The sequence below is a fragment of the Kitasatospora sp. NPDC057904 genome (assembly GCF_042887925.1).
GTDB lineage: Bacteria > Actinomycetota > Actinomycetes > Streptomycetales > Streptomycetaceae > Kitasatospora.
Window position 1 is genome coordinate 166,532 of the sequence record NZ_JBHVOL010000001.1, and the last position, 55,815, is coordinate 222,346.

At 72.1% G+C, this 55,815-nt stretch carries 51 protein-coding genes, 4 pseudogenes and 1 riboswitch (1 of these 56 running past the window's edge); of the genes and pseudogenes, 31 read left to right on the top strand and 24 right to left on the bottom strand.

All coding sequences use genetic code 11. From position 1 onward, the window contains the following. A protein-coding gene (locus tag ACFVSN_RS00815; RefSeq protein WP_387597715.1) for a DNRLRE domain-containing protein crosses the window boundary here: on the top strand, positions 1-6,380 show its 3' portion. The gene continues 1,597 nt to the left of window position 1, outside the view; 6,380 of the gene's 7,977 nt are visible here — the last part of the coding sequence; its start codon lies off the left edge, out of view; its stop codon occupies positions 6,378-6,380. A gap of 106 nt (positions 6,381-6,486) precedes the next feature. Then, positions 6,487-6,972 carry a hypothetical protein gene (locus ACFVSN_RS00820; RefSeq protein WP_387597712.1) on the top strand — a complete coding sequence of 162 codons (486 nt, stop codon included), beginning with the start codon at positions 6,487-6,489 and terminating at the stop codon, positions 6,970-6,972. 17 nt (positions 6,973-6,989) lie between these two features. Here the strand turns inward: ACFVSN_RS00820 and ACFVSN_RS00825 are convergent, their stop codons facing one another. Then, positions 6,990-8,393: a short-chain fatty acyl-CoA regulator family protein gene (locus ACFVSN_RS00825; protein WP_387597710.1), complete on the bottom strand. Its 1,404-nt coding sequence runs from the start codon at positions 8,391-8,393 to the stop codon at positions 6,990-6,992. Positions 8,394-8,739: 346 nt separating this feature from the next. Between ACFVSN_RS00825 and aceA the strand changes: the two genes are divergently transcribed. The 3 genes from aceA to ACFVSN_RS00840 all read left to right on the top strand — a co-directional run bounded on the left by aceA (position 8,740) and on the right by ACFVSN_RS00840 (position 12,734). Continuing rightward, positions 8,740-10,032 (top strand): isocitrate lyase, encoded by a 1,293-nt coding sequence (gene aceA / locus ACFVSN_RS00830; protein WP_387597707.1) that lies wholly within the window; start codon positions 8,740-8,742, stop codon positions 10,030-10,032. Positions 10,033-10,141: 109 nt separating this feature from the next. Beyond that, entirely contained in the window at positions 10,142-11,752 is a 1,611-nt protein-coding gene (gene aceB / locus ACFVSN_RS00835; protein WP_387597704.1) for a malate synthase A, read from the top strand. A 124-nt stretch (positions 11,753-11,876) separates the two neighbouring features. After that, positions 11,877-12,734, top strand: coding sequence for a 3-hydroxybutyryl-CoA dehydrogenase (locus ACFVSN_RS00840; RefSeq protein WP_387597757.1), 858 nt, complete (start codon positions 11,877-11,879; stop codon positions 12,732-12,734). 89 nt (positions 12,735-12,823) lie between these two features. Here ACFVSN_RS00840 and metE read toward each other — a convergent pair whose 3' ends face one another. The 3 genes from metE to ACFVSN_RS00855 all read right to left on the bottom strand — a co-directional run bounded on the left by metE (position 12,824) and on the right by ACFVSN_RS00855 (position 18,561). Next, the gene (gene metE, locus ACFVSN_RS00845; protein ID WP_387597701.1) at positions 12,824-15,139 is read right to left on the bottom strand and encodes a 5-methyltetrahydropteroyltriglutamate--homocysteine S-methyltransferase; all 2,316 of its coding nucleotides are present in this window, start codon (positions 15,137-15,139) and stop codon (positions 12,824-12,826) included. A gap of 151 nt (positions 15,140-15,290) precedes the next feature. After that, a riboswitch (cobalamin riboswitch) is annotated at positions 15,291-15,528 on the bottom strand. Positions 15,529-15,703: 175 nt separating this feature from the next. Next, entirely contained in the window at positions 15,704-17,704 is a 2,001-nt protein-coding gene (locus tag ACFVSN_RS00850) for a putative Ig domain-containing protein (RefSeq protein ID WP_387597698.1), read from the bottom strand. A 443-nt stretch (positions 17,705-18,147) separates the two neighbouring features. Next, positions 18,148-18,561, bottom strand: a complete 414-nt coding sequence (locus tag ACFVSN_RS00855) for a carboxymuconolactone decarboxylase family protein (RefSeq protein WP_380490876.1) — start codon at positions 18,559-18,561, stop codon at positions 18,148-18,150. 185 nt (positions 18,562-18,746) lie between these two features. Here ACFVSN_RS00855 and ACFVSN_RS00860 point away from each other — a divergent pair, with 185 nt between their 5' ends. The 3 genes from ACFVSN_RS00860 to ACFVSN_RS00870 all read left to right on the top strand — a co-directional run bounded on the left by ACFVSN_RS00860 (position 18,747) and on the right by ACFVSN_RS00870 (position 21,335). Further along, positions 18,747-19,727, top strand: a complete 981-nt coding sequence (locus tag ACFVSN_RS00860; protein ID WP_387597695.1) for a pirin family protein — start codon at positions 18,747-18,749, stop codon at positions 19,725-19,727. Between the two features lie 462 nt (positions 19,728-20,189). Continuing rightward, the gene (locus tag ACFVSN_RS00865) at positions 20,190-20,828 is read left to right on the top strand and encodes a hypothetical protein (RefSeq protein ID WP_387597692.1); all 639 of its coding nucleotides are present in this window, start codon (positions 20,190-20,192) and stop codon (positions 20,826-20,828) included. 99 nt (positions 20,829-20,927) lie between these two features. Beyond that, entirely contained in the window at positions 20,928-21,335 is a 408-nt protein-coding gene (locus ACFVSN_RS00870) for an ATP-binding protein (protein ID WP_387597689.1), read from the top strand. Positions 21,336-21,549: 214 nt separating this feature from the next. On the opposite strand, the pseudogene ACFVSN_RS00875 reads toward ACFVSN_RS00870, so the two are convergent. Continuing rightward, positions 21,550-21,720 (bottom strand): annotated as a pseudogene (locus ACFVSN_RS00875) (plasmid stabilization protein); the annotation flags it as partial. Here ACFVSN_RS00875 and ACFVSN_RS00880 point away from each other — a divergent pair. The 7 genes and pseudogenes from ACFVSN_RS00880 (at position 21,698) to ACFVSN_RS00910 (ending at position 30,454) form a co-directional block, all read left to right on the top strand. Next, positions 21,698-22,147, top strand: a complete 450-nt coding sequence (locus ACFVSN_RS00880) for a sigma-70 family RNA polymerase sigma factor (RefSeq protein WP_387597686.1) — start codon at positions 21,698-21,700, stop codon at positions 22,145-22,147. The pseudogene ACFVSN_RS00875 and the gene ACFVSN_RS00880 sit on opposite strands and share 23 nt — an antisense overlap. A gap of 85 nt (positions 22,148-22,232) precedes the next feature. Next, positions 22,233-22,427, top strand: a pseudogene (locus ACFVSN_RS00885) (thiamine pyrophosphate-requiring protein); the annotation flags it as partial. An 87-nt stretch (positions 22,428-22,514) separates the two neighbouring features. Next, positions 22,515-22,862, top strand: a complete 348-nt coding sequence (locus ACFVSN_RS00890) for an STAS domain-containing protein (protein ID WP_387597683.1) — start codon at positions 22,515-22,517, stop codon at positions 22,860-22,862. 220 nt (positions 22,863-23,082) lie between these two features. Beyond that, the gene (locus tag ACFVSN_RS00895) at positions 23,083-27,177 is read left to right on the top strand and encodes a HAMP domain-containing protein (RefSeq protein ID WP_387597681.1); all 4,095 of its coding nucleotides are present in this window, start codon (positions 23,083-23,085) and stop codon (positions 27,175-27,177) included. After that, complete coding sequence (locus tag ACFVSN_RS00900; protein ID WP_387597678.1) at positions 27,174-29,426, top strand: SpoIIE family protein phosphatase; 2,253 nt, start codon at positions 27,174-27,176, stop codon at positions 29,424-29,426. Before ACFVSN_RS00895 ends, ACFVSN_RS00900 begins: the two co-directional genes overlap by 4 nt. A gap of 98 nt (positions 29,427-29,524) precedes the next feature. Further along, on the top strand, positions 29,525-29,953 hold the full coding sequence (locus ACFVSN_RS00905) for a hypothetical protein (RefSeq protein ID WP_387597675.1): 429 nt from the start codon (positions 29,525-29,527) through the stop codon (positions 29,951-29,953). Positions 29,954-30,028: 75 nt separating this feature from the next. Further along, positions 30,029-30,454 carry an ATP-binding protein gene (locus ACFVSN_RS00910; protein WP_387597672.1) on the top strand — a complete coding sequence of 142 codons (426 nt, stop codon included), beginning with the start codon at positions 30,029-30,031 and terminating at the stop codon, positions 30,452-30,454. Positions 30,455-30,789: 335 nt separating this feature from the next. Here the strand turns inward: ACFVSN_RS00910 and ACFVSN_RS00915 are convergent, their stop codons facing one another. Together ACFVSN_RS00915 and ACFVSN_RS00920 are read right to left on the bottom strand one after the other, a co-directional pair. Continuing rightward, positions 30,790-31,380 (bottom strand): trehalase-like domain-containing protein, encoded by a 591-nt coding sequence (locus ACFVSN_RS00915; protein ID WP_387597669.1) that lies wholly within the window; start codon positions 31,378-31,380, stop codon positions 30,790-30,792. Positions 31,381-31,395: 15 nt separating this feature from the next. Further along, positions 31,396-32,349, bottom strand: a complete 954-nt coding sequence (locus tag ACFVSN_RS00920; RefSeq protein ID WP_387597667.1) for a TIGR03557 family F420-dependent LLM class oxidoreductase — start codon at positions 32,347-32,349, stop codon at positions 31,396-31,398. A gap of 418 nt (positions 32,350-32,767) precedes the next feature. On the opposite strand from ACFVSN_RS00920, the gene ACFVSN_RS00925 reads away from it, so the two are divergent. The 3 genes and pseudogenes from ACFVSN_RS00925 to ACFVSN_RS00935 form a co-directional block, all read left to right on the top strand. After that, on the top strand, positions 32,768-33,076 hold the full coding sequence (locus tag ACFVSN_RS00925) for a hypothetical protein (protein WP_387597664.1): 309 nt from the start codon (positions 32,768-32,770) through the stop codon (positions 33,074-33,076). Between the two features lie 107 nt (positions 33,077-33,183). After that, a complete protein-coding gene (locus tag ACFVSN_RS00930; protein ID WP_387597661.1) occupies positions 33,184-33,426 on the top strand; it encodes a DUF6296 family protein in 243 nt (80 codons plus the stop codon). Between the two features lie 18 nt (positions 33,427-33,444). Further along, positions 33,445-33,828 (top strand): annotated as a pseudogene (locus ACFVSN_RS00935) (SRPBCC family protein); the annotation flags it as partial. Positions 33,829-33,900: 72 nt separating this feature from the next. On the opposite strand, the gene ACFVSN_RS00940 reads toward ACFVSN_RS00935, so the two are convergent. Genes ACFVSN_RS00940 through ACFVSN_RS00950 form a run of 3 tightly spaced genes read right to left on the bottom strand, consistent with a single transcriptional unit; the run spans position 33,901 to position 35,544 of the window. Further along, a complete protein-coding gene (locus ACFVSN_RS00940) occupies positions 33,901-34,602 on the bottom strand; it encodes a catalase-related domain-containing protein (protein WP_387597659.1) in 702 nt (233 codons plus the stop codon). Next, positions 34,599-35,180, bottom strand: coding sequence for a catalase (locus tag ACFVSN_RS00945; protein ID WP_387953713.1), 582 nt, complete (start codon positions 35,178-35,180; stop codon positions 34,599-34,601). Before ACFVSN_RS00945 ends, ACFVSN_RS00940 begins: the two co-directional genes overlap by 4 nt. 1 nt (position 35,181) lies before the next feature. After that, positions 35,182-35,544, bottom strand: coding sequence for a catalase (locus tag ACFVSN_RS00950; protein ID WP_387953569.1), 363 nt, complete (start codon positions 35,542-35,544; stop codon positions 35,182-35,184). 259 nt (positions 35,545-35,803) lie between these two features. On the opposite strand from ACFVSN_RS00950, the gene ACFVSN_RS00955 reads away from it, so the two are divergent. The 3 genes from ACFVSN_RS00955 to ACFVSN_RS00965 all read left to right on the top strand — a co-directional run bounded on the left by ACFVSN_RS00955 (position 35,804) and on the right by ACFVSN_RS00965 (position 37,319). Continuing rightward, complete coding sequence (locus ACFVSN_RS00955; protein ID WP_387597656.1) at positions 35,804-36,313, top strand: hemerythrin domain-containing protein; 510 nt, start codon at positions 35,804-35,806, stop codon at positions 36,311-36,313. Between the two features lie 28 nt (positions 36,314-36,341). Further along, positions 36,342-36,902 (top strand): hemerythrin domain-containing protein, encoded by a 561-nt coding sequence (locus tag ACFVSN_RS00960; protein ID WP_387597653.1) that lies wholly within the window; start codon positions 36,342-36,344, stop codon positions 36,900-36,902. Positions 36,903-37,160: 258 nt separating this feature from the next. Further along, positions 37,161-37,319 (top strand): MarR family transcriptional regulator, encoded by a 159-nt coding sequence (locus tag ACFVSN_RS00965; protein WP_387597650.1) that lies wholly within the window; start codon positions 37,161-37,163, stop codon positions 37,317-37,319. A gap of 97 nt (positions 37,320-37,416) precedes the next feature. Here the strand turns inward: ACFVSN_RS00965 and ACFVSN_RS00970 are convergent, their stop codons facing one another. Further along, on the bottom strand, positions 37,417-37,605 hold the full coding sequence (locus ACFVSN_RS00970) for an STAS domain-containing protein (RefSeq protein WP_387597648.1): 189 nt from the start codon (positions 37,603-37,605) through the stop codon (positions 37,417-37,419). Beyond that, on the bottom strand, positions 37,565-37,759 hold the full coding sequence (locus ACFVSN_RS00975) for an STAS domain-containing protein (protein WP_387597645.1): 195 nt from the start codon (positions 37,757-37,759) through the stop codon (positions 37,565-37,567). Before ACFVSN_RS00975 ends, ACFVSN_RS00970 begins: the two co-directional genes overlap by 41 nt. Before the next feature lie 108 nt (positions 37,760-37,867). Between ACFVSN_RS00975 and ACFVSN_RS00980 the strand changes: the two genes are divergently transcribed. Further along, on the top strand, positions 37,868-38,215 hold the full coding sequence (locus ACFVSN_RS00980) for a hypothetical protein (protein ID WP_387597642.1): 348 nt from the start codon (positions 37,868-37,870) through the stop codon (positions 38,213-38,215). Between the two features lie 234 nt (positions 38,216-38,449). Here the strand turns inward: ACFVSN_RS00980 and ACFVSN_RS00985 are convergent, their stop codons facing one another. The 4 genes from ACFVSN_RS00985 to ACFVSN_RS01000 all read right to left on the bottom strand — a co-directional run bounded on the left by ACFVSN_RS00985 (position 38,450) and on the right by ACFVSN_RS01000 (position 40,022). Next, complete coding sequence (locus tag ACFVSN_RS00985) at positions 38,450-38,983, bottom strand: DUF1360 domain-containing protein (RefSeq protein WP_387597640.1); 534 nt, start codon at positions 38,981-38,983, stop codon at positions 38,450-38,452. 29 nt (positions 38,984-39,012) lie between these two features. After that, positions 39,013-39,180, bottom strand: a complete 168-nt coding sequence (locus ACFVSN_RS00990) for a hydrophobic protein (protein ID WP_387597637.1) — start codon at positions 39,178-39,180, stop codon at positions 39,013-39,015. A gap of 162 nt (positions 39,181-39,342) precedes the next feature. Beyond that, positions 39,343-39,612: a hypothetical protein gene (locus ACFVSN_RS00995; protein WP_387597634.1), complete on the bottom strand. Its 270-nt coding sequence runs from the start codon at positions 39,610-39,612 to the stop codon at positions 39,343-39,345. A 224-nt stretch (positions 39,613-39,836) separates the two neighbouring features. Continuing rightward, entirely contained in the window at positions 39,837-40,022 is a 186-nt protein-coding gene (locus tag ACFVSN_RS01000) for a hypothetical protein (RefSeq protein ID WP_387597631.1), read from the bottom strand. Positions 40,023-40,485: 463 nt separating this feature from the next. Between ACFVSN_RS01000 and ACFVSN_RS01005 the strand changes: the two genes are divergently transcribed. Then, positions 40,486-41,526 (top strand): PHP domain-containing protein, encoded by a 1,041-nt coding sequence (locus ACFVSN_RS01005; protein WP_387597628.1) that lies wholly within the window; start codon positions 40,486-40,488, stop codon positions 41,524-41,526. A gap of 440 nt (positions 41,527-41,966) precedes the next feature. Continuing rightward, positions 41,967-43,586 (top strand): cytochrome bc complex cytochrome b subunit, encoded by a 1,620-nt coding sequence (locus tag ACFVSN_RS01010; protein WP_387597751.1) that lies wholly within the window; start codon positions 41,967-41,969, stop codon positions 43,584-43,586. Here the strand turns inward: ACFVSN_RS01010 and ACFVSN_RS01015 are convergent. Both ACFVSN_RS01015 and ctaD read right to left on the bottom strand, forming a co-directional pair. Beyond that, positions 43,558-43,947: a cytochrome c oxidase subunit 4 gene (locus ACFVSN_RS01015; protein WP_387597625.1), complete on the bottom strand. Its 390-nt coding sequence runs from the start codon at positions 43,945-43,947 to the stop codon at positions 43,558-43,560. The genes ACFVSN_RS01010 and ACFVSN_RS01015 overlap by 29 nt on opposite strands. Beyond that, positions 43,944-45,635, bottom strand: coding sequence for a cytochrome c oxidase subunit I (ctaD, locus tag ACFVSN_RS01020; protein WP_387953571.1), 1,692 nt, complete (start codon positions 45,633-45,635; stop codon positions 43,944-43,946). Before ctaD ends, ACFVSN_RS01015 begins: the two co-directional genes overlap by 4 nt. Positions 45,636-46,014: 379 nt before the next feature. Between ctaD and ACFVSN_RS01025 the strand changes: the two genes are divergently transcribed. After that, positions 46,015-46,659, top strand: a complete 645-nt coding sequence (locus ACFVSN_RS01025; protein WP_387597619.1) for an HAD-IIIA family hydrolase — start codon at positions 46,015-46,017, stop codon at positions 46,657-46,659. 355 nt (positions 46,660-47,014) lie between these two features. Here ACFVSN_RS01025 and ACFVSN_RS01030 read toward each other — a convergent pair whose 3' ends face one another. From ACFVSN_RS01030 to ACFVSN_RS01040, 3 genes are read right to left on the bottom strand one after another with little or no spacing between them, the layout of a single operon-like run. After that, on the bottom strand, positions 47,015-47,767 hold the full coding sequence (locus tag ACFVSN_RS01030) for a metallophosphoesterase (protein ID WP_387953573.1): 753 nt from the start codon (positions 47,765-47,767) through the stop codon (positions 47,015-47,017). After that, entirely contained in the window at positions 47,764-48,015 is a 252-nt protein-coding gene (locus ACFVSN_RS01035) for a hypothetical protein (protein ID WP_387600812.1), read from the bottom strand. The genes ACFVSN_RS01030 and ACFVSN_RS01035 overlap by 4 nt, the downstream gene beginning before the upstream one ends. Continuing rightward, on the bottom strand, positions 48,012-48,680 hold the full coding sequence (locus tag ACFVSN_RS01040; RefSeq protein ID WP_387600809.1) for a hypothetical protein: 669 nt from the start codon (positions 48,678-48,680) through the stop codon (positions 48,012-48,014). The genes ACFVSN_RS01035 and ACFVSN_RS01040 overlap by 4 nt, the downstream gene beginning before the upstream one ends. A 1,080-nt stretch (positions 48,681-49,760) precedes the next feature. Between ACFVSN_RS01040 and ACFVSN_RS01045 the strand changes: the two genes are divergently transcribed. Continuing rightward, positions 49,761-50,108 (top strand): PRC-barrel domain containing protein, encoded by a 348-nt coding sequence (locus ACFVSN_RS01045; protein ID WP_387600807.1) that lies wholly within the window; start codon positions 49,761-49,763, stop codon positions 50,106-50,108. A gap of 193 nt (positions 50,109-50,301) precedes the next feature. On the opposite strand, the gene ACFVSN_RS01050 is transcribed toward ACFVSN_RS01045, so the two are convergent. Beyond that, positions 50,302-50,721: an SsgA family sporulation/cell division regulator gene (locus tag ACFVSN_RS01050; RefSeq protein WP_387600804.1), complete on the bottom strand. Its 420-nt coding sequence runs from the start codon at positions 50,719-50,721 to the stop codon at positions 50,302-50,304. Positions 50,722-51,153: 432 nt separating this feature from the next. Between ACFVSN_RS01050 and ACFVSN_RS01055 the strand changes: the two genes are divergently transcribed. The 5 genes from ACFVSN_RS01055 (at position 51,154) to ACFVSN_RS01075 (ending at position 54,121) form a co-directional block, all read left to right on the top strand. Next, positions 51,154-51,360, top strand: coding sequence for a hypothetical protein (locus tag ACFVSN_RS01055; protein ID WP_387600801.1), 207 nt, complete (start codon positions 51,154-51,156; stop codon positions 51,358-51,360). Between the two features lie 245 nt (positions 51,361-51,605). Further along, positions 51,606-52,574: an LLM class F420-dependent oxidoreductase gene (locus ACFVSN_RS01060; RefSeq protein ID WP_387600798.1), complete on the top strand. Its 969-nt coding sequence runs from the start codon at positions 51,606-51,608 to the stop codon at positions 52,572-52,574. Between the two features lie 191 nt (positions 52,575-52,765). Beyond that, positions 52,766-53,110: a hypothetical protein gene (locus ACFVSN_RS01065; RefSeq protein WP_387600795.1), complete on the top strand. Its 345-nt coding sequence runs from the start codon at positions 52,766-52,768 to the stop codon at positions 53,108-53,110. Positions 53,111-53,269: 159 nt separating this feature from the next. Continuing rightward, complete coding sequence (locus tag ACFVSN_RS01070; protein ID WP_387600792.1) at positions 53,270-53,566, top strand: hypothetical protein; 297 nt, start codon at positions 53,270-53,272, stop codon at positions 53,564-53,566. A 15-nt stretch (positions 53,567-53,581) separates the two neighbouring features. Next, entirely contained in the window at positions 53,582-54,121 is a 540-nt protein-coding gene (locus ACFVSN_RS01075; RefSeq protein WP_387600789.1) for a DUF6328 family protein, read from the top strand. A gap of 325 nt (positions 54,122-54,446) precedes the next feature. Here ACFVSN_RS01075 and ACFVSN_RS01080 read toward each other — a convergent pair. Together ACFVSN_RS01080 and ACFVSN_RS01085 are read right to left on the bottom strand one after the other, a co-directional pair. Beyond that, a pseudogene (locus ACFVSN_RS01080) lies at positions 54,447-55,091 on the bottom strand (SDR family oxidoreductase); the annotation flags it as partial. A gap of 156 nt (positions 55,092-55,247) precedes the next feature. Continuing rightward, positions 55,248-55,805, bottom strand: a complete 558-nt coding sequence (locus ACFVSN_RS01085; RefSeq protein ID WP_387600786.1) for a hemerythrin domain-containing protein — start codon at positions 55,803-55,805, stop codon at positions 55,248-55,250. Positions 55,806-55,815: the final 10 nt, after the last annotated feature.

The window sequence follows — 55,815 nt, forward strand, 5'->3', positions numbered from 1 at the left end:
TCCCGACGGCCCCGCCGGCGGTGGACGTGTTCCCCGCGCACCAGGGGAACCCGCGCTACACCTCCTCGGCCACGCCCACCTTCCAGGTGCTGGCCAGTGACCCCGACGGCGGCGGCCGGGTCGGCGCCGACTTCGACCTGTACCGTGCGGGCGTGTTCGTCAAGCGCGTCTACAAGGAGGTCCCGAACGGCAGTTACGCCCAGGTGAAGCCGGCCGACTTCGGGATCGCGAAGCTCGACGAGGGCGTCACCTACTCGATGGGCGCCCGCCTCTGGGACGGCACCGACAACTCGCCGTGGGCGCCGCAGGACGTGGTCGTCGTCGCCGACACCACCAAGCCCGGCGCGCCCTTCGTCACCTCGCCCGACTACCCCTCGGACGAGGCCTGGCACGGCGCCGCGGGCCAGGCCGGGCGCTTCACGCTGACCCCGCCGGCCGGCACCGGTGACGTGATCGGCTACGTCTACACCCTGGACGGCAAGTCGCCGACGACGGTGGACGCGACCGGGGCGACCACCGCCTCGATCACCCCGCCCACCGACGGCACGCACGTCCTGAAGGTGCAGACGAAGGACCGCGCCGACAACCTCTCGGACCCGGCCGTCCACACCTTCAGGGTCGGCAAGGCGGGCGTCGTCTCGCCCGTGGACGGCACTCAGGCCGCGAAGCGCGTCAAGCTCGCGGTCGACGCCCAGACCCAGTTCACCCGGGTGACCTGGCAGTACCGCCGCGGCCCCGGCGCCGCCGAGTTCGACGTCCCGGCGGCCCACCTCGCCAAGGCCGACAACACGCCCGTGACCGGCACCCGGCCGCGGCTGGCCGAGCTCGGTGGCCACGCCAACTGGTCGGTGCTGGAGTCGCTCGGCCGGGTCGGCGGCGTCGTGCAGGTGCGCGCGCTGCTCTACACCGACAAGGACACCGACGCCGCGTACCCGACCGCCTGGTCGACCTTCACCGCCGACCCCAACGCCGACGGCGCGGCCGGCACCGAGGTCGGTCCGGGCTCGGTCAACCTGCTCACCGGCGACTACTCGGTCGACGTCACGGACACCGACGAGTTCGGCATGGCCACCAAGCGCTCCTCCTCCTCGCGCGGCACCGACCGCGGCTGGCAGGAGCAGGGCGAGCGGCTGACGGCCAACCAGCAGCAGGTGTCCACCGACACCACCGGCTTCCTGGCCACCCCGGGCACCGCCCTGCGGGCCACCGACCGGGGCCAGGGCTCCTCGACCGACTCGCTCAAGGTGCTGCCGGACGCCAACAAGTCCGGTGACACGTACGCGCTGCTCGGCGGCTCGGGCGGCCTGCAGCTGGGCATGAAGCCCGGCCGCACCTACCGGGTCAAGGCCTGGGTCTACGTGCCGTCCACGACCGGCCTGACCGCCGGGTACGACGACCGCGGCATGCGGATCGTCGTCGTCCACGGCAAGACCGGGGCGCTCACCACCACCGTCTCCCGCAAGGCGCCGTACACCGACGCCTGGGCGGAGCTCACCACCGACGTCACACTCGCCGCGGACGCCACCGAGGCGCAGGTCCGGCTCTACAACGGGCACTCGGACAACGCCGACCGGCCCGTGTACTTCGACAACATGTCGGTGCGCGAGCTCGTCGCGCCGTTCGGCCCGCAGTGGGCCGGCGGGGCGCAGGGCGAGGCGGCCGAGTACGTCTCGCTCGCCTTCCCGGGCGCGGACGCCGCGGTGCTCAAGGCCACCGACGACACGTCGGTCACCTTCGCGCGGGCGCAGGACGGCACGCTCTACCCCGAGCCGGGTGCCGAGCACCTCGGCCTGAAGGCGACCGGCGCCACCTACACGCTGACCGAACTGGACGGCTCCACCACGGTGTTCGCCCGCCAGGGCGAGTCCGACGTGTACGCCGTGCAGTCCTCCACCGGCCCGGACGCCGCGTCCACGACCCGGTACGTCTACGACTCCACCGACCGGCGCGCGGTGGTCAAGCGGGTGATCGCGCCCGTGGAGCCGGGCGTGGACGACGCCAACGGCTGCGCCGTCGACCCGCTGCCGCGCGGCTGCGAGGTCACCGACTACGACTACGCGACCGCCACCACGGCCGTCGCCGGCACCCCCGGCGACTTCACCGACCGGGTGCGGGCCGTCAAGGTCTGGTCGTGGAACCCGGTGACCGCCAAGCAGGAGGCCGTCGAGGTCGCACACTACGCGTACGACGAGCGCGGCCGCCTCGCCCGGGTGTGGGACCCGCGCCTGGCCCAGCCGCTGAAGACGGCGTACGGCTACGACGACGCCGGCCGGGTCACCCGGATATCCCCGGCCGGGGACCTGCCGTGGGACTTCGACTACGGCAAGGCCGCGGCCGACCAGGACCCGGGCCGGCTGCTGAAGGTCCGCCGGGCCTCGCTGGCACCGGGCAGCAAGGACCGGGTGGACGGCGAGATCGCCACCACGGTGGTCTACGACGTGCCGCTGACCCGCGGCGCGGGCGGCCCGTACGCGATGTCGGGTCCGGACGTCGCGGCCTGGGCCCAGACCGACGCGCCGACCGACGCCACCGCGGTGTTCGGCCCCGAGGACGACCCGGGCACCGGCACCGCTTCGGCCGCCAGGCCGGGCCCCGACGGCTACCGGGCCGCCACCGTGCACTACCTCGACGCCTCCGGCAGCGAGGTCAACACCGCGACCCCGTCCGTCACCCCCGGCGGTGACATCGACACCAAGGAGTACGACCGCTACGGCCACGCGGTCCGCGCCCTGGACGCGACCGACCGGTCCATCGCCATCGGCACGCACCCCGACACCGAGCGGTTCGTCGCGGAACTCGGCCTGCCGGCCGACTCCGCCTCCCGCGCCCGGCTGCTGGACCACCGGACGGTCTACTCCCCGGACGGCCTCGACGTCGTCGAGACGCTCGGCCCGGTCTACCGCGCCTCGCTCGCCGAGCAGGTCGAGGGCCAGAGCGCGCCGGTGTCCGTCGCGGCCGAGGGCGAGAGCCTCGTCCAGCTCGGCGCGACCGACCCGCTGCGGGTGCAGACCCTCGCGCAGTGCTGCGCCGGGGCCGGCTGGTCCGGCGGCGCGCACGTGTTCTTCGGCGCGAACGAGGTCGGTGACAACGCGTCCTTCCGGGTCTCCGTGCCGGAGGAGGGCGAGTACCAGCTGACCGCGCTGCTGACCAGGGCCGCGGACTACGGCGTGGTCCAACTGTCGATCGACGGCCAGAACGTCGGCGGCACCTTCGACGGGTACAACCCGACCGTCACCACCAGCTCCTACACGGCGGGTTCGACGGTCCGGCTCGCCCGCGGTGACCACGAGCTGCGGCTCACCGTCACCGGGAAGAACCCGGCCGCGGTCACGCCGTACTACCAGGCGGGCCTGGACCGGGTCACCCTGACCAAGACCACGCTCAACCCGACCCTGCCGGCCGGCACCCCGGTGCTCGCCCGGGACCACAACACCAACACCTACGACGAGGGCAGGCCGGACGGCAGGACGTACCACCTGGTCACCAGCTCCACCGACGGCGCCCGCATCGACGGCTACGCCGCCGACGTCGAACTGCGCGTCACGAAGCACGGCTACGACGCGCCGATCGGCGGTGTCCCCGGGTGGCAGCTGCGGGTGGCCACCTCGGTCACCACCGACGCGCTCGGTGCCAAGCCGACCGCCTACCTGAAGTACGACGCGGCCGGCCGCGCGCTGGAGTCCCGCAAGCCCGACGGCACCGGCGCCGACGCGAGCACCGTGAAGTCGGTGTTCTACACGGCCGGTGCCAACCCGGACGACGCCCTGTGCGGCAACCGGCCCGAGTGGGCGGGCAGCCCCTGCGCCACCCTGCCCGGCGGTCCGGTCACGGGCGCGGACGGCTCCCGGATGCCGACCACCCTGCCGGTCAAGCGGATCACCCGGTACTCGCCGTTCGGCGAGCCGGAGGAGACGACGGAGACCAACGCCGGCAAGACCCGCAAGACCGTCACCACCTACGACGGGGCGGACCGGGTCACCTCCACCGAGATCACCTCGGACGAGGGCCAGGCACTGTCCAAGGTCACCACCGAGTACGACCCGGCGACGGGCGACGCGGTCAGGACCACCACCGACGGCAAGTCGCTGACCCGCGTCATGGACGCGCTCGGCCGGCTGATCTCGTACACGGACGCCGACGGCGGCACCACCACCACGGAGTTCGACCGGTTCGGCAAGCCGGTCAAGGTCACCGACCCGACCGGGTCCACCACGTACGCCTACGACCGCGCGAAGGAGCCGCGCGGGCTCGTCACCTCGGTCAGCGACAGCGTGGCGGGCGAGTTCACCGCCGCGTACGGTCCGGACGGCCAGCTGGTCGAGCAGACCTACCCCGGCGGCATCGTCCGCCGCGACACCTTCAACGCGGTGGGCGAAGCCACCGGCCGCACCTACACCCGCACCTCCGACAACACGGTCGTCTGGGCGCAGACCAGCGACGTCTCCACCCAGGGCCAGGTGGCCCGCAACACCAGCTCCACCGCCACCCGCACCTACCAGTACGACCGGCTCGGCCGGCTGGTGAAGGCCCAGCAGTCCAGCACCACCAGCGGCTGCGTCACCCGGCAGTACGCCTTCGACGCCCACTCCAACCGGCTCTCGAAGACCACCACGCCGGCCGCGGCGGACGGCTCCTGCGCCACCACCGGCGCGGTCGCCGAGAACCACGCCTACGACAGCGCCGACCGGCTCACCGACGCCGGCTACGCCTACGACGCCTTCGGGCGCACCGTGAAGACCGCCACCGGCGCGACCGACACCTACTGGGCCAACGACAAGGTCGCCGCCCAGGAGAAGGGGGACACCCGGCAGCAGTGGGCGCAGGACGCCGCACACCGGCCGACCGCCTACACCACCGCCAGGAAGCAGGCCGGCGGCAGCTGGTCCAACCTCACGTCGAAGCTGAACCACTACGGCGACGACTCCGACGAGGTCCGCTGGACCGTAGAGGACACCACCCAGGGCACCGTCACCCGCAACGTCTCGGGCCCGGACACCGACCTCGTCGCGACCACCGGCAGGACCGGTGACGTCCAGCTCCAGCTGACCGACCTCTTCGGCTCGGTGGTCGTCACCACCGACACCGCCCTCACCAGGCCGGTCGTGCTGGACTTCGACGAGTTCGGCGTCCCGCAGGACGGCCAGGCCGCCGTGCGGTTCGGCTGGCTGGGCGGCAAGGAGCGCTCCGCCGAGGCGCAGGACGGCGTCATCCTGATGGGCGCCCGCCTCTACAGCCCGGCCCTGGGACGCTTCCTGCAGGTCGACCCGGTGCCGGGCGGCAACGCCGGCCCGTACGACTACTGCACCGGCGACCCGGTCAACTGCACCGACCTCGACGGCAACTGGGGCATGCCCAAGTGGCTGAAGAAGACGGTCCACGTGGTGGCCAGGGTCTCCGAGGTCGCCTCGTACATCCCCGGCCCGATCGGTGCGGCGGCCGCGGCCGTCTCGTCGATCTCCTACGCCGCGACGGGCAACTGGCGCAAGGCGGCGGAGATGGGCGTCACCGCGCTGTCCGGACTGGTCGGTGCCAACACCGCGGTGAAGGGCGCCTTCACGGCCGTCCGCGCGAGCCGGGCGGCCGGGCGGGCCGGGCGGTTCGCCTCCCGGGCGCGCTCGGTGTTCCGCAGCTCCGGCTGCAACTCCTTCGCCCCGGACACCCCGGTGCTGATGGGCGACGGCTCGCAGCTGCCGATCGGTCAGGTCCAGGTCGGCGACTACGTGATGTCCACGGACCCGGGGACCGGCGGGTCCCGGCCCGAGCCGGTGCTCAACGTCATCGTCGGCTACGGCACCAAGCACCTGGTCGACATCCAGGCCGGCCCGGACGGCGGCCAGCCGCTGCGGGCGACCGCCGAGCACCCGCTCTGGGTCACCGGCAAGGGCTGGACGGACGCGGCCGCAGTCGAGGCCGGCGACGCCCTGATCGCCCCGGACGGCACGGTCAGCGACGTGACCCGGGTCAACGACCTCGGCTTCGTCGTCGACCAGCTGGTCTTCAACCTCACCATCGGTGACCAGCACACCTTCTCCGTCCAGGTGGGTGACAGCTGGGCGCTCTCCCACAACAAGTCCGCCGCGTGCCAGATCTCGATGCAGAAGCAGGCCCGGCACGTGCGGGGGACTCCGGAGTACCACCGGGAGGTGAAGAAGCGCGGCGGCCTCTCGACCTTCCACGGTTGGAAGTCCGCCCGCCGGTTCGTCGAGCACGCGTGGCGGCATGGGAAGGTGATCGAGAAGAAAAAGGGCAAGGAGGTTCGTGAGCTCGAGTTCGGTTTCGGCGTCGGCACCAACGCCAAGGGGCGGACGCAGACGAAGGTCCGCGTCCACCGGGACGCGAAGGGCAAGATCCACGGACACCCGTCAGGCCGGGGGTACTGACCCCTTCTGACACCTTGATCGACCGGGCCCGGCGCCTCGCGGAAACTTCCCGAGGCGCCGGGCCCGCACCGCACCACACCATCGCGCTGACGAGAGGAGACCCGTGATGACCGCGGCCTTCGAAGAGTTCGCCCGCCGCGCCTACGGCAGCCTCGACCACCCGACCTACCACCGGATCGGCAAGCTGCTCGAACAGGACCCGTACCGCCCGTTCCGGGCGTCCCTCCCGTCGTCCTGGCAGGTCGAGGACATCACCGACGACAACTGCGACGTCGGCTCGGTCTGGCGGATCGGCTGGGCCGGCGGCGGAGCCGTCCTGCGCCTGTCCGTCATCGGGCCGTACGCCACGGCCTTCGCCCTGCACCCCGACGGGTACGAGACCGACCGGTGCCTCTTCCCCGCCCCCGGTGCCCCGGCCCCCCGGGCGTCCGCCGCGGAGCCCGGCACCGAGGTGCACCGGCTCGCCGCACTCACCCGCGCAGCCGGCTTCGCCCTGCTCTCCGCACCGGAGCTGGCCCGTACCGTCCCGCTCCGGCTCCCCGACGCGGACGGCCCCGTCACCCTCTACGAGGCGCTGTTCTGCTTCGCCTGACGGGCGGCCGTCCTGCTTCAGCGTTCCGCGTCGGCCCGCACCGCGTACGGGACGAACGTGCTCGTGTGCTCGTCGACGGCCAGCGGCCGGCCGATGGCCGGGGCGGAGCGCTGGGGGCAGGCGGGGCGCTCGCAGACCTTGCAGCCGAGGCCGATGGGGGTCGCGGCGGCCTCGTCGGCCAGGTCCAGGCCGGTGGAGTAGACGAGGCGGGCCGCGTGCCGGAGCTCGCAGCCGAGGCCGATCGCGAAGGTCTTGCCCGGCCGGCCCCAGCCGCCGGGTGAGCGCGTGACGGCGCGGGCGGTCCAGAGGTAGCGGCGGCCGTCGGGCATCGCGGCGACCTGGACGTGGACGCGGCCTGGGGAGGCGAAGGCGTCGTAGACGTTCCACAGCGGGCAGGTGCCGCCGGTGCGGGAGAAGTGGAAGGCCGTGGCGGACTGCCGCTTGGAGACGTTCCCGGCGCGGTCGACCCGCACGAACGAGAACGGCACCCCGCGCAGGCCGGAGCGCTGCAGGGTGCTGAGGCGGTGGCAGACCGTCTCGTAGCCGACGCCGAAGTGGTCGGCGAGGTGCTCGATGTCGTAGCGGGCGGACTCGGCCTCGGCGTGGAAGGCGGCGTAGGGCAGGACGAGGGCGGCGGCGAAGTAGTTGGCCAGGCCGATCCGGGTGAGCGAGTGGGCCGCCGAGCCCCCGGGGCAGTCCTGGGCGGCGAGTTCGGTGAGCAGCGCGTCGTGCTCCAGGTACGCGAGCTGGGTGGCGAGGCGGAAGGCCTGCTGACCGGGGCGCAGCCGGTCGGAGAGCCGCAGGATCCGTCGGCCCGGGTCGTACCGGTGCAGCTGGTCCCCGCCGGCGGCGATCCGGACGCCGTGTACGGAGGTCAGCCGGTCGGCCAGCACCGCCCTCACCTCGCCGCGCCTGAGTCGGATGACGCTCGCCAACTCCTCGGCCGCGGTGTCGAGTTCATGGATGTAGTTCTGACGGCGGTAGAAGAACTCGCGGACCTCCTCGTGCGGGGTGCGGGCGTCCGCACCCGGTCCCCGGTCGCCCGCGAGCACGGCGAGCTGCTCGGCCATCGTGCTGCGCCCGCGGCCCAGGTCCGTCAACAGCCGGGCCACGGCGGGCAGTCGGGCGGCGAGCTCGTCGAGGTCACCCGGGGTGATGCGGCCGGCCGCGAGGTCGTCGCCGAGGGCGTCGCGCAGCTCGGCGGTGAGCCGGGCGCTGTCCGGCGGGGCGAAGTACCCGGCCTCGACGCCGAACGCCTCGGTGAGGCGCAGCAGGACGGGGACGGTCAACGGGCGGGCGTCGTGCTCCAGTTGGTTGAGGTAGCTGGGCGAGAGGTCGACGAGCCGCGCCATGCCGGCCTGACTCAGTCCGCGTTCCTCCCTGAGCCGGCGGAGTCTCGCACCCGCGAAGGTCTTTCCCATCGTCCTGGCTTCCCCTCGGTGTCGACGATCGGCGTGGCTCGGGCAGCCTAGCCGCGATGAGGCGCGGAGGGCCTTCGCAACCTTCGCGGATCTGCCGGCGACGCTTCGCAGAAATTGGCCCGGCTCCATCGGTGACGGCGGCGGCACCGGGTGCCAGAGTCGGTGCTGCGGCCGGGAGGCGTACAGGACGGCACCGAAAGGGGCAGGTCAACTGCTCTGCTCTGCCGTCCGGGCGACCACGTCCCGCGGTGTTCCATCGCTGCCCGGCGCCGCCCGGCCGCCCTCTCACCCGTGCGGAGAGAGGTACCTCACATCCTTCGCAAGACACCCCCGGGAGCGGATCACCATGACCCAGTCGGTTCGGCAGCAGCAGGAGCAGCAGGCGGCGGAGCTGGCCGCGCGGTGGGCGTCCGACCCCCGCTGGGCCGGCGTCGAGCGCACGTACACCGCGGCCGACGTCGTCCGCCTCTCGGGCACGGTGCGCGAGGAGCACACCCTGGCCCGGCGCGGCGCGGAGCGCCTGTGGCGCCAACTGCACGAGCGGGACTACGTCCACGCGCTCGGCGCGCTCACCGGCGGCCAGGCCGTCCAGATGGTGAAGGCCGGGCTGCAGGCGATCTACCTGTCCGGCTGGCAGGTCGCCGCGGACGCCAACCAGGCCGGCCAGACGTACCCGGACCAGAGCCTCTACCCCGCCAACTCCGTGCCCCAGGTGGTGCGTCGGATCAACAACGCCCTGCTGCGCGCCGACGAGATCGACGCCGCCGAGGGCACCGACGGGCCGGACTGGCTGGTGCCGATCGTCGCCGACGCCGAGGCCGGCTTCGGCGGCCCGCTGAACGCCTTCGAGCTCACCAAGGGCATGATCGCGGCCGGCGCGGCGGGCATCCACTACGAGGACCAGCTCGCCTCGGAGAAGAAGTGCGGGCACCTCGGCGGCAAGGTCCTCGTGCCCACCGCCCAGCACATCCGCACCCTCAACTCCGCCCGCCTGGCGGCCGATCTGGCCGACGTGCCGACCCTGATCATCGCCCGCACCGACGCGCTCGCCGCCAACCTCCTCACCACCGACGTCGACGAGCGCGACGCCCGCTTCTGCACCGGCGAGCGCACCGCCGAGGGCTTCTACCGGGTCGAGCCCGGCATGGCGCCGGTGATCTCCCGCGCCCTGGCCTTCGCCCCGTACGCGGACCTCATCTGGGTGGAGACCGGCACCCCGGACCTCGCCCAGGCGCGCGAGTTCGCCGAGGCGCTCAAGGCCGAGTACCCGGACAAGATGCTCGCGTACAACTGCTCGCCGTCCTTCAACTGGAAGGCCGCGCTGGACGACGACCGGATCGCCAAGTTCCAGCGGGAGCTGGGCGCGATGGGCTACCGCTTCCAGTTCATCACGCTGGCCGGCTTCCACGCGCTCAACCACTCGATGTTCCATCTCGCCCGCGGCTACGCCGAGCACGGCATGACGGCGTACGTCGACCTCCAGGAGGCCGAGTTCGCCGCGGTGCCGGACGGCTACACCGCCGTCAAGCACCAGCGCGAGGTCGGCACCGGGTACTTCGACCTGGTGTCCACCGCGCTCAACCCGCACGCCGAGACCCTCGCCCTGACCGGCTCCACGGAGGCCGAGCAGTTCCACTGATCCACCCCGGCGGCCTCTTCGGGGAGAGGACGCCCTTCACCCCGCAGCCCGGGGCCTCGTTGAGGGACGAGGCCCCGGGCCCCACCCACCCCGCCTCCTGGAGGACCGGATGAGCCAGCCCACCCGTACCGAGGTCCTCGGCGAGCACGAGGACCGCTTCGACGAGATGCTCACGCCCGAGGCACTCGCCTTCCTCGCGCGCCTGCACGACGAGTTCGCCGTCCGACGCGCCGGCCTGCTCGCCGAGCGCCACCGCCGCGCCGCCGCGCTCGCGGCCGGCGGCACGCTCGACTTCCTCCCGCAGACGCGCGCCGTCCGCGAGGACACCACCTGGCGCGTGGCCGGCGCCGGACCCGGCCTCGCCGACCGCCGGGTGGAGATCACCGGCCCGCCCGAGCGCCGGATGACGGTCAACGCGCTCAATTCCGGTGCGAAGGTGTGGCTCGCCGACTTCGAGGACGCCACCGCGCCCACCTGGCACAACCTCGTCTCCGGCCAGCTCAACCTGATCGACGCGATCGAGCGCCGGATCGACGACACGACGCCCGGGGGCAAGCGCTACCGGATCGGCGACGACCCGGCCACCATCGTCGTCCGCCCCCGCGGCTGGCACCTCGACGAGGCCCACCTGCTGATCGACGGCCGCCCGGCCATCGGCGCGCTGGTCGACTTCGGCCTCTACCTCTTCCACTGCGGCCGCCGCCAGATCGAGCGCGGCAGCGGCCCGTACTTCTACCTGCCCAAGCTGGAGAACCACCTCGAAGCCCGCCTCTGGAACGACGTCTTCACCTTCGCCCAGCGCGAGTTGGGCATCCCGTACGGCACCGTCCGCGCGACCGTCCTGATCGAGACCATCACCGCCGCCTTCGAGATGGACGAGATCCTCCACGAACTGCGCGACCACGCGGCCGGGTTGAACGCCGGCCGCTGGGACTACCTGTTCAGCCTCATCAAGAACTTCGCCCACCACGGCCCGCGGTACGTCCTGCCCGACCGCGCGACCCTCACCATGACGCAGCCCTTCATGCGCGCCTACACCGACCTCCTCGTCCGCACCTGCCACCGCCGCGGCGCCCACGCCATCGGCGGCATGGCCGCCGCCGTCCCGCAGCGCGACCCGGCCGCCAACGAGGCCGCCCTCACCAAGGTCCGCGCGGACAAGGAACGCGAGGCCGGCGACGGCTTCGACGGCTCCTGGGTCGCCCACCCCGGCCTCGTCGCCACCTGCCGCACCGCCTTCGACGCCGTCCTCGGCGACCGCCCCCACCAGCTCGACCGCACCCGCGAGGACGTCGACGTCACCGCCGCCGACCTGCTCGCCGTCCACCGCCTCTCCCCCGGCCTGCCGACCGACCACGGGCTGCGGTCCAACGTCGCCGTCGCCCTGCGCTACCTCACGGCGTGGCTCGGCGGCGCCGGGGCCGTCGCCGTGTTCGGCCTGATGGAGGACGTCGCCACCGCCGAGATCGCCCGCTGCCAGATCTGGCAGTGGCAGCACCACTGCACCCGGCTCACCGGCGGCTCCCTCGCCACCCCGGACCTGGTGCGCCGCCTGATCGACCGCGAGCGGGCCGCGCTCCTCGGCGAGGGCGTCGAACCCGAACTGCTCGACCACGCGGTGCGGATCCTCGAAGAGACCGCCCTCGGCGACGAACTCCCCGCCTTCCTCACCACCGAGGCGTACGCCCGCCACCTCGTCCGCGTCCGCGCCGCGGCCTGACCCGCCCACCCGTACGGAGGCAGCCTTGAACGAGATCCGCCGTCACGAGACCAGTCATGACGAAGCCAGCCGTGGCGAAGCCGGCCGTCACAAGACCGGCCGTGACAAGACCAACCGTGACGCGATCCGCCGCGTCGCCGTCGTCGGCGCCGGCCAGATGGGCTCCGGCATCGCCGAGGTCTTCGCCCGCGCCGGCCTGGACACCATCGTCTGCGAGAGGGACCCGGCCGCACTCCGGGCCGCCCGCGGCCGCATCGACCGCTCCCTGCACCGCGCCGTCGACCGCGGCCGGATCAGCCCGACCGACCGCGAGGACACCTGGGCCCACCTGCTGTTCGCCGACAACCTCGAAGCGCTCGCCGACCGCCAGCTCGTCGTCGAGGCCGTCATCGAGGACGAACGCGTCAAAACGGACGTGCTCACCGCGCTCGACAAGGTCCTCGCCGACGACGACGCGGTCCTCGCCCCCAACACCTCGTCCATCCCGGTCACCCGCCTCGGCAACACCACCGGCCGCGCCTCGCACGTCCTCGGGCTGCACTTCTTCAACCCGGCCCCGGTGATGCCCCTCGTCGAGCTCGTCTCCTCCCTGCACACCTCCCCACCCGTCCTGGCCCGCGCCGAGGCCTTCGCGCGCGACGTCCTCGGCAAACACGTCGTCCACTCCCGCGACCGCGCCGGCTTCGTCGTCAACGCCCTGCTCGTGCCCTACCTGCTGTCCGCGATCCGGATGGCCGAAGCCGGCCACGCCACCCCCGAGGACATCGACGCCGGCATGGTCCACGGCTGCGCCCACCCGATGGGTCCGCTCCGACTCGCCGACCTCATCGGCCTCGACACCGTCGAGGCGATCGCTCGGTCGATGTACGACGAGTACAAGGAGCCGCTCTTCGCACCCCCGCCCCTGCTCTCCCGCATGGTCGAGGCGGGCCTGCTCGGCCGCAAGACCGGGCAGGGGTTCCACCCGCACCGCGGGGTGTGACCGAGCCGGCCCCGCCGGTGTCCAGGCCTCTGTCGCGGAGGGCCGGACACCGGCGGGGCCTTGTGCTGTCCCCGGGGAAGGGGGTCGGATCAGCCCGCCAGTTCCTCGCGCAGGTGGCGGGCGGCGGCGACGAGGCTGTCGAGGGAGGCGCGGGTCTCCGCCCAGCCGCGGGTCTTCAGGCCGCAGTCGGGGTTGACCCACAGGCGCTCGGCCGGGATCGCCGCGAGGCCCGCGCGCAGCAGCGCCACGGCCTCCTCGGTGCTCGGCACGCGCGGGGAGTGGATGTCCCACACCCCCGGACCGACCTCGCGCGGGTAGCCCGCCCCGGCCAGTTCCCCGGCCACCTCCATGTGCGAGCGCGTCGCCTCCAGGGAGATGACGTCCGCGTCGAGCTCGTCGATCGCCGTCATGATCGCACCGAACTCGGCGTAGCACATGTGCGTGTGGATCTGGGTGTCGGCGCGGACGCCGGAGGTGGCGACGCGGAAGGCCTCCGTCGCCCAGTCCAGGTAGGCCAGGCGGCCGGCGGCCCGCAGCGGGAGGGTCTCGCGCAGGGCCGGCTCGTCGACCTGGACGACGGCCGCGCCGGCGGCCTCCAGGTCGGTGACCTCGTCGCGCAGGGCGAGGGCGACCTGGCGGGCGGTCTCGGCGAGCGGCTGGTCGTCGCGCACGAAGGACCAGGCGAGCATGGTGACCGGGCCCGTCAGCATGCCCTTGACCGGGCGGTCCGTCAGGCCTTGCGCGTAGCGGAACCAGTCGACGGTCATCGGGTACGGGCGGGAGATGTCCCCGGCCAGGACCGGCGGGCGGACGTAGCGCGTGCCGTAGGACTGCACCCAGCCGTGCCGGGTGGCGAGGTAGCCAGTGAGCTGCTCGGCGAAGTACTGGACCATGTCGTTGCGCTCGGGCTCGCCGTGGACGAGGACGTCGAGGCCCGCCTTCTCCTGGTAGGCGATGACCTCGCGGACCTCCGCCTCCATGCGCTCCCGGTAGGCGGCGGCGTCGATCCGTCCCGCGTTCAGGTCGGCGCGCGCGAGGCGCAGTTCGGTGGTCTGCGGGAAGGAGCCGATGGTGGTGGTCGGCAGCAGGGGGAGGCCGAGGCGGGCGCGCTGGGCCTCGGCGCGCTGCGGGTAGGCCTGGGCGCGGCGGGTGTCGTCGAGGGTGACGGCGGCGGAGCGGGCGCGGACGGCCGGGTCCCGGGTGATCGGCGAGCCGGCCCGGGAGGCGAGGTCGGCGCGGTTGGCGGCGAGGTCGGCGGTGATCGCCCCGGTGCCCTCGCGCAGGCCGCGGGCCAGCAGCGCCGCCTCCGCGGCCTTCTGCTTGGCGAAGGCGAGCCAGCGCAGGATCTGCGGGTCGACGTCGCGTTCGGCGGAGGCGTCGATCGGCACGTGCAGGAGGGAGCAGGACGGCGCGACGTCGACCCGGTCGGCGAGCCCGAGCAGGGTGGCCAGGGTGGCGAGCGACTGCTCCAGGTCGTTGATCCAGATGTTGCGCCCGTCGACCACGCCGGCCACCAGCCGCTTGCCCGGCAGCCCGCCGGCGGCGGCGAGGTCGTCCAGGTTGGCGGCGGCAGGTCCTGTGAAGTCCAGCGCCAGACCCTCGACCGGGGCCTTGGCGAGGACCGGGAGCGCCTCGCCCAGGCGGTCGAAGTAGCTCGCGACCAGCAGCTTCGGACGGTCGGTCAGCGTGCCCAGCTCGCGGTAGGCGCGGGCGGCGGCGTTGAGCTCGGCGGGGGTGCGGTCCTGGACGAGCGCGGGCTCGTCCAGCTGCACCCACTCGGCGCCGGCGGCCTGCAGAGCGGCGAGCAGCTCCGCGTACACGGGCAGCAGCCGGTCGAGCAGGGTGATCGGCCGGAAGTCGTCGTCGACGCCGGGGGCGGGCTTGGCCAGCAGCAGGTAGGTGACCGGCCCGACCAGCACCGGGCGGGCGGCGTGACCGAGCGCGAGGGCCTCCCGCAGTTCGCCGACCGCCTTGGCCGGATCGGCGGCGAAGGCCGTGCCCGGCCCCAACTCGGGTACCAGGTAGTGGTAGTTGGTGTCGAACCACTTGGTCATCTCCAGCGGCGCGACGTCCTGGGTGCCGCGCGCCATGGCGAAGTACCCGTCCAGCGGGTCGGCATCGACGGCGTCCCGGTGGCGGGACGGGATGGCGCCGACCGCGACGGTGGTGTCCAGCACGTGGTCGTAGAGCGAGAAGTCCCCGGTCGGGATCTCCTCGATGCCGGAGTCGGCGAGCTGCTGCCAGTTCCCCCGGCGCAGGTCGGCGGCGGTGGCGAGCAGCGTCTCGGCGGTGACGGCGCCCTTCCAGTACCCCTCGATCGCCTTCTTGAGCTCCCGGCCCCGGCCCTGGCGGGGGTAGCCGTACGCGGTGGCGAGGGTCGCCGCGGCTGCGGACTTCATGGTCAAGGGACTCTCCTTCGCGAGTCTGTCTCTCAAGTACCCGGCGACGGGACGAGGACGCGAAGGGATGACGCACCGGGCGAACCGCTGCACGGGCAGCTCCGCCTGGTGTGGTCGCCGACCCGCCCTCGAGGTCACCGGATGGCCGCGCGCGAACGGTCGCACGCGGGCAGCGGGCAGGTCTTCGGACTCGTGGGCACGGCCGGCCCTTGAAGGGCGGTCACCTACTGGCCGTCGCTTCCCAGACCCGGCCCGGGCCCAGTGCGTATGACGGCGGTCGTTCCCACTCACCGCTGCGGGGCAGTCCCGGACTGGCCAGTTGAAAGGCGTCACCGGGTTCCCTCTTGCGACGCCCCGCCTGGCGGACGGGGCGAACCAGCTGCACGGCCAGCCTACGGCCTATCCGCGGTCGCTTCGTCGGGGATTCGGCCATTCGTCCGGATGCTGAGACGACGTCAGGAGACGACGTCGGGATTCGGCGCCACCGCGGACGTGCCGGTGGGGCCGCAGTCGGCTGCGGCCCCACCTGTCGTACCTGTCGTACCTGTCGTACCTGTGGTGCTCGGTCGGTCAGGAGGCGTTGAGGGCCGTGTCGTCGATCACGAAGCTGGTCTGGAGCGAGGCGTCCTCGGTGCCGGTGAACTTGATGGTGACGCTCTGCCCGGCGAAGGAGGAGAGGTCGTAGGTGTGCAGGGTGTAGCCGTTGGCCGCGTTGACGTTGGAGAAGGTGGCCAGGGTGGTGGAGTTGGCCTGGACGGTGAGCTTGTCGTAGGCCGTGGTGCCGGTCTCGGCGGTGTCGATGTGCAGCCAGAAGCCGAGCGACGCCTTGCAGCCGGCCGGGATCGTGACGGTCTGGCTCAGGGTGTCGGTGTGGCTGCTGCCGTAGCCGTCGAGCCACGCCTTCCAGGAGCCGGAGCGGGCGGCCTCGCTCGCGGAGTTGTCGATCACGCCGGCGGTCGCGGTCCAGGGCGAGGCGCTACCCGTCTCGAAGCCCGGGTTGCCGAGCAGTTGGCCCGCACCGGTGCAGCCGCCGCCCTGGGCTGACACGGCCCAGGTGAAGCTCGTCGAACCGGAGGCGTTGGTGGCGTCCTTCGCCGTCACCGTCACGTTGTACGTGCCCGCCGTCGACGCCGTGCCGCTGATCAGGCCGCTGGAGGCGTCGATGGACAGCCCGGTCGGCAGGCCGCTCGCGCTGTACGTCAGGCTCTGGCCGGAGGCGGAGTCCGTCGCGCGGATCTGCAGGGAGGCGGCGCTGCCCGTGGTGGTGCTCTGGTTGCCCGGGTTGGTGACCGTCACGGTGTTGCCCGTGCTGGTGCCGGCCCGGAAGGCGGTCGGGCCGTTCGGCGTGCCGAGGCCGGTCGGGCCGTCGTAGCCGGAGCCCGCGGTGCACAGGTAGGACGGGGAGCAGGTGCCGTTGGCGCCGCTGGTCACGTCGTTGAGCGCACTCGTGTGCTGGTACGGGTACTGGGACGGGTAGTCGCTCGCGCCCGGGGTGCCGGCGTCGGCGTAGACGGCGGCGATGATCGGCGACGAGGCGCTGGTGCCGCCGTAGACGGCCCAGCCGCTGCCGCCGTAGGTCTGGTAGACGGCGACGCCGGTGGCCGGGTCGGCGACCGCGGACACGTCGGCGACGGTCCGGTTGGAGCAGCCGCTGTCGCTCTGCCAGCTCGGCTTGGGGTCGTAGGCCGAGCAGCCGGAGCCGGCGCCGTTGCCGCCCGAGCTGGAGCCCCAGACGGTCTCGTGCCAGCCGCGCGCGCTGGAGTCGCGGGTCAGCGAGGTGCCGCCGACGGCGGTGACGTACTGGGAGGCCGCCGGGTACTCGGTGCCGTAGCCGGAGTCGCCCGAGGACACGGTGATGGCGACGCCGGGGTGGTTGAAGTACTGGCTGTCCGAGGAGGTGTCGGTGGAGTCCTCGGGGCCGCCGTAGCTGTTGGACACGAACTTCGCGCCCTGGGCGACGGCCTGGTTGACGGCGGCGCCGAGGTCGGCCATGTTCGCCGAGCTCGCCTCGACCAGCAGGATGTGGGCGTTCGGGGCGGCGGCGGAGACCATGTCGACGTCGAGGGAGATCTCGCCCGCCCAACCGGTGTCGCCGGCCGGGTAGTTGGTGCCGCCGTTCTGGTCGATCTTCTTGAAGCAGCCGTTGGCGGTGGTGCACGCAGGCAGCCCGTACTGCGCGCGGTAGGTCGCCAGGTCGGACTCGGCGTTGGGGTCGTCGTTGGCGTCGACGATGGCGACGGTCTGCCCGGCGCCGCCGTTGGTCGACAGGCCGTAGGCGCTCTGCAGGTCGGTCGGCCCGAGGCCGGACGGGTTCACGTCGGGCGAGACCGCGCTGAGGGAGAACGCGTGCGGCTGCACCACGTCGGTGCGCACCAGGGCGTCGCAGGACTTCTGGTGACGCTGGGCCGGCTGGGCGCAGGAGTGCCTGACGTTCGCGCCGGAGGTGGCGGCCGTGGCGCCGGCCGGCGCCGCGACGGCGAGGCCGGCGGCCACCACGGCACCGACGGCGAGCGTCGCGGTGGTGGCGCGGAGTCCGCCGTGCCGCAGGGCGGTGTGGATGAGCTTGTGCAACGGAGCCCTCCCGGATGGGGGTCGGCCCCGGGCGTGCGGACACGCCGATGTGAGGCGGCGGGGTCGCGTGCAGGCCCGGGATGAGGGGGAAACGCGCACGTGCAAACGGCTGCCCGGGAGTTCGGTACGGCCGTGGGGCGTCGGCCCGACGGGGTGACGGAGGCCGTTCCGAGCTGAGGATGTCCAGGACATGCCAGGGGATGAGTTGCGGGAGCCGTCATGGCTCCGGCGCCTGAAAGGTAGCGAAGCCCGGACCTGTGGACAAGGTCGGCGTCCATGCCATGACCGAGGCTTTGACCGCCATGACCTGGTCTTGACCAGGCGTCATGCCGCCACTGGCGGTCGCCCGCCAACGCGCCGGACCGGCCTGGGGTTTGCCACGCACACGGATCGCCCGAGGTCCGCGCGGGTTGCGGGAGCCGCGCCGGGCCCCCGCCGCACCGTCAGCGCACCGCCACCGGGCGCACCGGGTGCTTGCTCAGGATCGACACCCGGTTGAAGGCGTTGATGGCGATGGCCACCCAGATCACCGCGGAGATCTGCTCGTCCGTCAGCGCCTCGCGCGCTGCGGTGTAGGCCTCCTCCTGGAGCGCCGCGTCCGCCGGGGTGGTGGTCGCCTCGGCGAGGGCGAGTGCGGCGCGCTCCTGCGGGCTGAACAGCTGGGTGTCGCGCCAGGCCGGGAGGGTGCCCAGGCGCTGTGTGGTCTCGCCGACCTGCAGGGCCGCCGCGGTGTGCACGTTGAGGCAGTAGGCGCAGCCGTTGATCTGGGACACGCGCAGGTTGACCAGTTCCACCAGCCGCCGGTCCAGCCCGGCCCTCGCGGCGGCCTCGCCCGCCGCGTCGGCCGTGGCGCGCATGGCGCGGAAGGCCGCCGGGCTCTCCTTGTCGACGAACACCCGGCGGCGTGCGGGGGCGGCGGTCACGGTCGTAGTCACATCGCTCACGGGAACTCCCTGGACGTTTTCGCTGTCGGGCGGCACTGCGCCATGGCATGATAGTCGAAGATAGTTGAAAGTAGAACTTCTTAGGAAGCGAGCACACCGTGACCACCACCGGCACCAATCCTGCCGAGCCGCACGCCGGAACCGGGGAGACCCGCCCCCGGGTGGAGATCCTGCCCGCCCGGGACGTGCCGCTGGGCGGGCCGCGGGCGATGACGGTGCGCCGGACCCTGCCCCAGCGCGCCCGCACGCTCATCGGTGCCTGGTGCTTCGTCGACCACTACGGCCCCGACGACGTCTCCGACACCGGCGGGATGGACGTCGCCCCGCACCCCCACACCGGCCTCCAGACGGTCAGCTGGCTGTTCAGCGGCGAGATCGAGCACCGGGACAGCCTCGGCGTCCACGCCTACGTGCGCCCCGGCGAGCTCAACCTGATGACGGGCGGGCACGGCATCAGCCACTCCGAGGTCTCGACCGCCGCGACCACCGTCCTGCACGGCGTCCAGCTGTGGGTGGCGCTTCCGGAGCAACACCGCCACACCGCACGGGACTTCCACCACCACGCACCGCGGCCCGTCACCCTGGACGGCGGCGAGGTCCGCGTGTTCCTCGGCACCCTCGCCGGCGACGCCTCCCCCGTCCCCACCTTCACCCCGCTGCTCGGCGCCGAGCTCACGATCCACCCGCACGCGACCCTCACCCTCGCCGTCGACCCCGCCTTCGAGCACGCCCTGCTCGTCGACCGCGGCGACATCACGCTCGCGGACACGCCGGTGCGCCCGGCCGAACTCGGCTACCTGGCCCCCGGAGCCACCACCATCACCCTCGCCAACACCGGCGACGAGCCGGCCCGGACGGTCCTGATCGGCGGCACGCCGTTCGAGGAGGAGATCGTCATGTGGTGGAACTTCATCGGACGGTCTCACGAAGACATTACCCGAGCGCGCGAGGAGTGGATGAGCTCCGCGAACCCCGACCGCTTCGGCGCCGTCGAGGGCTACCCGGGCGACCGCCTGCCCGCCCCAGAGCTCCCGGGAATCCCCCTCAAGCCCCGGGGAAACGTGCGCCGACCTGCGTAGTTACCGGTCGGGGGTGTGGCGGCCAGGTCCGCCGCACCCCCGAGCTGGAGTCCCCCTACGTCCACCTTGAAGCGCTCCTGTCGACACTCGGCTCGGCACTCGACGCGTGACACCGTTCGACCATCCGCGACAGCGCCTGACAGGACCAATGCTGACTCAATGCTGGCTTTGCTGACGGTCTATCAGGAATGACCGGGGCACTCACGGAGCCCGGGGAAGTCATCGCCGGGTGCCACCGCGAGAATCGGCGGAGGCCCTGCCGCGGCCCCCTCGCCGGTTGCCGAAGGACGGCCACCACGGGAGCGGCGCGGGCCGGAGAAGACAGCAACCATGCCGTCCGTTGCCCTCACCGACGATCTTGCTTCAAGCCAGTTATCAGACCCGGCCCCTGCGGGACATTCCCAGCCCCCTCTGTCGGCAAGAGCCCGCCCACCCACCCCGACCCGGCGCTAGGGTGACCTCATGGCGGACGCCCCGACGACAGCAGCACCCTCGGTCGAGGCGCTGGACGGCCTCGTCGAGCGTGCCTGCGAACCGCCGACCGGCAGGTCGCGGGCGAAGCAACTGCGCTGGGTCGCCGGTGAACTGCGCACCGCCCTGGAGCGGGGAGCGATCGTGCCCACGACCGTCGGCTCACTCGCCCTGCTCCTCTCGCCGAACACCCTCGCCGCCTACCTCACAGCCGCCGAGCGGGGCCTGCTGCGGCGCAAGCCCGGCGCACGACCGGGCCAAGCCTCACCCGCGTCCATGCGCGTCCGGGAGGACTGCCTCCGCATCCTCGGCGCCCTGGCCGGCATCACCGTCACGCTCCCGGACCGCAACCCGCCACCGGTCGAGCTCCGCCCCGTGGTCGCCGCCCGCCCGCGCAGCATCCTGCTCGGGCACCTGGAACACTCAGCCCGCCCTGGCCGGTCCGATGCCCGTAGTCGGATCCTCGCGATCATCGGCACGGTGCTGGACACCGGGTGCCGCGCCGGCGAACTCTGCGCCCTGCGCACTGACGCCGACAGCGCGCTGACGGTCCACTCCGATCTCGAATCGGCGCTCAAGGCGCCCGACCAGCCGGGCCCGGCACCCTGCGCGCAGGCCGACCCGGCGTAGGGGTCCGCGATGAGTGAGGGCCCTGCGATGAGACAGCCCGGAGGAGGCGCTTCGCGGGAACCGGCCGGGGCACAAGTCTCCGGGCGGACCAGGCGGCTCGTGCTGACCGGCAGCGAGGGCGCCGTACACCGTGGCCGCGAATTCAGCCGAGAGGCCCTGTTCTCCTGGCACTGGCTCCCCGCAGCCGACGAGGAGCAGCGCGCCGTTGCCGAGGACGTCCTGCTCATGGTGTCCGAACTGATCACCAACGCCTGCCTGCACGCCCCCGGCGGGCCACGCGAGCTGCGCCTGGACTGGGACGGCGCCCGGCTGCGTGTGGAGGTCACCGACACCAGCCCGGTTCCGCCCCGGCTGCGCCCGCGCGTCGATCCGGGTCGGCCGGGCGGACACGGCCTGCGGGTCGTGAACCAGCTGGCCAGGTCCTGGGGCTGCCTGCCCGAGGGGCCCGGCAAGGTGGTGTGGCTGGAGGTGCCGTCCCCGCTCGACCGTCCCGCCCGCCGGGCCTGACTACTGGCCGGGGTGCGGTTCCGGAAGCGGTGCCGGATCGGGGTCCGGGTAGGGCTCGGGCTTCGGGAAGGGGGGAATCGGCGGGGGCACGGGATCGTGGTCCTCGCCCGGTCGCGGCGCAGGATTGGGATGGGGAATCGGCTCGGTGTCCGGGTCCGGGGGTGTCGGGATCGTCATGGTGGCACCTTCGTCGAAGTCGGAAGCGGCGGCAGGGTCAACGGCCGAGCGCGTGCGCCAGCTCGCGCTTGTTCATCTTCGAACGGCCCTTGATGTTGCGGTGCTTGGCCTCGTTGTACAGCTGGTCGTACGTGGGGCCCTGGGCTCCTTCGTGCGAGCGCTGTCCGCCGCGCCGGCCGGAGGAGATGTCGTGGGTCGAGCTGCGGCTCCTAGGCCGCCTCCCCCGGCCCGAGGAGATCGCCGACGACCTTCACCTCACCGTCGAGCAAGCGACCGAGGGCTTGGTCGCCGGCCGCGTCTACCGACCCAACTCCCTGGACGCCCTGCGCGACAAGGACACCGACGAGACCGGCAGCGCACTGCTCGACCGCCTCGGCACCTGCGACCCCGGCATCGAACTCGCCGACTTCCGCACCGCCGTCCGCCCGCTGCTCGCCCACCTGCCCGAGCGCGAGCAGACCATCCTCAAACTCCGTTTCTGGGACGGCTGCACGCAATCCCAGATCGCCGACCGGATCGGCGTCTCCCAGATGCACGTCTCCCGCCTGCTCACCGCCGTCCTCACCCGCCTGCGCGAGCAGTTGGACGACCGGGACGCCCCCGGCTGGACCGACGAACCGGAGGAACCGGCCTGACTTTCCCCTCCCCCGGGCGTTTCCCCGCCCCCCGCAGCGGATAGCCGCGCTGCGCGGGGGGTCGTCAGCGTGGAGGAGGAGCACGGTGTCCCCGAAGGTTTCCGACTACATCCTGGAACGGCTGCGCGACGGGGACGTCGAGTACGTCTTCGGCTACCCGGGCGACGGCATCAACGGGCTGCTCGCGGCCTGGGGCCGGGCCGCGATCCACCTGCTCAACGGGCTGTACGACGCCAAGCTCGACCACGTGCCGGTGGTCGCGATCGTCGGGCAGACGGACCCTCGTTCCCGCCCGGGCCGCCGAGTACCGCACCGCGTGAACCCGCCCACCGGACACGACGACCCTCGACGATAGGAGTCCGGAATCATGACCCGCCGACCACCGAACGAGCAGGGGTTCACCGTTGATGTCCAGCCGTGGGCCGAAGGAACCGTCCTGGTGCCGTACGGGGAGCTCGACCTCGACACCGTCGCCGACCTGGAGGCGGCCCTCACCCCGGCCCTGGCCCGGCCCGGCACCGTCATCGTGGTCGACTGCGCCAGCCTGGAGTTCTGCGACTCCACCGGGCTCAACGTCCTGCTCCGTGCCCAGGCCCGCGCGACGGCGGACGGCAGCCGGATCGACCTGGCCCGCCCCCGGCCGCTGATCCGGCGCATGCTCGAACTCACCGGCGCCACCCACGCGCTCCCGATCCGCGACAGCGTCCCCGGCTGATGACGGGAGGCGCCTGGCGGACCGGAGCGACCGGGAGCGTCGAGTACCCAGTCGACCCGAAGGCCCGCGTTTTCGCCCGCATCCTGCGGCCCGACACCTGTCACGGCTGTCACCCTTCGGCCTCCGGTGGCACAGTGGGATCAGGCGACGGCGCTGCCGTCGCCGGGCCGGGCGCAGTGCGCGGCGCCCCGGCCGCAGGGCGATCCGGACGGTGGGACGGATGGACGAGCAACTGGCGGCAGGGGGAGAGCAAGCGCTCCGGCAGCTCCTGGCCGGGCTGACGGCCGTCCGCGACGGCGATTTCCGCATCCGGCTCACCCCGGGGAAGCCCGGAGTGCTGTCAGAGATCGCGGAGGTCTTCAACGGCATGGCAGATCAGCTGGCCCGGGTGACCTCCGAAGTAACCCGGGTGGCCCGCGAGGTCGGCACGGAAGGCCGGCTCGGCGGCCAGGCCCAGGTGCCGGGCTCATCGGGCACCTGGTCGGACCTCACCGACTCGGTGAACGCGATGGCGGGCAACCTGACCGGGCAGGTGCGCAACATCGCCCAGGTGACGACGGCGGTGGCCCGCGGCGACCTCACCCAAAAGATCGACGTGGACGCCCGCGGCGAGATACTGGAGCTCAAGAACACCGTCAACACGATGGTCGACCAACTGTCCGCCTTCGCCGACGAAGTCACCCGGGTCGCCCGCGAGGTCGGCACCGAGGGGCAGCTCGGCGGCCAGGCCCGGGTCGAGGGCGTGGCGGGGACCTGGCGCGACCTGACCGACTCGGTGAACTTCATGGCCGGGAACCTCACCGCCCAGGTCCGCAACATCGCCCAGGTCGCCACGGCGGTCGCCGAGGGCGACCTCACCCGCAAGATCGACGTGGACGCCCGCGGCGAGATACTGGAACTCAAGACGACCCTCAACACGATGGTCGACCAGCTGTCCGCCTTCGCCGCCGAGGTGACCCGGGTAGCCCGCGAGGTCGGCACCGAGGGCCGCCTGGGAGGCCAGGCGGACGTGCGGGACGTCTCCGGCACGTGGCGCGACCTCACCGAGTCCGTGAACGTGATGGCGGACAACCTGACCGCCCAGGTCCGCTCGATCGCGCAGGTGACGACGGCCGTCGCCGAGGGCGACCTCACCCAGAAGATCCGGGTGGACGCGCGCGGGGAGATCCTGGAGTTGAAGGAGACCATCAACACGATGGTCGACCAGCTGTCCGCCTTCGCCGACGAAGTCACCCGGGTCGCCCGCGAGGTCGGCACCGCCGGTAACCTGGGCGGGCAGGCCACCGTCCGGGGCGTCTCCGGGACGTGGAAGGACCTCACCGAGAACGTCAACGTGATGGCGTCCAACCTCACGGGCCAGGTCCGCTCGATGTCGGAGGTGGCGACCGCCGTCGCGCGGGGCGACCTGTCGAAGAAGATCACCGTGGAGGCGAAGGGCGAGGTCGCGGCGCTCGCGGGCGCGATCAACACCATGGTGGACACGCTGTCGGTCTTCGCCGACGAGGTGACCCGGGTGGCCCGCGAGGTCGGCACCGAGGGAGTCCTCGGCGGCCAGGCGCGGGTGCCGAACGTCGCTGGGACGTGGAAGGACCTCACCGACAACGTCAACTCGATGGCGCACAACCTGACCAGCCAGGTCCGCAACATCGCCCAGGTCACCACGGCCGTCGCCGAGGGCGACCTCACCCGCAAGATCGACGTGGACGCCCGCGGCGAGATCCTGCAGCTGAAGACGACCATCAACACGATGGTCGACCAACTGGGCTCCTTCGCCGCCGAGGTGACCCGGGTGGCTCGCGAGGTCGGCAGCGAAGGCCGGCTCGGCGGCCAGGCCGAGGTCGAAGGCGTCTCCGGCACCTGGAAGCGGCTCACCGAGAACGTCAACGAACTGGCCGGCAACCTCACCCGGCAGGTCAGGGCGATCGCCGAGGTCACCAGTGCCGTCGCGGCCGGCGACCTGACCCGCTCGATCACCGTGGACGCCTCCGGCGAGGTCGCCGACCTCAAGGACAACATCAATGCCATGGTGGAGTCCCTGCGCGACACCACCCTGGCCTACCAGGGGCAGGACTGGCTCAAGACCAACCTGGCCCGGTTCTCCGCCGCCATCCAGGGTCGACGGGACGTCCGGGCTGTCGCTGACATGATCACCGACGAGCTGACCGCCCTGGTCGGCGCGCAGTTCGGTGCGTTCTACCTCTTCGAGGCAACCGAGGACGACCCCGAACTGGTCCTCATCAGCGCTTACGGCCGCTCCCTCACGGGCCTCCCGGAACAGCGCCTGCGGCTCGGGGACTCCCTGGTCGGCCAGGCCGCCCGCAGCCGGCGGATCATCGCCGTCGACGACCTGCCGCCCGGCTACGCCGTCATCGGGTCCGGAGCCGGGCGGGCGGACGCCCGGTCCCTGGTCGTGCTGCCCATCACCCTGGAGGAACGGCTCCTCGGTGTCCTGGAGTTCGCCTCCGTCCACCCGTTCACCCAGGTCCACCGCGACTTCCTGGAGCAGTTCACCGAGAACTGCGGGGTCAACATCGGCACCCTGCTCGCCAACGCCCGCACCGACGAACTGCTCGGCGAGTCCCGTCGCCTGACCGTCGAACTCCAAGCCCGGTCCGTCGAGTTGCAGGAGGGCCAGGAGGAGCTGCGGCGCTCCAATACCGAACTGGAGGAAAAGGCCGCCCTGCTCGCCCAGCGCAACCGCGACATCGAGGCCAAGAACCTGGAGATCGAGCAGGCCCGCCAGGAACTGGAGGAAAGGGCCAGGCAGTTGAGCCTCTCCTCGATGTACAAGTCCGAGTTCCTGGCCAACATGAGCCACGAGCTCCGCACCCCGCTCAACAGCCTGCTCATCCTCGCCCAGTTGCTCGCCCAGAACGCCGGCGGCAACCTCACCCCCAAACAGGTCGAGTACGCGGGCGTCATCCACTCGGCCGGCACCGACCTGCTCCAGCTCATCAACGACATCCTCGACCTGTCCAAGGTCGAGGCCGGAAAGATGGAGCTCACCCCCGAGCCCTTCCCCGTACGCGAGCTCCTGGAGTACGTGGAGTCCACCTTCAAGCCCCTGGCGGACCAGAAGGGACTCGCGTTCGATGTCGCTCTGGACCGCAGCGTGCCGGGCGAGATCGTCGCCGACCAGCCGAGACTGCGCCAGGTCTTGCGCAACCTGCTGTCCAACGCCGTCAAGTTCACCGACAGCGGCCGGGTCGAGCTGCGGATCAAGCACGTCGAGGGACCGGACGTGCCGGCCGAACTCGGCCGGACACCGGCCGCGGTGGCCTTCGACGTCACGGACACCGGCATCGGGATAGACCCCGCCCACCTGGAAACCATCTTCGGCGCCTTCCAGCAGGAGGACGGGACCACCAGTCGGCGCTTCGGCGGCACCGGGCTCGGTCTGTCGATCAGCCGCGAACTCGCCCGGCTGCTCGGCGGAACCCTCTCCGTCACCTCCGCGCCCGGACGGGGCAGCCGCTTCACCCTCTGCCTGCCGGTCACCGACCCGCGGCACGAGAGCGACGATCCGGCCGATCGGCTGATCCTGGTGGTCGAACCCGACCCTCCGGGCCTGCTCACCCTGCTCACCCGGGCTGCCGTCGGATCCTTGGGCGCGGCCGAGACGGTGGCACAGGTCGTGAGTGCCGGAGACGCGACAGGGCTTCGGGCGGCCCTGACCGCCCCCGGCCCGCGGTGCGTCGTCCTGGACCTCGCCCGCTCCGGCGAACTCGCACCGACCCTGCTCAAGGAGCTGACGGACGGCACCCCCGTCCTCGGCTACGCGGGCGACGGCAAGGGCCGGCACCTCGGTGACACGACCGGAGGCGTCGACCTGGTCCACGGGCTGGACGACCTGCGGGACCGCGTGGTCCAGCTGCTGGGCGGCCCTCGCCCCGCCGCACAGACACCCGAGCCGTCTGCCGCGGCCGCAGACGAGGCGCTCGCCGGGCGGACCGTCCTGATCGTCGACGACGACGTCCGCAACGTCTTCGCCCTGGCCGCCGCTCTCGAACAGGGTGGCCTGAACGTCCTGCACGCCCCGGACGGCGACACCGGACTCGACCTGCTGCGAGCCCACCCCGAAACCGCGCTCGTCCTGATGGACGTGATGATGCCCGGGCTGGACGGCTACGCCGCCATCGCCGCCATCCGCGCCGACGAACGCTTCGCCCACCTGCCGGTCGTCGCCGTCACCGCCAAGGCGATGCCCGGGGACCGGGAGAAGAGTTTCGCGGCGGGCGCCGACGACCACGTCACCAAGCCCGTCGACACCAGCGACCTACTCGACCGGATACGGCAGTGGACGAACCTGCCATGACCACCGAGGAGGAACCCGCGAAGACCACCGCCCGGGCCCTGGCCGCGACTGTCCGCCAACTCCAGGACGCCGCAGCGCGGACCCGGGAGCAGGCCCGACGCCGAGCGGTCGTCGACGTGGCCACCGGCATGCTCGCCGAACGCCTCGGCCTCCTTCCCGCCGAAGCCTCCGCACGCCTGGCCCGGCTCGCCCGTGAGGCGGGCGTGCCGGTCCCGGTCCTGGCCGCCGACATCGCCGGCCTGGACAGCACGCCCTCGGCGCCCGAGGGCGGCCCGGCCACCCCCCCGAACCTGACACCCGCCCTCGCCGCCGAAACCGACCTCCAAAGGGCCGCCGACACGATCCTGGAACAGACGGACACGCTCGGCGTCCAGACCGTCGCACTCTGGCAGGTGCTGCCCGGCGGCGCGCTCGCCCTCGCGGCGCACGCCGGGCTCACGGCCGACGAATCCGACTCCTGGAGCCGGGTCCCGCCCGGCGTCGGTACCCCTGCCCAGCACGTCGTCGAGGGCGGGGCGGACCTGTGGCCCGGTGACCCTGCCACAGCGCTCCCTTCGATCGGTTCCGGCAGGTCCCGGGCCGTACTCCCGCTGCTGGACGCGGGCCGCCGCCGCGGCGCGTTCGAGGTGCTGTGGTCCGGCGCCCCTCCCACCCTCGGCCCGCCCCAGCGCCGCCGGCTGCTCGCACTCGCCGACCTCTGCGCGACCCTCCTCTCCCCCGTACGGGAGCCCGAGCCGCCCAACGAACTCGCCGTCCTTCTGGAGGGGATGCTCACACCCGCACTGCTGCTGGAACCGGTGGTCCGGGGCGGGCAGGTCACCGACTTCACGCTCTTGCGGATCAACGCCCGCTTCGACGACCCACTGGGCCGCCCCCGGGAGGCGCTGGAGGGCACCTCGCTCCTGGAGACCTACCCGCTCGCCTGCGCCACCGGGCTCTTCGAACGGCTGCTGCGGGTCCACCGCACCGGCGCTCCGCTGCCCGGCGAGTCCGTGGAGCTCGTCTTCGGTACCGGCCGCCTCGCGCTTCCCGCCGACACCCAGCTGGCCATCGCCCCACTCGGCGGCCGGCTGGTCGTCGGATGGCGGCTGGAGACCACGCCGTCCGGCGACGACCAGCAGGTCACGCTGCTGCGCCAGGCACAGCGGCTGGCCCGCGTCGCCGGATTCGAGGAACTCCCCGACCAGGGCGCGATCCGCTGGAGCGACGGCCTGCGCGAACTCTTCGGCCTGCCGCCCGGGGCCGCACCCGTCCCACTGCGCCACCTGGCCGGTCACGTCCACCCGGACGACGAACCCGCCGTCCGCCGCCTGCTGGACACGGTCCGGCGGCGGCACCGCACCGCCTCGGGAATCTTCCGCATCGCCCTCCCGGACGGCACGCACCGCTACGCCCACGTGATCGCCGAGCCGGTCCTCGACAACAACGGCCGGCTCCTCGCCGTCCGCGGCGCCTACCACGACGTCTCCGCCCAGCACCGCACGGAGGTCGCGCTCGGCGCCACCCAGGAGCGCCTGATCGACAGCGAGCAGCAGACCGTCGAGGGCGAGCAGCTGGCGCTCAGGTTGCAGCAGGCCATCCTGCCGGCCGCCCCGCCGCCGCTCGGTCCATTCGGTCTGAGCGCCGCCGTGCGCTACAGGCCGGCCGCCCAGCGCGACCGGGTGGGCGGGGACTGGTACGACGTGCTGCCGCTGCCGGACAAGCGGGTGCTCCTCGCGGTCGGGGACGTGGCCGGCCACGGCGTCGGCGCGGCCACCGGCATGGTCACCCTGCGGCACGCGCTGCGCGGCCTCGCCGTCACCGGGGCCGGGCCGGGCCAGCTGCTGGAGTGGGCGAATACGGTCGCGCTGCGCGAGCCGGGGCAGGTGACCGCCACCGCCGTCTGTGTGCTCTTCGACCCGGCCGCGGACCGACTGCGCTGGGCCCGGGCGGGGCATCTGCCACCGATCCGGTTCAGCGGCGGGGACGCGGAGGTCCTGCCGCTTCCCCACGGCGTGCTGCTCGGCGCCCTGCATGAGGCCCGCTACGAGGAGCGGACCACCCAGCTCGGCACTGGCGACGTGCTGCTGCTCTACACCGACGGTCTGGTCGAACGGCGGGACCGCCCGGTCGAGGAGTCGGTGGACGAGCTGATCCGGAACGCAGGCTCCCCCGGCCCCGACCTGGAGCGCTACCTCGACCGGCTGCTGGCCCTCAGCCCGGCCGACACCCAGGACGACACCTGCCTGGTCGCCGTGCGGGTCGAATAGAGCGGGGCCGCCGTGTGCGCGCAGCGTTAGGACCGGACGGGTCCGGGTAGGCGCGGCCGAGTGCGGGGGCCGATACCGGGACCGGAAGGAACTCCCCCATGTTGCTGCTAGGACTACTGCTGATGGCGGCGTCCGGCACCTTCTCCGGACTGCTCATCGCGGACAACCTCTCCGGCGGACCTGACTACCAGGTCACGATCCTGGGCAACGACCTCGTGACGCTCAACAGCCTGGGCGTCTTCCTGTCCGGCGCCGCCCTCTCCCTGCTCTTCTGCCTCGGCCTCGCCCTGATCGGGCTGGCCAGGCGGGCCTCCCGACGCCCGCCGCAGCCGATCACGCACCGGGCGCCGCACCGCCGGGCCCGCCCGGCGCAACCCGCCTGGCCCGTCGAGCCGCTCGCCCCGCCGGTGGGAGTGGAAGCCCCTGCGGCGGAGCAGCGGGCCGCCGAACAGGGTGATCGGGCAGCCGGGATGCCGGAGGCCGAGCCCGTGCGGGGCGGCCGGATTCGGCACCTGTTCGAGCACTGATAACCCGGGAGCGGTGCGACCCGGGAGCGGTGCGACCCGGAAGGGTAGCCCAAGGAGCACGGGAGGTACTGACGGATGACCAGAGCCCGGCTGTCCACCGCTTCGCGCGCCCCCAGCGGGGCGCGGGCGCGATGGCTGCGGCTGTCGGCGAACGCGGGGGCCGCGGCCGAGGCCCGCGCCCTGACCGCCGCGTTTCTGGCCGACGTGGCCGATCCCATCGCGGTCGGCGACGCCGCGCTCCTGGTGTCCGAACTGGTGGGCAACGCCGTACGCCACACTGGCCGGCCGGGCTGGCTCCTCCTGGTCCGCTGCCCCGGCCTCCTGCGGATCGAGGTCAGCGACTCCAGCCCCCGCCCGCCGCTGCCGCGTCGCCCGAGCGGGCCCGGCACACCGGGGGGCCACGGCCTGTTCCTGCTGAACCGTCTCGCACTGCACTGGGGCTGGCACCGGCGGGGCGCAGGCAAGGTCGTCTGGTGCGAGCTACGAATTCCGGCCGGCTGACGGTCCGGCCAGCCGCGCCGAGCACTCCAGCATCATCGCGCGCACGAATGCCTGCGGCAGGTTGCCCCGCTGCTGACGCTGCCGCGATGTCGTACTCCTCCGAGAACAGCCCGGCCGACCCGCACAGGCCCGGGTCGCCTCGAACCAGCGGGCCGCCTCGACGGGGTCGCCCTCCTGCTGCTCGGCCAGGGCCATCAGCAAGCCGCAGAGCACGAAGGCTCCCTCGGCCTCGGCGAGCGGGCGGTCGTCGTCCCGGAACCGGTAGACGAAGTGCCCGTCCGTCAGCTCGTCCCGGCAGGCCCGCAGGGTCGCGGACGTGCGGGGATCGCCCGCCGTCAGGGCGCCGCGCAGCGAGGGCAGCAGGAGGGATCGGACACCTCCGGCACCAGGTCCAGCCGCTCGCCCGGGGCGAGGACGACCTCCGCCATGGGCCGCCCGCCCGGCCCGGGGCGGGCGCACCCCGCACCGGTCCAGCGCAACCACAGGCGGTCGGACCTCACCGTCCAGCCGTCTCCGAACCGGTGTGCGACGCCCGGACGGCCCTGGCCGAAGCCCGTGCCCGGCTCCAGGACGAGCCTCGGACGGGCCGGCCCGTCCGCGGCAGTGAGCCGCCGCAAGAGGACCAGCCGGTGCGGATCCGCGGGCAGGGCCAGCGCTTCGCGCCACTCCACCTCACCGTCCCTGGTGACCCAGCCGCTGCGCCTGATGAGTCCGCCGTCCTCGTAGTAGCCGCCGGGCACGAACCGCCCGAGCGGCGTGGCCGCGTACACCCCGGTGCCTCCGATCAGACCGGCGAAGACGGGTTCGGACTCCCAGCGAGGCGCGCAGAGCCAGGCGACCTCGCCGCGCGGGCCCACCAGCGCGGCGCGCTCCCCGTCCGCGAGGAGGGCGTACTCGCGCAGGTTGAAGGGCGGGAATGCCTTCACCGCGCACCAGCCGGGTCAGCCCACCAGCGGCAGGATCTGCTCGCGGTAGAAGTCGAAGAAGCCCTCCTGCTCCTGGCCGATCTGGCCGACGTACACCTCATCGAATCCGGCGCCCACGTACGAGCGGAGCCGGTCGGCGTGCACCTGCGGGTCGTCTCCGCAGGTCACCGCACGGGCGACCATGTCCTGGGAGACCAGTTCGGTGGCCTGCTCGAAGTGCTGGGGCGTGGGGAGGATCTGGGCGAGTTCGCCTGGCAGCAGCTCGCTCGGCCAGAGTTCGTGAGCGGTCTTGATCGCCCGCTCGCGGTCCTGGGACCAGCAGACCTTCACGCCGCCGACGACCGGCCCGCTGCCGCCGGCCGCACGGTAGCGCCCGATCAGGTCGGTGTCCGGGGTCATGGTGACCAGCCCGTCCGCGTACTGGGCCGCCAGATCGGCTGCCTTGGGACCGAACGCCGAGACGTACACCGGGATTCGGCCCTCCTTCGGTGACGTGTAGAGCCTCGCGTTCTCGACCGTGTAGTGCGAGCCCTGGTAGGAGATCTGCCGTCCGGTGAACAGCTCGCGCATCAGTGTCACGGCCTCCTCCAGCATCTCGGCCCGCACGTCGAACGGCGGCCAGCGGTCGCCCAGCACGTGCTCGTTGAGCGCCTCACCGGTGCCCACCCCCAGCCGCAGGCCACCGGCGAGCTGGACGTCCGCTGTGGCCGCCGCCTGGGCGGTGACCGCCGGGTGCAGCCGCACGGTCGGGCACGTGACCAGTGTGGTCACCGGCAGCCGGGTGACCTGCGACAATGCTCCGATCACGCCCCAGACGAAGGGGCTGCTGCCCTGGGGGTCGTTCCATGGGTGGAAGTGGTCGGAGATCGCCAGCCGGGTGAAGCCAGCCTGCTCGGCCGCACGGGCCTGGTCGACCAGTTGGGCGGGCGTGAACTCCTCGCAGGACAGGAAGTAGCCGAACGCGGTCATGGCACTCTCGGTTCCTCGGCGGGTTCTCGGTTCCCTCCACCCGGCGGCTTTCCGATCCGGACGCGGCGAAACCCCGCACCCGTTTTCGGGACGACGCATCGGGTAACCGCGCGGAGTCCAGCCCACTGGCCCGGAGGCCCCCATGAGCACCCGAGAATCCGGCGGCGCGACCGGCCGTGACGACCCATCCCCGCCGCCACCGTGGTACCCACCAAAGCCTGCGGCCCGGCGCCCCGTCCATCATCGCCCCGGCCGCCGCTGGCCAGGCCCTCCTTCGGCGGCACGGCGGCCCTGGTCCGGTCAGGTCGCCGCTGCCCACAGATAGTCCGAACGGCGTCGTTGGGGTGGCGTCAGGCCAGCCTATCGACGGTACCCGCCACGGCTGACCAGGAACGCGACCGTACAAGGAGCGATCACCATGGGCCGGAGAGAGAGCGCGGCGCTGCTCGGAATCGAGCAGGATCTGCGCAGCGGCGACCACACGCTGGACGTCATGCTGCGCCGGTTCGGCCAGGGACTGCGGGGTCGCGCGTGGAACATCATGTGCGGGGTACGCCCCCGCACGGTGCTGGCGCTGGCCGTGCTGTCGCTCGGTCTGCTGGCAGCCGGTCTGTGCACGTCGGCCGTGCCCGTGTTCTGGGCGTTCACCGGGTGCTGGGCGCTGACGCTCGCGATCGCGTTCGCCTTGCTGCGTGCGTGCGCGGAGGGCCGTCAAAGGGGTCGCTGACCTTCGGCGACCGCGTTGCTACTGCCGGTACTGCTGGTGTACACGCGCGCCGGGGCGGGGGAGAATCGGCCGCACAGGGCGGGGATGCCCCACGAGGAGGCCGCATCATGAGAAGCCTCAGCCGCCGCTACGCGGTGACCCTGCCCGGCCCGGTCGGAGCCCACGGCCCGCCGACCGTCGTCGTCGTGTACGAGACGGAGGAGGTCGGCCCGGACGGTGGCTCCGTCTGGGAGAGTACGGACGGTGACCTGCGCGTGGAGATCAGAGGAGAGGTCGCCGCCGTTGTCGGCACGCCCCCGGACGGCGAGCCCCGGCAGGACTCCTGCCTGCACGCCGTCCTCCTTCCGTAACGCCTTCCGCCAGGCCGTCAGTTCCCCCGGTTCATGGAGGGCGTCGACTCGGTCACCCAGCTGGACGACCGGCACAACCACTGGCGCACGAGCATCGGCGGCGTCAGCCGTGAGTTCGACACCGAGATCGTCGACCAGCTGCCCGACGAGCGGATCGCCTGGCGCACCATGGACGGGGACGTGCAGCAGAAGGGCGTCGTGACCTTCGAGCGGGTCGACGACCGGCACACCCGGGTCAACATGGCCATCGACTTCCAGCCCGAGGGCATCGCCGAGCGGGCCGGCGACCTGCTCGGCGTCGTGGACCGCAGGGTGAAGGGCGACCTTCACCGGTTCAAGGAATTCATCGAGCAGCACGGCCGGGAGGAAGGCGGCTGGCGGGGCAGGATCACCCCCGCCTGAACCCCTGACAGCGCCCACGACGTCCGGTGGCGCCCGAGCGATCGCGCACCACCGGACGTGGCCTGTGCGGGGTCAGCGCTGCGGGAAGCGGTGCTGCTCGACGAGGCCGGCGAAGTCCTCCCAGAACGCCGGGCCGGCTGCCTCGTCCGCACGGCAGACCGCTACGCCCGCCGTCGCGTCCGGCACGTCGAGGCCGGCGGCGCGGGACAGGTCGGCGCCGGACCCCAGCAGCGCGACGGGTTTGCCATGCCTCCATGCCTCGGCGAGGAACCTGACGGCATCCGGGTCGGAGCACAGGGCGCGGTCGCCGCTGTCCGGGACGACCAGAGCGTCGTAGAGGACCGAGGCGACGGTCGGCAGCGGCCGGTCCACCGGCAACCGGGCACCGTCGCCCGCGAGTACGTCGCCGCCGTACGCGGCCAGCGTCTCCACCACGGCGCCCCGCGCACCCAACTGCTCGTGCGCATCACGGACCTGCTCCCCGTCCACCCCCGGTGCGGCCAGGACGGCGACCTTGCGGGTGCGGACGCCGGACCCGCGCTGGTGTTCCAGGCTCAGCGCAGGCGAGGTCCGGGGACCGGCCGTGTCGTTGCCCTCCGATGCCGTCGCGGCCTCGGGTTCGGGCTCGCCGACCCGCCGGGCGACCTCCGCAGCCAGGCCCGGGTCGACGTGGACCAGGTTGCCGACCATGCGCCGCCGGACCCCTTGGTCACCGACCTTGCCCAGCTCGAACGCGAACGCCGAGGCGATGTGCTCCTGCTCCCAGTCACTCATGCTGCGCCAGAACAGACCGGCCTGGCTGTAGTGGTCGGCGAAACTGGAACTGCGCCGACGGACCGCCGCGCCGTCGGCCCTCTCCTGGTAGTGCTCGAAGACGCCCTCGGGCAGCCGGCCACCCCCCAAGGTGAAGGGCAGCCCCCGCCGACCGAGTTGGGCTCGTAGCTGGTGCCCGGGTGGATCACCTGCTGCCCGTAGCCGTCGCGGTGGTTGGTGCGCACGTCGGCGAGCGGGCGATTGACGGGCAGCTGGGCGAAGTTGGGGCCGCCGAGCCGGATCAGCTGGGTGTCCAGGTAGGAGAAGTTGCGGCCCTGGAGCAGCGGGTCGTTGGTGAAGTCGATGCCGGGCACGATGTTTGCGGTGTGGAAGGCCACCTGCTCGGTCTCGGCGAAGAAGTTCCGCGGGTTGCGGTCGAGGACCATCCGCCCGACCGGCCGCACCGGCACCAGTTCTTCCGGGACCAGCTTGGTAGGGTCGAGCAGGTCGAACGGGAAGGCGAACTCGTCCTGCTCCGACACAAGTTGGACGCCGAGCTCATACTCGGGGAAGGCGCCGGCCGCGATCGTCTCCCACAGGTCACGGCGATGGAAGTCGGGGTCGCGCCCGGCGGTGAGCTGGGCCTCGCTCGGGGATGCGCTCGTGGTCGAAGTGGGTGAGCTTCTCGCGCAGGTGGAAGTCCTCCAGCAGGGTGGGTCCCCGGTCGCCGACGGCGAGCGAGTTGTCGGTGTCGTCGACGCGCACGCCCTGGTCGGTGGTGAGCGAGCCGTGCGGGTACGGCGCGCGGGCGGCGCCGAGAGCGGATTCCTTGCCGTCCCGCTCCGGTTCCTCGGGCTGCTCCTCGGGGGTCGGCTGTGCGCCCGGGCCGCAGGGCGGTCCGTGCGGGTTCTGCCAGAGCCGGATACACCATGCCCTGCGGGTTGCCGCCCTCGAAGGAGCCAAACGGTGACCAGCCGGTTGATCACGGCGGGCTGCCGCAGACCCTGAGGGTCGGCCGCCGCGCTGCGCGGCGGCCGAGCGCGGCGCTCTTCTGCCCCACCAACACCGGCGTTGGCCGCCCCGGCGGTCGTTCCGGAACCGGGACGTACCACGAGGGTGCCCAGAATCGGCACGACCAGTCCGCCCGACGACCGGCGTTTGACCCGGCACGGAGCGGGGACACGCGCGGGCGGGCGGGGAACCCGCTGAAGGGAGACCAGTGATGTCCCACGATGCCATCGTCCTGCTGCGGGAGGACCACAAGGAAGTCAAGCGCTTGTTCCGCGAGTACCGGGACATCGCCGAGGACGGCGACGACGGCGACCATGCACGCAAGGAAACGGTCCAGCGAATCGTCGAGGCGCTGACCGTCCACACCTATCTGGAGGACGAGCTCGTTTACCCCCGCATCCGCCAGGAGGTGCCCGGACTCGCCGAGGACATGGACCGCGCCAAGGAGGAACACCACGTGGCCGACCTCCTCTGCGAGGAACTGGCCAAGATGGATCCCGACGACGAGGGATACGACGCCAAGACCTCCGTCCTGATCGACGCCGTTGAACGGCACATCGAGCAGGAGGAGGGATCGTGGTTCCCGATGGTCCGCGCTGCCCTCGGCCGCAAGGAGCTCCAGGAGATCGGCGAGCGGATGCAGGCCGTACGCGAGACCGCGCCGCGCCGCCCGTCCGCCGGTGGCGTACTGCACCGCATCGCCGACGCCCTGGAGGGCTGACGACGGGCCACCGGGAAAGGAGGACACCGTGCACCACGACGAAGACCTGCTGGACCAGCTCACCGCCGACCACCACGCCGTGCTGATCCGCTTCAGCGAACTCAGCGGCATCCCCAGCGGGGACCCGCAGCGTAAGGAGTTGGTCGACCTAGTGACCGACAGGCTCGTACGCCACACCCGCGCCGAGGAACAGCACCTGTACCCGCTGGCCCGGGAGCGGCTGGCGGACGGGCCGGCCGTGGTGGCCCGCGAACTCGCCGACCACCACGCTGTGGAGGCGCTCCTGGAGGAACTCCGCCCGACCCCCGTCGACTCGCCGCGCTTCGACCGCCTGGTGGCCCGCCTGGCCGAGGAGGTCACCCGGCACGCCGGCGACGAGGAGGCGCGGCTCTTCCCGGCCGTTCGCGCCGTCGCCACCGGGGCCGAGCTGCGCGCCCTGGGCGCCCGAGCACGCGCGACCAAGGAGTCCGTCTCCGGACGGCCCCGCCACCAGCGTCCCGACGCCCGGCCGGCCGACCGCCTTCCCGAGCCCGAGCGCTCACTCGGCGAGCGGCTGCGGGCCTTCCTGACACCGGGGGAACCCGGTTGACCGGCCATCGGCTCACCGCCCCATGAGGGTCACCGACAGTGTGGCGGGACCCGTGTCCCCGGTGGCACCCGGGTCAGCGGTGGTGGCCACGATCCGGGCCGGGGAGCGGCTGTAGAGGTACGGGCGGACGGCTCCGTCCACCATTCGCCCGGCGAAGTTCCCTGTCAAGCGTTGCACGAATCCGGACGTGTGCTTCCGCACCCGGCGGACCAGCCGACAGGCCCGGGACGGTGGACCTTCCTCACCAACCACGCCCGCGTGCTGGTCCAGATCGCCCGGGACGCGGGAATCAGGGTGAGCGAGATCGCCGCGCGCTGCCTGCTCACCAAGCGCGCCGTCCAGCGGATCATCGTCGACCTCGAACAGGCCGGCTACCTGACCCACGAGCAGCAGGGCGGGAGCATCACTACCTCGTGATCGCGAGCAAGCAACTGCGGCACCCGGCCGACGCGGGCCCGACGCTGGCGGAACTGCTGGCCGTCCTGCTGCGCTGAAGCGGCCGCTGCCGTCCGGGTCAGCCCGGGAAAATGCTGGCGCCGACTGCGGCCTGCAGGCTCGCGCGCACCGTGAAGACCTGATCGGTTCCCGTGATCGCGAGAAGCCGCCTGATCTGCCGCCCGGGCCCGGCCAGAACCAACCAGACTCCTGCGGCCTCGGCGTTCTCACGGGCCCGGAGGAGCGCGTTCAGCCCAGGCGGAATCACAGAACGTGAGCGGCGCGACGTCGACCACCAACAGATCGGGCCCAGCGGCCACCGCCTCGGCCAGGGCTTCGTCGAGGGCGGGCCTCGTCTCGTGGTCCGCCTCGCCGGCGACCCGGCACACCGAGGCACGGACAGCCCGCTCGCTCGCGGTCACCCGTGTCGACGATCACGAAATTCCCCGCTTCGTGTGGTGTCGCGTCACGTAATGCGGCAGGTCGCCTCGCCGGCTGACGATGTCGGTCCGAGGTGAGACCGTTCATGCATGGCTGATATGGACGGCACAGGAGCGGAAACGGGCGTTGAGCACGCCGTCATCGCGCGCTATCGACTGGCGGAGGACGGCTACGGCGGGCAGAACCAACGGGCGGCTGTCCGCCATGCCCAAGCGCTCTTGACCGAGGCGATCGATCAAGCCGGCGTTGGCGAGTTCGACGGAAATGAGTTCGGGGGCGGCGAGGCCACGCTCTACGCATACGGCCCCGATGCCGATGCGCTCTTCACCGTCATGGCACCCGTCCTGCGTGACCTTCCGTTCCGCCCGGCGCATGTCATCCTGCGCTACGGATCAGCGTCCGATCCTTCGGCAACCCAACACCGCGTGGATCTCTGAGCCAGGCGAGAGTCTGGGGATTACGTGAACGCAGGCCTGGGGAATTACGTGATCGTCCACACACCCGCAATCGCGCGTCGGCCTGCCCAGGCGTGTCGTGCCGGTCCGGTTGGTCGGACATGAGCTCCGATCCCGTTCGTCGACGTCCGTCTACGATCATCTCCCCGGGAAGCTACGGACGCATCACCCGGGAAGCCGCGTACCCCGCCGGCTTCGGGCCGCGGGGTACGTCATCTATCGCGATGCGGCCTCCTGAAGCCCGGCCCGGGCGAAGTGCAGCAGGTCGGAGAGCGCGAGCGCGGACAGCCCAGAACTGACGAGCCGGGTCGCCTGCGGAGCGAGGACCTGTCCCGCCGTGAGGCCGGTGGAGATCCACAGGCCGGCACAGAACGGACAGGTGATCAGCTCGCCGATGGCACGTCGCACCCCCTCGCCCCGGACGTCCTCCGCGAGTTCGGCCGGACCTGCCTGGCCGCGGAAGCGGGCGAACGGCAGCCTGACCGGACTGGTCACGGAATCCTTCGCCACCAGCCGGGACAGCCGGTGCACAGCGCCGGCAGTGAGCATCACGTCCCACGGGCCGGGCGTCGGTAGCGGCCGTTCCGCCCGCCGGGCGAAGGCCGTGAGCACGCCGACGCAGCCCAGGTAGGCGCCCATGACAGTGAGGTAACCGCCGATCGGCTGTTCACCCTCCGGCTCGTACGCCGTGCGTTCGCGGCGGAGCGAGGAAGCAACGGCGTTGGCGGCGGACCTTCCGGAGCCGCTCACGGTCGGATCAGGGTACGCGTGGAGGCCGGTCACCATCGGTACCACCGGCGACCGCCAGCGGCTCCGCCGCCGGTGAGGACGAAACCGAGGACCCAGACGACGAGGACGGCCAGGGCGATCCACCACAGGATGTGGATCGCGAAGCCGGCGCCGCCCAGGATCAGTGCGAGCAGTAGGACGAGGACGAGGAGAAGCATGGGAGTCGACCTCTCACGGGTAGCGGGATGTTTCCGGACACCGCGCCTGCCCTATTCGGCCAGTCCTATGCCCCGATGCCCGTGCCGCGCGAGTCCAAGGCGGTGCCGTCATCGGCGGCTCGAAGAGGTGTAGCCCTGCGGCGGGCGGCCAACGGTCCCTCGTCACCACTCGATGCGTCTCGGCTCATCTGGGTGGTAGAGGTACTGGCGGCGCCCCGCACCGTCGGTGCCGACCGCCTGGATGTGGCCGCCCGGTTTCGGGCAGATCCACACCTGCGTCCATGCCGGCGGGATGGCGAGGGCCTTGAGCCTGGCCAGTACCTCGGGATCGCGCAAGGCCGCGCCGTGGGCGTCGCGGTACTCGAAGCCCCGGCCGCGGCGGACACGAGTCCAGCCGGGCCGGTGCGGATCACTGGTCGACAAGCGCGCCATAGCGCCTCCTGTTCTCGGCGCAGCGCCGGCTCCGGTTGCCACCGACCACAGCGCCGCAGAGCTTCGTGGGGCGGGTACCCGTTTCGGGCAGCGGCTCGCGGAACGTTGCCCGCAGGGTGGTGTCGGCGAACCGTGTGAAGGTGGTACTGAAGCCGATCTGACCTCCGCCCAGGCCGGGCAGTCCTGCGACTCCTGTGGGTGGTCGCCTTGCGCTGGGCGGGGACTCATTCCTGGGATCTTTCCTGTTGGCCGTCGTCGCTCTCAGCGTCAGGGGAGTTGGCGTCGTCCTCCTGCTGCCGGGCGCGCTCGATGAGTTCACTGTTCTTTTCGTCCACATCGTCCTTGAGATGCGACAGATCTTTGGACTTCCGGTGGGCTTGCTCGCGGTCGAAGGCGTTCGACGAACGCACCTTCCTTTGTCGACGGCAGGAGCGTCGGTGTGACCAGCACCGCCCCTGTCCGGCAGGGGCAGGTCGAGCGCACTGCGGGCCGTCATCCGCGTGAACGTGTGAGCGATGTATCGGCTGCGGTGCTCACCCGACCGGCCAGTCGCCACGGCTTCGGACGCCTACGGATCCGCTGCGACGACATCCCGCGAGACCTTCCTCAGACTGGCCTGCTGCGTGATCACCTACAGACGCATCCGAGCCTTGTGTCGGCTCCTCTTGCTCGGCGTTTGCCCGTGCCGAAAGCGGCTACACGCCCGGATGCGGGGCAGTCCGACTCCGTTCCGCCCTCATCTCCTGCGCCACCTCGACCCGGCGCGCTCCGCACACCAGCACGCCTACCACTACCACGGCCGCCTGACCACCGTCGTCGACCTGGTCGCCGCGCTCGTTCGCCGCGGCGTCCCGACCGGAAGGCCACCCTGCGATGGACCCTGCCGAAGCGCTCCGGCGCATCGCCTTCCTTCTGGAGTGGAACGCCTCCGAGCGGAACGGCCCAGAGCAGAAGGGTACTTCGTACCGGGTCCGCGCGTTCCACGCGGCCGCCGAGGCCGTCTACAGCCTGGCACCCGGGCCGGTGGAAGCAGCAAGAGCCCAGCTGCTCCCCGGCATCGGCCCCGTCACCGCCGAGGTGATCGCCGAGGCCTCCGCCGGCCGGACACCCGCCTACCTCGCCCGCCTGGAGGCAGCGGCCGGGCCTGCCGCACAGGCCGCTTGGCAGCTGGCATCAGCGGCGCAGGGCGACTGCCACCTGCACTCGGACTGGTCGGACGGCGGCCACCCGATCGAGGAGATGGCCGACGCGGCCCGCGCCCTCGGACACAGCTGGGCCGTGCTCACTGACCACTCCCCCCGTCTCACGATCGCCCACGGGCTGAGCCCTGAACGCCTCCGGTACCAGCTCGATGCTGTCGCCGCCTACAACGGCCCCGGCCGCAGCAACGGCTTCCGGCTCCTCAGCGGGATCGAGTGCGACATCCTGGATGACGGCGCCCTCGACCAGGAACCCGACCTGCTCCGGCAGCTCGACGTCGTGGTCGCCTCGGTGCACTCCAAGCTCCGCTCCGAACCGGAGCCGATGACCGCCCGGATGCTGGCGGCGGTCCGCAATCCCCGAACGAACGTCCTGGGGCACTGCACGGGCCGGATCGTCACCGGGCGCGGCAGACCGCGATCCCGCTTCGACGCCGACGCCGTCTTCGCTGCCTGCGCCGAGACCGGGACCGCCGTGGAGATCAACTGCCGCCCTGAGCGCCGCGATCCGCCCGACGACCTGCTGCACCTGGCTGCCGAGGCGGGTTGCTTGTTCGCCATCGACACCGACGCCCATGCGCCCAGCCAACTGCACTGGTACACCACCGGATACGCCCGCGCCGCACGCCTGGGCCTCCCCCCGGAGCGCCTGGTCACCACCTGGCCGTGCGAACGTCTCCTCTCGTGGACGGTCCGGGAACAGCCACCCGGGTGAGTGGACGTTCGACCGGCCCCGCACGACGGTCACCCATCTCGGGGACGGGCAACGCGTTTGCCAGCTCTGGCCGGTGTCCCGCCCAGGAGCAGCGGATAGCGAGGCGTGAACGCCGCCCGGATTCGACGCCGAGCACCCGTTCGCCGCAGCGCTGCACCGCTTCTCGAAGAGCTGGCTCCGCCTGCGGAGGGTGGCTTCGACCGCGGGGGTTCAGGGGCCACGGCCTTCTGGGCCAGACGCACCCGCCGGCCGAGATCTCGGCGTACGCCGTTGGAGTGCTCTGCCACTGCCCGACGGCAGAGCCGCAGCGCTCGGCCACCCCGCGCACCGCGGGTCGCACTAGGTTGCCTCGCGTGGAGCCAACCGAGTCACCCGAGGTCACGAGCAAGCCACCGGCAGCAGAGCGTGCCGCCACCGCCCTGGACGGGCGCCTACCGGTCATGGAGGCGGGCCGGGAGTTCCTGCGCAAGGTCTTCCCGGACCACTGGTCCTTCCTGCTGGGCGAACTCGCGCTGTACAGCTTCGTCATCCTGCTGCTGACGGGCGTCTACCTGACGCTCTTCTTCCAGCCGAGCATGAGCGAGTCCGTGTACGACGGCTCCTACCTGCCGCTACGCGGCGTACGATTGTCCGAGGCCTACACGTCGACGCTGCGCATCAGCTTCGACGTGCGCGGCGGCCTGCTGATCCGGCAGATCCACCACTGGTCGGCGCTGCTGTTCACCTCGGCGATCGGTGTCCACCTGCTGCGGGTGTTCTTCACCGGCGCCTTCCGCCGCCCGCGCGAGCTGAACTGGGTCATCGGCGTGACGCTGTTCACCCTCGCCCTGCTCGAAGGGTTCTCCGGCTACTCGCTGCCCGACGACACCCTCTCCGGCACCGGGCTGCGGATCGCCGAGGGCGTCCTGCTGTCGTTGCCCCTGGTCGGCACCTACCTCACGTTCTTCGCGTTCGGTGGCGAGTTCCCCGGGCAGGCGGTCATCCCCCGGCTGTTCACCGTGCACATCCTCCTCGTGCCCGGTCTGCTGCTGGCACTCATCGGGGCGCACCTGACCCTCGTCGTCGTGCTGAAGCACACGCACTGGGCCGGGCCCGGGCGCACCAACCGGAACGTGGTCGGCATGCCCTTCTTCCCGCAGTTCCTCACCCGGACCACGGGCCTGATGTTCGCGGTCGGCGGCGTCATGACGCTGTCGGCCTTCCTCGCGGAGATCAATCCGATCTGGCGCTACGGCGCCTACCGGCCGGACGTCGCCGGGTCCGGTGCCCAGCCCGACTGGTACATCGGCTTCATCGAGGGCGCGCTGCGGATGATGCCCGCGGTGGAGACGCGCGTGTTCGGCCACACGGTGTCCTGGAGTGTCCTGCTCCCCGCCGTGGTCCTGCCCGGCCTGATGTTCGCCCTGCTGTACGCGTACCCCTTCGCCGAGCGGTGGCTCGACCCCCACCCGGGCGAGCACCACCTGTGCGACCGGCCGCGCAACAAGCCCACCCGCACCGGGTTGGGGGTCGCCGGGATCACGTTCTATGCGGTGCTGCTCGTCGCCGGCGGCAACGACGTGATCGCGTTCGAGTTCGGCGTGTCCGTCAACGCGCTCACCAACGTGCTGCGCGGCTCCCTGATCGTCCTGCCCGTCCTGGCGTTCATGCTCACCCGGCGGCTGTGTCTGGCCCTCCAGGCCAGAGACCTCTCCCGGCTCCTGAACGGCGACGAGAGCGGCCGGATCGACCAGTCCATCGACGGCGGTTTCGAGGGCCACCACCGGCGCGTACGACCCGCCGAGCGCCAGGTCATCCTGGTGCGCGACGCGCCGGTCCCGCCGCCGGCCCCGGAAGGGGCACCGCGACGGGAGCGGGCGCGGGCCGCCGCGAGCTCCTGGTTCTACCGCGACCGGGTCGAACTGCCCGCCTCCGAGCGGGAATCGGAGCGGGTCGCCGCCATCCTCACCGCCCCGGAACACCCCCGCACCCCGGCCGAACGGGCGCCCCGGGCGGCCGCGGCCGGCCCCCTGCGCCGACTGCTGCGCCGGATCACGCTCCGTCGCGGTACTGGAAGATGAACCCGAACACGGCCACCGCGAGCAGCACGGCGCCGACGACGACCAGCCACAGGGCGAACACCACGCCCAGTGCGAAGACCGTCACGGCCACGGCCGCGAGCACCGGGTAGCCGCTGCGGGGCGGGAAGAACCCGATCGGGCCCGCGGTCTCCGCGATCTCGGCGTCCTTGCGGTCCTGCGGCCGGCCGTGGCCCCGCCGCTGGTGCTGGATGAACCAGAAGAGGGCGATCAGGGCCGACATCAGGAACCCGACCGTCAGGATCGCCTTGCCGGCTGGTTCCCGCGCCCAGAGTCCGTAGACGAGCCCGGTCACGGCGAAGAACGCCGCCATGATGGAGAACAGCCATCCTTCGGCCTTCATCGCGTGTTCCCCCTCTTCTCGGAGACCCCGGACGACCGGCTCTCGCACTCCTCCGTCGGGACCTCCGGATGGTGCAGGTCGAAGGCCGGGGATTCGGAGCGGATGCGCGGCAGCACGTGGAAGTTGTGCGCGGGCGGCGGACAGGACGTCGCCCACTCCAGCGACCGGCCCCAGCCCCACGGATCGTCCCGGTCGACCATGCGACCGTGCCGGGTGGTGATCCAGACGTTGTAGAAGAACGGCAGGTTGGAGATCCCGAGCATGAACGCGCCGCACGAGGCGAGCACGTTGAGGGCCGTGAAGCCGTCCACGTCCAGGTACGTCGCGTAGCGGCGCGGCATGCCCTGGGCACCCAGCCAGTGCATGACGAGGAAGGTGGTCTGGAACCCTACGAACAGGATCCAGAAGTGCACCTTCCCGATCCGCTCGTCGAGCATCTTCCCGGTCAGCTTCGGCCACCAGAAGTAGAAGCCGCCGAAGGTCGCGAACACGACGGTGCCGAACAGGACGTAGTGGAGGTGCGCCACGACGAAGTAGCTGTCGGTGACGTGGAAGTCGATCGGCGGCGCGGCCAGCAGCACCCCGCTGAGCCCTCCGAACAGGAACGTCACCAGGAACCCGATCGACCAGAGCATCGGCGTCTCGAAGGACAGCGAGCCGTGCCACATCGTGCCGACCCAGTTGAAGAACTTCACCCCGGTGGGCACCGCGATGAGGAACGACATCATGGAGAAGAACGGGAGCAGCACCTGACCGGTGGCGAACATGTGGTGCGCCCACACGGACATCGACAGCGAGGTGATGGCGATCGTCGCGCCGATCATCCCGTAGTAGCCGAACACCGGTTTCCGGCTGAAGACCGGGATGATCTCGGTGACGATGCCGAAGAACGGCACCGCGACGATGTAGACCTCCGGGTGCCCGAAGAACCAGAAGAGGTGCTGCCACAGGAGCGCACCGCCGTTGGCCGCATCGAAGACGTGCGCGCCGAACTTCCGGTCGGCCTCCAGGAGCAGAAGGGCCGCGGTCAGCACCGGGAAGGCCAGCAGCACCATGATCGACGTGAACAGCACGTTCCAGGTGAAGACGGGCATCCGGAACAGCGTCATGCCGGGGGCCCGCAGGCAGGTGATCGTGGTGATGAAGTTGACCGAGCCGAGGATCGTGCCGAGGCCCGCAACGACCAGCCCCAGCGCCCACAGGTCGCCGCCCGTGCCGGGCGAGAACACCGGACCGTTCAGCGGCGCGTACGCGAACCAGCCGAACGCCGGCGCCCCCGTCGAGGTGAGGAAGCCGCTCAGGACCAGCAGCCCGCCCAGCAGGAAGGCCCAGTAGGTGAAGGCGTTCAGCCGGGGGAACGCGACGTCGGGCGCCCCGATCTGCAGCGGCATGATCGCGTTGGCGAAGCCGGCGAACGTGGGAGTCGCGAACAGCAGCAGCATGATCGTGCCGTGCATGGTGAACATCTGGTTGTAGCGCTCATGCGACAGGAACCCCGTGTCCGGCCCCATCAACTGGACGCGCATCAGCAGCGCCATCACCCCGCCGACCAGGAAGAACCCGAAGGCCGTCACCAGGTAGAGGTTCCCGATGACCTTGTGGTCCGTGGTGAACAGCCACCGCAGCACGGTGCTGCCCTGGTGGAGCCGGGTCCGGACGCGGGGCGGCGCGGTGGCCGGAGCAGTCATGGAACCTCCGCAGCGGAACGGGCGGCATCCGCGAAGACGGGCGGGCTTTCGCACGCCACCGGCGACCCTAGCGGCGCCCGACGGCCCGCCCGGCCCGCCACGCTGCACGCCCTCCGACCAGCCCATTCACCGGGGGCGCGACCGGGCCCCCTCAGCTGCTGAGGACTCGGTCGAGGTGCAGCGCTGCTCGCTGCGGGTACGCGAGGCCCCCCGCCGACCCCGCCCCGGACCGTGTGGGGGATTCCGCCCGGCGCCGACGCGATCGCCGCCGTCCGGGACTACCTCACCGGGCACGTATCGCCGGAGCAGTGACGCTCGCCCTGACTGGAGAGAGCCCGTAGGCCGTTTGGCGGCGAGCCCCGCGGTAACCCGCAGGAGTATGGCCTACCTAGGAGAACCCGTACCCACCGTCCCGCAGCTCCGTCCGAGCACCGGCTGCCCGGACCTCACCGGCTCGTGGCTGTTCACCCGCCCCGGCCGCATCTCGGCTGACGAGCCGACGGGCGCCGTGCTGTTCGGCCGCGACGGCACGCTCCTCCAGGACGTCTCCTGCAACGGCGACCCCGCCCTCGTCCTTCCGATGGCGGGCGTCCGAACCGCGCTCACGGCCCTGCGCGGAGCCGGTCTCGCCATCGGCGTGCTGAGCAACCAGCCGGGCGTCGCGCGCGGGCTGATTGCGCGTCACCAGGTCGAGGCCGTCCAGGCGCGCGCCGAATTCCTGCTGGGCCCGTTCGACGTGTGGGCGGTCTGCCCGCACGGCCCGAAGGACGGCTGCCCATGCCGCATGCCCGCTCCCGGCCTGGTGGCCGCCACGTGCCAGGCCCTCAGCCTTCCGCCCGCCCGGGTCACCGTGATCGCCTCTGGCGGCGCCGTCGTCGCCGCCGCCCTGGCCGCCGGGGCGCACGCGATCCGCGTGCCCGAGGCGCCGTCCCGGGCGCGCGTGCCGTGCCCGCCCTGCCTGCTGACCACCTGCCGGGCCGCGGCCGGCCCGACCGAGGCCGCCGATCTCGTGCTGCGGCACTGACCTCTGAAATCCCCACCCACCGCGCCCACCACCAGGGCGGAGAACGCTATGAGCATCAATCCCCGCTCTCCCGAGCACCCGCCCGCCCACAGCCCCGGGATCCAAGGCCCGCATCCCCGGCCCGCCGGAGCGGCGGCTCGGGGACAGCGTGGAGGCCGCCCTGGAAGCGGACCGTGCACCCGCCCCGGACAGCCGGACCGCCCGGAGCGGCCGGAGCGGCCGGAGCCCCCGGCGGCCGGACACCGCCGCGGCGTGAGGACGGAACCGTAACAAAGCACCGGCTGGTGGAACCAACCGGACCGACGCGGTCAGGATCGGCCCCTACGGGGTCGCATCTACCCGGGCCGCCGCATACCTAACGGTCCGCTACGGAGGGCTTGTCCACGTCGCCGTGCAGCCGGTAGACCGCGAACGCCCGGCCGATGACCGGCTGCGCCACGTTCCGCACGCGCACGCCGCAGGCCGTGAAGCCGCGCTCGGTGCCCAGGTGCGCGTGGCCGTGGACGGCGAGGTCGGCCCCCGCCGCGTCGATCGCCTCGGCGAGCAGGTAGCTGCCCAGGAAGGGGTAGATCTCCGGCGGCTCCCCGGCCAGGGTGTCGGGCACGGGGGCGAAGTGCGTCAGCGCGATCCGCACGTGGCAGCCCTCGGCCGCCAGCTCGTCCAGCGCGCGGCGGAGACCGTCCGCGCACTCCCGCGAGTGCCGGATGAAAGCCTTCATCTCCGGCTCCCCGAACTCCCCGCCGCTGCGCCCGGCGAACCCGCCGCCGAAGCCCTTGGTGCCGGCCACGCCGACCCGCCGTCCGTCCACACGGACGACGGTCGCCTCGCGCTCCAGCACCCGGACGCCGTGGGCGGCCAGGATCCGGGTGACTTCCCCGGGGCCGCCGGCGTCGTAGTCGTGGTTACCGAGGACCGCGATCACCGGGACCGCCAGGCCGGCCACCTCCTCCCCCACGACCGTGGCCTCCTCAGGCCTCCCGTGCCGGGTCAAGTCCCCTGCCAACAGGAGCAGATCGGCCCGCTCCCCCAGCGTGGCGAAGGCCGGGCGCAGCAGGCCGCGGCTGTCCGGGCCGAGGTGGATGTCCCCGACGGCGGCGACCCGGATCACAGGAGGTCCTCCTCGCCCACCGGGGGGCTGCCGTCGGCCAGGGCGATGTCGGTGTGCACCACCAGGCCCGCCAGGGCCTCGGTGACGATGCGTTCGACGGCCGCTCTACGCTGCTCGGTCGGCACGGTGCCACGAACGGTGATGCGGGCGCCGTGGAGTTCGATCCGCAGGCCGAGTTCGCCGACCTCGTCGTCGGCGAGGCGGTCGCACAGGTGGGCGAGCCGGTACTCGGTGTCGTCGGTCGTCATCGGTCCGTCTCCTCGGATCCGTCGGGCCCGATCACCTGGAGCCGCTCCAGGAGGTACAGGAAGGCGTCCGGCATCGGCTTTCCGCTCCGCTCGGCGCGCACCCGGCCCCAGTCGACCTTCTCCCGCAGCGGCCGGACCACCGCCAGCACCGCCCCGAAGTCACAGTGGTGCTCGGAGAAGGCCGCCAGCAGGCTGCCGACCATGTCGGTGGCGGCGAGCACCGGCATGTGCACCGAGTCGACCGGCAGCACCTCGGCGCGGTCCAGCAGTTCCGAGGTGACCGGCCGTTTGGCGAGTTCGAGGATCAGGTCGACGTCCTGACCGAGGCAGCGGGCCTTGATCAGCCAGTCCTCCGGCGGCAGGAACACCTGGAGTCCGGCCTCGCGCAGCGTACGGGTCACGGCGGCGGCGTCCTCCCTGCGGATGCAGAAGTCGGCATCGTGCTGGAGCCGCACGGTCGCGCCGTGCGCGTAGGCGGCAACCCCGCCCGCGAGCGCGAACGGGTGCTCCTTGGCCTTCAGTAGCGAGCCGATCCGCTTGGCCGCCTCCAGGATCGCCTGAGCCCGGTCGGGCGGGAGTCCCCCGGCCTGGTCCGGGGACGGCCAGTCGTCTGTCCCCGGGCCCGCCGGCACGCCCGGTCCGAGACGTTCGATTCGCTGGTCCACTGGACCTCCCCGGGCCGTCGCGTTCCTCCCGGCCGGGCCGTCCGGCCGGAACGTGCCCCGGCGGGTACCCCACTGGCCCGTGCTCATGCCACGCAATCCCCAATGTCTCCCAGCGACCGTGCGGACGGCAGACGGCGGACGGCGGACGGGCGAGCAGTTCGGCGGCGTCGCGGTGGACCTCGGTAGCGCCGCGCAACGGAGCCCGTGGGCTCGCGAACCGCGGCTGCCGGGTGATGCTCACCGGCCGGAACGAGCTCGCACCGAAACGGGCCGACCGGCGGCTGCGCGGCCAGAACGGTCAGGCGCCCCGATCGACCGGACGGCAATCGGGGCCCGGGTGATGCCCACCGGTGTGGCCCGCGGGCTTCGCAGGGGCCGTGTGGGCCCGGAACACCGGATGTTCGGGGTCTGCCGGTGTGTGGTCGGGCTGGAGCACCCGAATATTGGCCGGTTTGTCGAGTTCCAGAACAAGAACGGTGTCCATCCGGCCAGCCTGGCCGTCGGCCCCTGGCGGCGCACACCCACGGCGGCGTTCGGAGCAGACGAAGGGGCTTGGCGGTGTGGGTGAGGGAGCTGGTACCCGTGGGCCACCGCTGCCATCGTGGTGCCGCCCTCGCCGAGGGCTGCTGCATCGCGCTCGTCCCGCATGCTGCCGTACTACGGCGGCATGACACAGCACGTGCATGGCCCAGCCATGCCGTCGCCACGGCGTGTTTCGCTGCCCCGAAGCAGGGCAGCCGCTTCACCGGGAACCGACTCCGCCGGGCACGGGCACACAATCGTGCTTGAGCGCACCCGCCGCTACGACGCCACCGACGTCGCCTCGTCCTGCCCGCGTACCACCCGACGGGGACGCCAGTGTCGTCCGGAGACTTCAACAGCTGGCAGGCGGGCATCCACCCGTTCACCACCTGGCCGGACGGCATACGCGCGGTGACCGTGGCAATGCCCCCGCCGGGGGCCGCATTGCCTTCCGCTATCTCGCCCACGGCGGCCACTGGTTCGACGACCCCGACGGGGCCAACGGCTGACAGCACAACTGACCGGCCCTCACACACCAACGACAGGAACGGACACGTCATGACGGACATCTGGGGCTACAGCGCCTCCTCGCAGTACACGCCCGGCACAGACCTGAACGGCTACAAGGTCGAGGCCACCGACGGAACCGTCGGCAAGGTCGACGACGCAACCGACGAGGTCGACGCCGCCTACATCGTCGTCAACTGCCGGCCGTGGTTGATAGGCAAGCACGTGATGCTGCCTGCCGGCACCGTCACCCGCGTGGACCACGAGAACGAGACGATCCACGTGGGCCGCACCAAGGACCAGATCAAGGAGGCCCCCGAGTACAACCCCGACATCCACAGGAACGACGCCGGCTACCGGACCACGCTCGGCAGCTACTACGGCAATCTCCCGCGCTGAACCGGCAGGTACGGGCCCGGGCCGCACGGGGGGCGGCTCGGGCCCGCACCGCGCTGCCCGGTGAGCGTCTCGACGAGGACGTCATCGACTACCTGCGCGCCGGGCACGACGCAGGGATGCTCATCCCCGACTCCGCCCGCCCCGACCTGCGCAGTGTGCGCGTCGCCGTCCAGGGCGGCACCGCGTGAGGCGATCAGTCGGCGGCGCGCAGGCGGGCGAGAACCGTGTCGACATCGAGGTGGTCGGCCTCCGATCCTGCCGGCACCAGCGTGAACGAGTCCGCGAGGAAGCCGGTCACGGCGTCCTGCGGGGCGCTGACCACCGCCTGGCCGTCCGAGCCCTTCAGGGTGATGAGGACTTCGCCGGCGCACCCGGGCCTGACCTTGACGTCTCCGTCGCCAACTGGGACGTGGCGGCCCTCGTTCAGCAGGTCGCGGCCGAAGTACCAGCACAGCCCCGTCCCGTTCGCGCAGCCGAAGGGAGCCGACGGGAACACGAGGCAGGCCGCGTAGGGAAGCGTGGCGTCGAAGCGGAGCTCGGCGTCGACCAGGACGTCGGGCAGCAGGCTTTCGGGAAACGTGACGGGCAGGGGGCGGACAGCGGACTTCTGCAAATCCGATCACCTTCCTGGTGGGCACCGAGCCGGACAGGCCGGTGCGTGCCAGCAGCGCCTACCCCAGCGTCCACTCGCCAGTCGGCAAGCCCGATATCTGCACAACTCCCCCTCCTTCAAGGCATGTTGGCCGCACGAAAGGCGGGCCGGCCCGGCTTGAGGTGCCCGCGCGTCTGCATCGGCGGCCTGACGCTCGGGGGCCGCCGACCGCCGGTGACGGTGAGCACTCGTCAGGCAGGTCGCGCAGGAACGGCCGTCGAGTGGATCGCACTCGTCGTCGGCTGCTGACATGCTCAGCTGATCGCACCTCGTGTACGGAGGGATTCCGCTGATGCTTGTGCTGTCCGTGCTGGAACGGCGTTCGGGCTGGTTGTGGTGAGGGGCTGGGTGATCGGGGCTGTCGGCGGGCCGGGTGGGCCACTGCGGTTGCTGGTGGCCCTCGTCGACGGTCGGCGGCTGGTGACCGGGGAGCTTTCCGAGCGGGAGCGGGCCGAGCTTTGGGCGCAGGTCGTCGGGCGGTTTCGGGAGCCGCATGCGGTCCGGTCGGTGGTGTGGTGGCTGCACCCGGTCCTTGCCGTCGTCGTCGAACTGGAGGCCGACCGAGTAGTGCGAACCGCCCTACCCGCAGCGGAAAGCTGAACGCCCCCTCCTCACATGGGAGCCGCGATGCCCGCGAAGTCGCAGGGGCGCTCACCTGCTCGGAACGGGACTCGCAACCGCACCGATTCCCCGGCGGGCGGTGAGGCGGGCGAGGCCGTCGCCCACATCGGTCAGCGACTGACCGTGGCCGCACACGGGGCGCCGCCCGCCGGCGCCAGCTCAGCCGTTCCAAAGCGGAGGCGCCGCTCGTGTGCAGGATGCCGCGTCCGGGGCAGACGCGGCCCATGGTGAGAATCGGATACACGATGATGACCGAGCAGCGCGGTCCGCGAGATCTGGTCGCGGACGTGGTGCGCGCGGAGCGGGCCGGCTTCGATTTCTCGGTGATCTCGGACCACTCCTTTCCCTGGCTGGACGAGCAGGGCCACGCCCCGTACGCCTGGGCGGTACTCGGCGCCGCCGCGCAGGCCACCTCCCGCATACCGCTGATGACCTACGTCACCTGCCCGACCTTCCGCTACCACCCCGTGGTGGTCGCGCAGAAGGCCGCCACGGTGCAGCTGCTCTCCGACGGCCGTTTCCGGCTCGGTCTGGGCAGCGGCGAGAACCTCAACGAGCACGTGGTCGGCCATGGCTGGCCCGCGGTGGCGGTGCGCCAGGCGATGCTCGACGAGGCCGTGCAGATCATCCGGGAGCTGTTCGCGGGTGGCTACGTCACCCGTCACGGCCGGTACTTCGACGTCGAGGGCGCCCGGTTGTGGGACCGTCCCGACCGGCCGCCACCCATCGGGATCGCCGTCTCGGGGCCGGACTCCTGCGAACTGGCGGGCCGGCTCGCGGACCTGGTGATCGCCGTGGAGCCCGACCCGGCCCTGGTCGCGGGCTTCGCGCAGCACGGCGGGGCCGGGAAACCGGCGGTGGGCCAGCTGCCGGTGTGCTGGGACACCGATCGGGACGCCGCCGTGCGACGGGCCCACGAGCAGTTCCGCTGGTTCGGCGGAGGCTGGAAGGTCAACGCCGAACTGCCCGGGACCGCGGGCTTCGCCGCCGCGAGTCGCTTCGTCCGCCCCAGCGACGTCGCCGAGGCCATCCCCTGCGGTGACCGGGTCGACGACTTCGTCGAAGCGATCCGGCCGTTCGCCGACGCCGGGTTCGGCGAGGTCGCCCTCGTCCAGGTCGGCGGTGACAGCCAGCCGGCCTTCCTCGACTGGGCCGAGAGCACCCTGCTGCCCGCCCTGCGAGCAGCGTTGTGAACCGCGCCCGACCCGGCGGGCGGTGCTGCTCCGCCACCGGCCGCGGCAGGAGCGTCGGCGGCCTTGGGGGCCCCTCCCGCCGGGTTCGGTTCACCCGATCGCCGACGCGCCACCAGGCGGTGGCCCGCAGGGCCGCCGTCGGGCCGGCCCGCCCGGCGGCGGGCTGACTCCCGCAGACGTAGGTTGCGGGCATGACCAGTGACGAGACGACGGTCCCGGCCGTGGGGGTGCGCCCGCTGGACGAGGTGTTCGACGCGATCGAGGCGGCGAACCGTCGCCCGCAGCCGTGGACCGGGTTCGACCACGCAGTCCTGGGGGCCTATCGGTGGGCCGCCGGCGCCCAGGTCGCGGCACCGGTCACGGCCGCCGCCGCACTCGGTGCCGCCGGGCCGTGTCGGGCGCAGTTGCTGGCCGAGTGCCAGGCCGCCGCGGTCCGCCTGCACGAGGCCCATGCCGCAGGTACGGACAGCGCGGGCGCCCTGGGCGCCTACCAGGCGCTGGCGTGGCTGTGCGGCCACCACGACGACCGTCCCTGACCGCCATCGCTCCCGGAAAGATGCCGACATCGTGCCCAGCCCGAACACACCACCCCAGTGGAGGAGCCCGCGCTCCCGACCTGACCCTCCGGTGGCCTTCGGGTCCGACCGCGTGGAGGACGCCAGCCGGCGCTTCCTCCTCTACGGGGTCCTGCCGCTGTGGTTCGCCCCGGCCGTCGCGGACCGATCGAGCAGCACATCCACAGCTTCCTCGAAGTCCTCCCGCTCACCGCCGTGGCCTTCACGGCCTGCCTGCACTGGGACCAGGTCCGTTCCCTCCTGCGCGGCGGCGACTCCCACCACAGCTGGCGTCTGTACCCCAAGTCCCGCCCGTTGTCCGCCGGCTATCTGGCCGGATTCACGGCAGCGGTCACCGCGTTCATCGCCCTGCCCTACGGCGAGGAACTCCTGCGCTGCGCACGCGCCCAGAGCCGCCGCAGCAAGAATCGCCCGTAACCGGAGGAGGATCCGTTGACGACGAATAAGGGCGCGCCGGGCCGGGACGAGACACCTGAGGAGCGGGCCGACCGCCTGTGGACCGACATGCTCCAGGAAGTGCGTGTCTGCCAGACCGGCGCACAGATCCTCTTCGGCTTCCTCATCGGCGTCGCCTTCACCCCCCGCTTCGTCACCCTGCCCGACTTCGACAAGAACCTCTACACCGCCACCGTCGTCCTCGGCGCCCTCGCCACCGGCGCCCTCATAGCCCCCGTGGCCTTCCACCGCCTCCTCGCCGGCCACGACATGAAACCCGAACTCATCCACGTCGCCGGCCACCTCATCGCCACCGGACTCATCACCCTCGCCCTGACCATCGCCGCCGCCCTGCTCCTCCTGCTGCGCACCGCGACCGGCAACCCGGCCGCTGCGTGGATCATCAGCGCCTCCGTCCTGGCGTGGTTCACCACCACCTGGCTCGTCCTGCCCCAGATCGTGCTGCGGCGTACAGCCGCACGCCAGGCCACCACAGGCGAGAACGGGGAGGCGGGCGGCGGCCGGCCCCCGCGATGACGGCCCGTGCTTTCGGGCAGGCAGTCCAGGACGGGAGGCCCGGCGGTCATCGTGCTGAGCGCCGCCGGATCGGGGCCGAACGGCCGTCGAGCACGCTGCGTTCCGTTGCGACCGGGCAAACGGTGACGTCGCGCAGGACGATGCAGGGCCGGTGCAGCGGGTACGCGCGGGTCCGCTTGATCGCGGCTGCGGCAACCTCCTGGTGTTGAGGTCGATCTCGCCGGTGAAATAGCAGACGGCGGTAAGGCCGATCCGGGCATGCCCTTCGGAGAAGGGCGAACCGCGCCAAGGCTTCCCGCGATCCTGCAGGAGCACCTTCACGCTGCTAGGGCAGGGGGGTGCCGCCGGTGGCGTTGAGGATCTCGCCGGTGATGTAGGACGCTTCGGGCGAGGCGAGGAACACGAAGGCGGGGGCCATCTCGGCAGGCTGGGCGGGGCGGCCGAGAGGGGACTGCTCGCCGAAGTGCGCGACCTTCTCCTTGTCCATGGTCGCGGGGATCAGCGGAGTCCACACGGGACCCGGTGCCACCGCGTTGACCCGGATCCCCTCGGGTGCGAGCTGTTGGGCCAGACCTTGGGTGAACGCGACGATCGCCGCCTTCGTCATGGCGTAGTCCAGCAGGTGCGGACTCGGCTTGTACGCCTGCACCGAGGCGGTGTTGATGATCGCCGCTCCTGGGCGCAGGTGGGGCAGGGCCGCCTTGGTGAGCCAGAACATGCCGTGCAGATTGGTGCGCATGACCCGGTCGAACTGGCCGGTGGTGATCGCGGTGAGCCCATCGGGCTGGGACATCTGGTAGGCAGCGTTGTTGACGAGGATGTCCACGCCACCGAGCTCGGTGAGGCACCGGTCGGGCAGGCGGGTGCAGAAGTCCTCGTCCCGCAGGTCTCCGGCGACGGGCAGGGCGCGCCGGCCGACCTGGGTGATCAGGGCTGCTGTGGTGTCGGCGTCGGCCTGCTCCTCCGGCAGGGGGGCCGCGCTGCCCCGCTCGTGACCGACCAGTGTAGATGGCTGCCTGCGGTCTGGGGCATGACCCGCATCACGCCTGCCCGAGCGGGCACCGGGGCCGGACCGGTGTGCGGGCCGGCCCCAGTCGTCGAGGCGCCTACCGCGACGTGCTCAGAACTACTTGCCGCGGCCGGTGACGAAGTCGCGCGCCCGGTCGACCAGCCCGACACCGGGGGCAAGCAGCTTGCTGGCCATCGGGGAGTCGGGGGCGGCGGGGTGCGGGCGGGTCGGGGCCATGGACTTGGCCCGGCGGATCTTGTCTCCGAGGTCGTTCAGCTGCTCGGGCGTACAGGCTCGGCGCAGCATCGGGAAGAGGTTGTTCTCCTCGTCCTGGACGTGGCCGGCGACCTCGTCCATGAGCCGCTGGAGCAGCGGGCTCATCTGCGGGTCGTCCGTTCTCGTGTTCTCCAGCTGCTTGAGGATCTCCTCGACCCGGCCGTGGTCGGCGATCTCCTTGTCCGCGAGCTTGTCGCCGCCCTGGACGTGCTCGCGCACCGCCGGGTAGAGGTACTGCTCCTCAGCCACCGAGTGGCGCACCAGCTCGATGGTGACCTCGTCGACCGCGTCGCGCAGCTGCTGGCCGCCGCTGGTCATGGCCTGGATCCTGGCGAACATCTCCTCCACCTCGCGGTGGTCGGTCATCAGTTCGTGGATTGCGTTTCCGCCGTGTCCCATTGTCGCCTCC

Coding starts and splice junctions, on each gene's coding strand:
- ACFVSN_RS00820 (WP_387597712.1), top strand. CDS start 6,487: ATGACCGCGGCCTTCGAAGAGTTCGCCCGCCGCGCCTACGGCAGCCTC.
- ACFVSN_RS00825 (WP_387597710.1), bottom strand. CDS start 8,393: ATGGGAAAGACCTTCGCGGGTGCGAGACTCCGCCGGCTCAGGGAGGAA.
- aceA (WP_387597707.1), top strand. CDS start 8,740: ATGACCCAGTCGGTTCGGCAGCAGCAGGAGCAGCAGGCGGCGGAGCTG.
- aceB (WP_387597704.1), top strand. CDS start 10,142: ATGAGCCAGCCCACCCGTACCGAGGTCCTCGGCGAGCACGAGGACCGC.
- ACFVSN_RS00855 (WP_380490876.1), bottom strand. CDS start 18,561: ATGCGCGCCACGGCCGACGCGGCGGGCGAGGCCGCCGCGAGGGCCGGG.
- ACFVSN_RS00865 (WP_387597692.1), top strand. CDS start 20,190: ATGGCGGACGCCCCGACGACAGCAGCACCCTCGGTCGAGGCGCTGGAC.
- ACFVSN_RS00880 (WP_387597686.1), top strand. CDS start 21,698: ATGTCGTGGGTCGAGCTGCGGCTCCTAGGCCGCCTCCCCCGGCCCGAG.
- ACFVSN_RS00890 (WP_387597683.1), top strand. CDS start 22,515: ATGACCCGCCGACCACCGAACGAGCAGGGGTTCACCGTTGATGTCCAG.
- ACFVSN_RS00895 (WP_387597681.1), top strand. CDS start 23,083: ATGGACGAGCAACTGGCGGCAGGGGGAGAGCAAGCGCTCCGGCAGCTC.
- ACFVSN_RS00900 (WP_387597678.1), top strand. CDS start 27,174: ATGACCACCGAGGAGGAACCCGCGAAGACCACCGCCCGGGCCCTGGCC.
- ACFVSN_RS00905 (WP_387597675.1), top strand. CDS start 29,525: ATGTTGCTGCTAGGACTACTGCTGATGGCGGCGTCCGGCACCTTCTCC.
- ACFVSN_RS00910 (WP_387597672.1), top strand. CDS start 30,029: ATGACCAGAGCCCGGCTGTCCACCGCTTCGCGCGCCCCCAGCGGGGCG.
- ACFVSN_RS00920 (WP_387597667.1), bottom strand. CDS start 32,349: ATGACCGCGTTCGGCTACTTCCTGTCCTGCGAGGAGTTCACGCCCGCC.
- ACFVSN_RS00925 (WP_387597664.1), top strand. CDS start 32,768: ATGGGCCGGAGAGAGAGCGCGGCGCTGCTCGGAATCGAGCAGGATCTG.
- ACFVSN_RS00930 (WP_387597661.1), top strand. CDS start 33,184: ATGAGAAGCCTCAGCCGCCGCTACGCGGTGACCCTGCCCGGCCCGGTC.
- ACFVSN_RS00940 (WP_387597659.1), bottom strand. CDS start 34,602: ATGAGTGACTGGGAGCAGGAGCACATCGCCTCGGCGTTCGCGTTCGAG.
- ACFVSN_RS00955 (WP_387597656.1), top strand. CDS start 35,804: ATGTCCCACGATGCCATCGTCCTGCTGCGGGAGGACCACAAGGAAGTC.
- ACFVSN_RS00980 (WP_387597642.1), top strand. CDS start 37,868: ATGGCTGATATGGACGGCACAGGAGCGGAAACGGGCGTTGAGCACGCC.
- ACFVSN_RS00990 (WP_387597637.1), bottom strand. CDS start 39,180: ATGCTTCTCCTCGTCCTCGTCCTACTGCTCGCACTGATCCTGGGCGGC.
- ACFVSN_RS00995 (WP_387597634.1), bottom strand. CDS start 39,612: ATGGCGCGCTTGTCGACCAGTGATCCGCACCGGCCCGGCTGGACTCGT.
- ACFVSN_RS01005 (WP_387597628.1), top strand. CDS start 40,486: ATGGACCCTGCCGAAGCGCTCCGGCGCATCGCCTTCCTTCTGGAGTGG.
- ACFVSN_RS01010 (WP_387597751.1), top strand. CDS start 41,967: ATGGAGGCGGGCCGGGAGTTCCTGCGCAAGGTCTTCCCGGACCACTGG.
- ACFVSN_RS01015 (WP_387597625.1), bottom strand. CDS start 43,947: ATGAAGGCCGAAGGATGGCTGTTCTCCATCATGGCGGCGTTCTTCGCC.
- ctaD (WP_387953571.1), bottom strand. CDS start 45,635: ATGACTGCTCCGGCCACCGCGCCGCCCCGCGTCCGGACCCGGCTCCAC.
- ACFVSN_RS01025 (WP_387597619.1), top strand. CDS start 46,015: ATGGCCTACCTAGGAGAACCCGTACCCACCGTCCCGCAGCTCCGTCCG.
- ACFVSN_RS01035 (WP_387600812.1), bottom strand. CDS start 48,015: ATGACGACCGACGACACCGAGTACCGGCTCGCCCACCTGTGCGACCGC.
- ACFVSN_RS01045 (WP_387600807.1), top strand. CDS start 49,761: ATGACGGACATCTGGGGCTACAGCGCCTCCTCGCAGTACACGCCCGGC.
- ACFVSN_RS01060 (WP_387600798.1), top strand. CDS start 51,606: ATGGTGAGAATCGGATACACGATGATGACCGAGCAGCGCGGTCCGCGA.
- ACFVSN_RS01065 (WP_387600795.1), top strand. CDS start 52,766: ATGACCAGTGACGAGACGACGGTCCCGGCCGTGGGGGTGCGCCCGCTG.
- ACFVSN_RS01085 (WP_387600786.1), bottom strand. CDS start 55,805: ATGGGACACGGCGGAAACGCAATCCACGAACTGATGACCGACCACCGC.